This window comes from Bradyrhizobium sp. Ken64 (genome assembly GCF_055807555.1).
Window position 1 is genome coordinate 285,789 of record NZ_JBVVPA010000004.1, and the last position, 56,675, is coordinate 342,463.

Annotated in this window: 51 protein-coding genes (1 of these 51 only partly in view); 18 read left to right on the forward strand and 33 right to left on the reverse strand. The window is 64.3% G+C overall.

Going from position 1 to position 56,675, the window contains the following annotated elements:
* Positions 1–74 precede the first annotated feature (74 nt).
* Positions 75–1,520, reverse strand: coding sequence for a TAXI family TRAP transporter solute-binding subunit (locus tag AC0L2F_RS09495; RefSeq protein WP_063994635.1), 1,446 nt, complete (start codon positions 1,518–1,520; stop codon positions 75–77).
* Positions 1,521–1,920: 400 nt separating this feature from the next.
* On the opposite strand from AC0L2F_RS09495, the gene AC0L2F_RS09500 reads away from it, so the two are divergent.
* Positions 1,921–2,268, forward strand: a complete 348-nt coding sequence (locus tag AC0L2F_RS09500) for a DUF3307 domain-containing protein (RefSeq protein ID WP_063994636.1) — start codon at positions 1,921–1,923, stop codon at positions 2,266–2,268.
* Between the two features lie 276 nt (positions 2,269–2,544).
* Positions 2,545–2,943, forward strand: a complete 399-nt coding sequence (locus AC0L2F_RS09505; RefSeq protein WP_007599645.1) for a hypothetical protein — start codon at positions 2,545–2,547, stop codon at positions 2,941–2,943.
* A 69-nt stretch (positions 2,944–3,012) separates the two neighbouring features.
* On the opposite strand, the gene AC0L2F_RS09510 is transcribed toward AC0L2F_RS09505, so the two are convergent.
* On the reverse strand, positions 3,013–3,342 hold the full coding sequence (locus tag AC0L2F_RS09510) for a YkgJ family cysteine cluster protein (protein ID WP_063994637.1): 330 nt from the start codon (positions 3,340–3,342) through the stop codon (positions 3,013–3,015).
* Between the two features lie 13 nt (positions 3,343–3,355).
* Positions 3,356–4,054, reverse strand: coding sequence for a helix-turn-helix transcriptional regulator (locus AC0L2F_RS09515; protein ID WP_007599649.1), 699 nt, complete (start codon positions 4,052–4,054; stop codon positions 3,356–3,358).
* Positions 4,055–4,166: 112 nt separating this feature from the next.
* Between AC0L2F_RS09515 and AC0L2F_RS09520 the strand changes: the two genes are divergently transcribed.
* Together AC0L2F_RS09520 and AC0L2F_RS09525 are read left to right on the forward strand one after the other, a co-directional pair.
* Complete coding sequence (locus tag AC0L2F_RS09520) at positions 4,167–4,457, forward strand: hypothetical protein (protein ID WP_063994638.1); 291 nt, start codon at positions 4,167–4,169, stop codon at positions 4,455–4,457.
* Between the two features lie 38 nt (positions 4,458–4,495).
* Complete coding sequence (locus AC0L2F_RS09525; protein ID WP_473248216.1) at positions 4,496–5,224, forward strand: glutathione S-transferase family protein; 729 nt, start codon at positions 4,496–4,498, stop codon at positions 5,222–5,224.
* Positions 5,225–5,494: 270 nt separating this feature from the next.
* Here AC0L2F_RS09525 and AC0L2F_RS09530 read toward each other — a convergent pair whose 3' ends face one another.
* The 11 genes from AC0L2F_RS09530 to AC0L2F_RS09580 form a co-directional block, all read right to left on the reverse strand.
* Positions 5,495–6,646: an ABC transporter substrate-binding protein gene (locus tag AC0L2F_RS09530; RefSeq protein ID WP_007605276.1), complete on the reverse strand. Its 1,152-nt coding sequence runs from the start codon at positions 6,644–6,646 to the stop codon at positions 5,495–5,497.
* Positions 6,647–6,724: 78 nt separating this feature from the next.
* The gene (locus AC0L2F_RS09535) at positions 6,725–7,156 is read right to left on the reverse strand and encodes an acyl-CoA thioesterase (RefSeq protein ID WP_473248217.1); all 432 of its coding nucleotides are present in this window, start codon (positions 7,154–7,156) and stop codon (positions 6,725–6,727) included.
* Between the two features lie 10 nt (positions 7,157–7,166).
* On the reverse strand, positions 7,167–7,928 hold the full coding sequence (locus AC0L2F_RS09540) for an SDR family NAD(P)-dependent oxidoreductase (RefSeq protein WP_473248218.1): 762 nt from the start codon (positions 7,926–7,928) through the stop codon (positions 7,167–7,169).
* 21 nt (positions 7,929–7,949) lie between these two features.
* The gene (locus AC0L2F_RS09545; RefSeq protein WP_473248219.1) at positions 7,950–9,836 is read right to left on the reverse strand and encodes a feruloyl-CoA synthase; all 1,887 of its coding nucleotides are present in this window, start codon (positions 9,834–9,836) and stop codon (positions 7,950–7,952) included.
* Positions 9,833–10,642: a crotonase/enoyl-CoA hydratase family protein gene (locus tag AC0L2F_RS09550; RefSeq protein WP_007605285.1), complete on the reverse strand. Its 810-nt coding sequence runs from the start codon at positions 10,640–10,642 to the stop codon at positions 9,833–9,835. The genes AC0L2F_RS09545 and AC0L2F_RS09550 overlap by 4 nt, the downstream gene beginning before the upstream one ends.
* A gap of 181 nt (positions 10,643–10,823) precedes the next feature.
* On the reverse strand, positions 10,824–11,123 hold the full coding sequence (locus AC0L2F_RS09555) for an addiction module antidote protein (protein WP_007605286.1): 300 nt from the start codon (positions 11,121–11,123) through the stop codon (positions 10,824–10,826).
* A gap of 3 nt (positions 11,124–11,126) precedes the next feature.
* Positions 11,127–11,423, reverse strand: a complete 297-nt coding sequence (locus AC0L2F_RS09560) for a type II toxin-antitoxin system RelE/ParE family toxin (protein WP_473248220.1) — start codon at positions 11,421–11,423, stop codon at positions 11,127–11,129.
* Between the two features lie 67 nt (positions 11,424–11,490).
* Positions 11,491–11,952, reverse strand: a complete 462-nt coding sequence (locus AC0L2F_RS09565) for a DUF3237 domain-containing protein (protein WP_473248221.1) — start codon at positions 11,950–11,952, stop codon at positions 11,491–11,493.
* A gap of 12 nt (positions 11,953–11,964) precedes the next feature.
* Complete coding sequence (locus AC0L2F_RS09570) at positions 11,965–13,284, reverse strand: TRAP transporter large permease (protein WP_007599671.1); 1,320 nt, start codon at positions 13,282–13,284, stop codon at positions 11,965–11,967.
* Positions 13,285–13,286: 2 nt separating this feature from the next.
* Positions 13,287–13,796 (reverse strand): TRAP transporter small permease, encoded by a 510-nt coding sequence (locus AC0L2F_RS09575; protein ID WP_007599673.1) that lies wholly within the window; start codon positions 13,794–13,796, stop codon positions 13,287–13,289.
* Between the two features lie 133 nt (positions 13,797–13,929).
* On the reverse strand, positions 13,930–14,946 hold the full coding sequence (locus AC0L2F_RS09580; RefSeq protein WP_473248222.1) for a TRAP transporter substrate-binding protein: 1,017 nt from the start codon (positions 14,944–14,946) through the stop codon (positions 13,930–13,932).
* A 214-nt stretch (positions 14,947–15,160) separates the two neighbouring features.
* On the opposite strand from AC0L2F_RS09580, the gene pobA reads away from it, so the two are divergent.
* Together pobA and AC0L2F_RS09590 are read left to right on the forward strand one after the other, a co-directional pair.
* Positions 15,161–16,330 carry a 4-hydroxybenzoate 3-monooxygenase gene (gene pobA, locus AC0L2F_RS09585; protein WP_473248223.1) on the forward strand — a complete coding sequence of 390 codons (1,170 nt, stop codon included), beginning with the start codon at positions 15,161–15,163 and terminating at the stop codon, positions 16,328–16,330.
* Between the two features lie 215 nt (positions 16,331–16,545).
* A complete protein-coding gene (locus tag AC0L2F_RS09590; RefSeq protein ID WP_018458472.1) occupies positions 16,546–16,965 on the forward strand; it encodes a PaaI family thioesterase in 420 nt (139 codons plus the stop codon).
* Positions 16,966–17,085: 120 nt separating this feature from the next.
* On the opposite strand, the gene AC0L2F_RS09595 is transcribed toward AC0L2F_RS09590, so the two are convergent.
* Positions 17,086–17,970: a LysR family transcriptional regulator gene (locus tag AC0L2F_RS09595; protein WP_473248224.1), complete on the reverse strand. Its 885-nt coding sequence runs from the start codon at positions 17,968–17,970 to the stop codon at positions 17,086–17,088.
* Positions 17,971–18,090: 120 nt separating this feature from the next.
* Here AC0L2F_RS09595 and AC0L2F_RS09600 point away from each other — a divergent pair, with 120 nt between their 5' ends.
* Positions 18,091–18,726, forward strand: a complete 636-nt coding sequence (locus AC0L2F_RS09600) for a pyridoxamine 5'-phosphate oxidase family protein (RefSeq protein ID WP_473248225.1) — start codon at positions 18,091–18,093, stop codon at positions 18,724–18,726.
* Positions 18,727–18,911: 185 nt separating this feature from the next.
* Here AC0L2F_RS09600 and AC0L2F_RS09605 read toward each other — a convergent pair whose 3' ends face one another.
* The 3 genes from AC0L2F_RS09605 to AC0L2F_RS09615 are packed head-to-tail and all read right to left on the reverse strand — an operon-like array spanning position 18,912 to position 22,457.
* Complete coding sequence (locus AC0L2F_RS09605) at positions 18,912–19,643, reverse strand: ABC transporter ATP-binding protein (RefSeq protein ID WP_007605299.1); 732 nt, start codon at positions 19,641–19,643, stop codon at positions 18,912–18,914.
* Positions 19,640–21,409 carry a branched-chain amino acid ABC transporter ATP-binding protein/permease gene (locus tag AC0L2F_RS09610; protein WP_473248226.1) on the reverse strand — a complete coding sequence of 590 codons (1,770 nt, stop codon included), beginning with the start codon at positions 21,407–21,409 and terminating at the stop codon, positions 19,640–19,642. Before AC0L2F_RS09610 ends, AC0L2F_RS09605 begins: the two co-directional genes overlap by 4 nt.
* Before the next feature lie 7 nt (positions 21,410–21,416).
* Entirely contained in the window at positions 21,417–22,457 is a 1,041-nt protein-coding gene (locus AC0L2F_RS09615) for a branched-chain amino acid ABC transporter permease (RefSeq protein WP_007605304.1), read from the reverse strand.
* 176 nt (positions 22,458–22,633) lie between these two features.
* Between AC0L2F_RS09615 and AC0L2F_RS09620 the strand changes: the two genes are divergently transcribed.
* Positions 22,634–23,155, forward strand: coding sequence for a MarR family winged helix-turn-helix transcriptional regulator (locus tag AC0L2F_RS09620; RefSeq protein WP_007605305.1), 522 nt, complete (start codon positions 22,634–22,636; stop codon positions 23,153–23,155).
* A gap of 60 nt (positions 23,156–23,215) precedes the next feature.
* On the opposite strand, the gene AC0L2F_RS09625 is transcribed toward AC0L2F_RS09620, so the two are convergent.
* From AC0L2F_RS09625 to AC0L2F_RS09670, 10 genes are all read right to left on the reverse strand, one after another.
* Positions 23,216–25,312 carry a putative bifunctional diguanylate cyclase/phosphodiesterase gene (locus AC0L2F_RS09625; RefSeq protein ID WP_473248227.1) on the reverse strand — a complete coding sequence of 699 codons (2,097 nt, stop codon included), beginning with the start codon at positions 25,310–25,312 and terminating at the stop codon, positions 23,216–23,218.
* A 218-nt stretch (positions 25,313–25,530) separates the two neighbouring features.
* Positions 25,531–26,814, reverse strand: coding sequence for a glycerate kinase type-2 family protein (locus AC0L2F_RS09630; protein ID WP_473248228.1), 1,284 nt, complete (start codon positions 26,812–26,814; stop codon positions 25,531–25,533).
* 192 nt (positions 26,815–27,006) lie between these two features.
* Positions 27,007–28,236 (reverse strand): ABC transporter substrate-binding protein, encoded by a 1,230-nt coding sequence (locus tag AC0L2F_RS09635; protein ID WP_063994653.1) that lies wholly within the window; start codon positions 28,234–28,236, stop codon positions 27,007–27,009.
* A gap of 239 nt (positions 28,237–28,475) precedes the next feature.
* The gene (locus AC0L2F_RS09640) at positions 28,476–29,702 is read right to left on the reverse strand and encodes an ABC transporter substrate-binding protein (RefSeq protein ID WP_473248229.1); all 1,227 of its coding nucleotides are present in this window, start codon (positions 29,700–29,702) and stop codon (positions 28,476–28,478) included.
* 120 nt (positions 29,703–29,822) lie between these two features.
* Positions 29,823–31,058 (reverse strand): ABC transporter substrate-binding protein, encoded by a 1,236-nt coding sequence (locus AC0L2F_RS09645; protein ID WP_007605315.1) that lies wholly within the window; start codon positions 31,056–31,058, stop codon positions 29,823–29,825.
* Positions 31,059–31,089: 31 nt separating this feature from the next.
* The gene (locus AC0L2F_RS09650) at positions 31,090–32,106 is read right to left on the reverse strand and encodes a branched-chain amino acid ABC transporter permease (protein ID WP_007605316.1); all 1,017 of its coding nucleotides are present in this window, start codon (positions 32,104–32,106) and stop codon (positions 31,090–31,092) included.
* 2 nt (positions 32,107–32,108) lie between these two features.
* Positions 32,109–32,987 (reverse strand): branched-chain amino acid ABC transporter permease, encoded by an 879-nt coding sequence (locus AC0L2F_RS09655; RefSeq protein ID WP_007599708.1) that lies wholly within the window; start codon positions 32,985–32,987, stop codon positions 32,109–32,111.
* A gap of 12 nt (positions 32,988–32,999) precedes the next feature.
* Positions 33,000–33,713, reverse strand: coding sequence for an ABC transporter ATP-binding protein (locus AC0L2F_RS09660; RefSeq protein WP_007599709.1), 714 nt, complete (start codon positions 33,711–33,713; stop codon positions 33,000–33,002).
* Complete coding sequence (locus AC0L2F_RS09665) at positions 33,710–34,507, reverse strand: ABC transporter ATP-binding protein (protein ID WP_007599710.1); 798 nt, start codon at positions 34,505–34,507, stop codon at positions 33,710–33,712. Before AC0L2F_RS09665 ends, AC0L2F_RS09660 begins: the two co-directional genes overlap by 4 nt.
* A 66-nt stretch (positions 34,508–34,573) precedes the next feature.
* Positions 34,574–35,440, reverse strand: a complete 867-nt coding sequence (locus tag AC0L2F_RS09670; RefSeq protein WP_007599713.1) for an IclR family transcriptional regulator — start codon at positions 35,438–35,440, stop codon at positions 34,574–34,576.
* 128 nt (positions 35,441–35,568) lie between these two features.
* On the opposite strand from AC0L2F_RS09670, the gene AC0L2F_RS09675 reads away from it, so the two are divergent.
* From AC0L2F_RS09675 to AC0L2F_RS09710, 8 genes are all read left to right on the forward strand, one after another.
* Positions 35,569–37,665: a 3-hydroxyacyl-CoA dehydrogenase NAD-binding domain-containing protein gene (locus tag AC0L2F_RS09675; protein WP_473248230.1), complete on the forward strand. Its 2,097-nt coding sequence runs from the start codon at positions 35,569–35,571 to the stop codon at positions 37,663–37,665.
* 205 nt (positions 37,666–37,870) lie between these two features.
* On the forward strand, positions 37,871–39,565 hold the full coding sequence (gene pimA, locus AC0L2F_RS09680; protein ID WP_473248231.1) for a dicarboxylate--CoA ligase PimA: 1,695 nt from the start codon (positions 37,871–37,873) through the stop codon (positions 39,563–39,565).
* Positions 39,562–40,749 (forward strand): acetyl-CoA C-acyltransferase, encoded by a 1,188-nt coding sequence (locus AC0L2F_RS09685; protein WP_007605326.1) that lies wholly within the window; start codon positions 39,562–39,564, stop codon positions 40,747–40,749. Before pimA ends, AC0L2F_RS09685 begins: the two co-directional genes overlap by 4 nt.
* 158 nt (positions 40,750–40,907) lie before the next feature.
* Positions 40,908–42,098: a pimeloyl-CoA dehydrogenase large subunit gene (gene pimC / locus AC0L2F_RS09690; RefSeq protein ID WP_007605328.1), complete on the forward strand. Its 1,191-nt coding sequence runs from the start codon at positions 40,908–40,910 to the stop codon at positions 42,096–42,098.
* 132 nt (positions 42,099–42,230) lie between these two features.
* Positions 42,231–43,373 (forward strand): pimeloyl-CoA dehydrogenase small subunit, encoded by a 1,143-nt coding sequence (pimD, locus tag AC0L2F_RS09695; RefSeq protein ID WP_473248232.1) that lies wholly within the window; start codon positions 42,231–42,233, stop codon positions 43,371–43,373.
* Positions 43,374–43,517: 144 nt separating this feature from the next.
* Positions 43,518–44,291, forward strand: a complete 774-nt coding sequence (locus AC0L2F_RS09700) for an SDR family NAD(P)-dependent oxidoreductase (RefSeq protein ID WP_063994661.1) — start codon at positions 43,518–43,520, stop codon at positions 44,289–44,291.
* A gap of 222 nt (positions 44,292–44,513) precedes the next feature.
* A complete protein-coding gene (gene glpK / locus AC0L2F_RS09705; protein ID WP_007605333.1) occupies positions 44,514–46,019 on the forward strand; it encodes a glycerol kinase GlpK in 1,506 nt (501 codons plus the stop codon).
* A gap of 265 nt (positions 46,020–46,284) precedes the next feature.
* Complete coding sequence (locus tag AC0L2F_RS09710; protein WP_473248233.1) at positions 46,285–46,890, forward strand: GNAT family N-acetyltransferase; 606 nt, start codon at positions 46,285–46,287, stop codon at positions 46,888–46,890.
* 166 nt (positions 46,891–47,056) lie between these two features.
* Here AC0L2F_RS09710 and AC0L2F_RS09715 read toward each other — a convergent pair whose 3' ends face one another.
* Entirely contained in the window at positions 47,057–48,004 is a 948-nt protein-coding gene (locus AC0L2F_RS09715) for a threonine/serine dehydratase (protein ID WP_473248234.1), read from the reverse strand.
* Positions 48,001–48,177 (reverse strand): hypothetical protein, encoded by a 177-nt coding sequence (locus tag AC0L2F_RS09720; RefSeq protein WP_473248235.1) that lies wholly within the window; start codon positions 48,175–48,177, stop codon positions 48,001–48,003. Before AC0L2F_RS09720 ends, AC0L2F_RS09715 begins: the two co-directional genes overlap by 4 nt.
* Here AC0L2F_RS09720 and AC0L2F_RS09725 point away from each other — a divergent pair.
* On the forward strand, positions 48,160–48,789 hold the full coding sequence (locus AC0L2F_RS09725; protein WP_473248236.1) for a glutathione S-transferase family protein: 630 nt from the start codon (positions 48,160–48,162) through the stop codon (positions 48,787–48,789). The two genes, AC0L2F_RS09720 and AC0L2F_RS09725, sit on opposite strands and share 18 nt — an antisense overlap.
* 290 nt (positions 48,790–49,079) lie before the next feature.
* Here AC0L2F_RS09725 and AC0L2F_RS09730 read toward each other — a convergent pair whose 3' ends face one another.
* From AC0L2F_RS09730 to metF, 3 genes are all read right to left on the reverse strand, one after another.
* Entirely contained in the window at positions 49,080–50,087 is a 1,008-nt protein-coding gene (locus AC0L2F_RS09730; protein ID WP_473248237.1) for a DUF3592 domain-containing protein, read from the reverse strand.
* A gap of 609 nt (positions 50,088–50,696) precedes the next feature.
* Positions 50,697–54,560 carry a methionine synthase gene (metH, locus tag AC0L2F_RS09735; protein ID WP_473248238.1) on the reverse strand — a complete coding sequence of 1,288 codons (3,864 nt, stop codon included), beginning with the start codon at positions 54,558–54,560 and terminating at the stop codon, positions 50,697–50,699.
* Positions 54,561–54,566: 6 nt separating this feature from the next.
* Entirely contained in the window at positions 54,567–55,487 is a 921-nt protein-coding gene (metF, locus tag AC0L2F_RS09740) for a methylenetetrahydrofolate reductase [NAD(P)H] (protein WP_007605346.1), read from the reverse strand.
* A gap of 392 nt (positions 55,488–55,879) precedes the next feature.
* On the opposite strand from metF, the gene AC0L2F_RS09745 reads away from it, so the two are divergent.
* A protein-coding gene (locus tag AC0L2F_RS09745) for an LLM class flavin-dependent oxidoreductase (protein ID WP_473248239.1) crosses the window boundary here: on the forward strand, positions 55,880–56,675 show its 5' portion. It continues 218 nt past the right edge of the window; the window shows 796 of its 1,014 coding nt (coding positions 1–796); it begins with the start codon at positions 55,880–55,882; its stop codon lies off the right edge, out of view.

A 56,675-nucleotide genomic window follows, 5' to 3' on the forward strand; every position in this document is an offset into this window, starting at 1 on the left:
ATACTCATCCCTCATCCTGAGGGCCCGCCGCAGGCGGGCGTCTCGAAGGATGGCCGCAGCCGAGCTTCGATAGGTCAGGCACTCTGAGCTGTCTTCACCACCACGATGTTACTTTCGTCGTGCTGGGGAGGGGCCACATCCTGTGCGGCCTTCGCGCCCTCGCCGGCATGGCGCTTGAGGTAGTCGCGGCGCATGCCGATCTCGTCGCGGACGAATTCGTAGCCGAGCTTGAACGTGTCGAGCCCGTCGGTACTGATCGTGCCGTCTCTGAGGCCGATGACGGCGCCGCGTAAAATGCCTTCCAGCTCGTCCTGGAGACATTCGAGCTGGTCGAGCGAATGCGCGTGTTCGATCCGCTCGCCGATGTCGAGGATGGCGGTGGAAAGCTCGCTGGCCTTCTCCGGCGCGATCCGGGTGATCTTGGCGTAGATCGCGGCGAAGATCGAGCCGATGACGCTGAGCGCGGCAGCGCCCAGATACATCAGGTCGCTGTACTTATCCATGAACGACTTGGTGTCGTCGTTGATGTAGTCGGCCGCCCCTTGATGCGCCATCACGAAGGCGTCCTTCTCGACGGAGGCGGGCTCGATTCTGCTGGCAAAGCCGCCGTCGAGCCCGAGCGCGGACTTGTTCTCGTAGACGGTGCGCGCGAGCTCCCCGGCCGCCGTCGGCGACATCCGGGATTGGGCGACCAGCAACCATTCGAGACCGATCGTGTCGAGATCGTCGTCGGGAATTTCCGGTGATGCAGACAGCGTGCCCGCCGTCAGCGTCTCGCTGGAAATGCCGGGGATCTTGCGCGCCAGCGCTTTCGCCTCGTCGATCGCATTCAGTGTGAAGCCGCCACGCCTGGCGACCTGCTCATACGCCTTGTCCCGCACCGCCCGCGAGGCGTGGACGATGGCGACGACCGCGCCAAAGCCGCTTGCCGGCGCGAACAGCTTGTCGAGCGTTGCGCCCTGCGGCGCCATCTGGATCTTCGCCGCGTCCGCACCGTCGGGAATGTCGAGGATGCCGCGGACGAAGGCGAGCGAGGATTCGTTCTCGGCGAGGACGGCGACCTTCTTCTTCTTCAGCTCGGCGAGCGACTTGATCTTCTTGTTTCCCGGCCCGAGCAGCAGCACGAGATCGTGCTCGAGGATCGCGAGCGTGCGCGCCCGCAGCGGCACCCTGGCGTCGGTGCGCAGCACCGCGAGGTCGGCCTGCTTGCGGTCGAACTGGGCGATCGCCTTGGCGTTGTCGGCGTTGTTGACGATCTTGATCCGGAAGCGCGAGGCGTTGTTCTTCAGGACGGCGGCGAGCTTGGCTGCGAACAGCGCCTCGTCGCTGTTGGGGGCGCCGACGGCAAAGGTCAGCGTCTCCGAATTGTGCACCAGCATGCGGCCGCCCCAGACGGTGGCAAGCGACAACAGCAGGGTCAGCACGACGTAGAGGAAGACCTGCTGCTGATTGGTCTTGATCACCTTGGGTCGCCGGGGCGGTGGCTCGATCGGCGATGAGGTCGGGCCCTCAGTACTCATGGCAGCACTCTGGCCTTATGCTTTCGGTGGCGGGCGGCTCGCGGATGTGATCGCTGCGGTCGCCCTGTAATTCGTAAACGTCTGAAAAAAGAACGATATTCTCTACTGGCGATGATAGCGCGCAGGCCGCGGAATGCAAATTCCGAGCCGAAGGTAACCTTACTCAACTCGGCCGCGGCGATTGGCCATCCTATCACCAGTTAGCCACAGTTGGCGATTTTCCGGTTCCCCCGGCTGCATTCCGCCGCGGGAGGTGTCATAAATCGCAAGTCCCGGCGATTTGACCGGTCCAGGAAGAGATTGCGCTGAACGCTCCAATTCTTCTTGTCACGTCAACGAGGGCGCCTTGTCGTTTCCACCCCTGTCATCGGCGGTCCCGGTCGAAGCGCTCATTGGTTGGATGTTGCTGCTGACGTTCAAGCACATCATCGCCGATTTCGTCCTCCAGACCGCGTGGATGGCGCACGGCAAGGACCAGAAGCACGGCTGGGCCCTGCCGCTCCTGGTGCACTGCCTGGTTCACCTTGCGGTTGCGCTGCCGCTGATCCTGATCGTCGCGCCGAAATTCTGGTTTGTGGCGTTGATCGACTTCGTGATCCACATCACGATCGACCGCGCCAAGGGCTTCGTCTCGGCCAATTTCGGTGTCGATCTTGCGCATCCCTGGTTCTGGACCCTGATCGGTGTCGACCAGGCCCTGCACCATCTGACCGGCTTCGGCCTCTCCATCTTCATGGCGGCGAACTGAGGGACGGCAACCCTCTGGAGTGGCTGCCGGGCCTGCATGGTTCGAGACGGCGCTTCGCGCCTCCTCACCATGAGGGGTGAGAATCTTTCAGCAGGAACAGACCTCATCCTGAGGGCCCGCCGAAGGCGGGCGTCTCGAAGGATGGCCAGAGAGAAAACCCTTTCCAGCCCATTGATTCGCGGCTCACGCGCAATGACCCCGGGTGACTACCGGGCAGCGTGGTTAACCTTTCGTTAGAGAATTGCACTGCATCTTCCCCCACGAGGGAGAACTGCAATGTTTTCAAGCCGCGATACCTTTGAAGGCGATTCGTGCCCGGTCCGCGACGAACTCCTTGGCGAGATGTACCGCGCCAGCGAGAGTGGCCTGCCGAGGCTGGTTGAAAGTGTTTCCCCTGACGCGCGCGCCAGGCTGGCGCTGTTCTGCTATCGCCGCAGCCATCTGCACTCGCTGGCGGTCGCGATCGCCGGCAGCTGTAACGAGCGCGACCTGATCGAGAATGGCGGCCGTGTCGGCTCGACGCTCTATGCGCTTGCGCGCGAAGGCGCGGCGAAATCCTCGCCGTCGCTGTCCGGTGGCCGCAAGCCGATCACGCTGTCGACCAAGCCGCTCTCGGTGCTCGCGCCGCTGGACGACGAGATCGACGACGAGATCAGCGAAGCCGTCCCGGCCTAAAGCGCGATCGATCGCGCTTTAGCTCTCTATTGGTGCATGATCCGGAAAACCGCTGCACACTTTTCCGGATCATGCGCTGGTCGCCTCGATCACCGGCAGCCCGAATTTCCGTCGCGCCATCGCGCATTCGGCATCGCCCGGCATGCAGGTGCGGCACACCTCCGGCCGCACTGCGTAGATGCCGCACGCGGTCGCTTGTCCGATCTCTCCATGCAACGCTGAACAGCGATCGCCTTCGCAGCGCATGCCGGATTGACGGTCGTTGACGAGCGCTTCGGGAATCGCGGCAAGCTCCTCGTCGCTTTCGATCGAGAAGCGCGGCCAGTTCGCCGAATAGCCGCAGCAGGCGCCGCAACTCTGGCAACAGCTCGAGAGGTCGATGGGGGCGTTCTCATCCATCGTCACGTGTCCTTCACGTATCCTTGGGTGGGCCCCAGACCAGGCTCTGGCGCCATTTCGCGCGCAGCACGTCGCGCCTTTCAGGATATCTCTCGTCGGGATAGCTCGCATCCACCACGCGGTCGGTGCGGAAGCTGCGGAAGTCTCCGCGCAGCTCGCACCAGGCCGCGAGCAGGCGCACGGCTTCGAGATAGCCGATCGAAATCGGCCAGATCATGCGCTCGCTGGCGCGGCCCTGCTCGTCGCGATAGCGCAGCATGATCTTCTTGCCTTCGTGGATCTGGGTGCGCGTGCGTGCCATGTCCAGGCGGTCCGGCTCCCTGTTCCAGCTCGGCCGGGCCCGGCTTGCCGGCTCCAGCACGAAGGGACGCAGGCGCTCAGGGACAGTGTCGGCGATCTTGGCCATCAAGTCTTCAGCCGCACGCGCCAGCGCGGGATCGGCATGGCCGGCGACCCATTGCGCGCCCAGCACCGCCGCCTCGATCTCGTCGGGTGTCAGCATCAAAGGCGGCAGATCAAAACCCTTTTCCAGGATGTAGCCCATGCCGGCTTCGCCGCGGATCGGCACGCGCTGGCCGATCAGCGTGGCGATGTCGCGATAGATCGTGCGTTTCGAGGTCTCGAGCTCGGCCGCGATGGCGTCCGCCGTCAGCGGCTTACGCGTGCGCCTCAGCACCTGGATGATTTGAAACAGCCGGTCGGCGCGTCTCATGACGGGTCTCTTGTCGGTGGTTTTTCAGAAGGTGGCGCGCGGCTGCTGACAGGATGTTGGCAGCAGGGGAGTTCTATACCGGGTCAACACGTCGACTGAAGAGGATTTGTCCATGATCATTCCAACTCATTTCGGCCCGGCCGCTGCGCTGTGGCGGACCCAGCCTTTACGAGTCCCTGCTTTGCAAGTCCGAGCTTGGTACGCATGGGCGTTCGGCCGCCTCGTATCCCTTGATCTCATGGTCGTCGACCTCCGCCTTGCGCTCGAGACCGTGGTGACTCGCTTCCTGGTCCAGGCCGCGGACGCGCTGGTCCGTCATGTCATGGCCCGCGCCTGGCGGGGGGCCCGTTTCGCAGAAGATATCACGGCTGCTGCCACCATGGTGGCAGCAGCCCGCGGCTAAGTTCCCTCAACTCTTTCGGTCGTTTCAGGAGAGCCTTCATGATCACGCTTTACGGCTTTGGCGCCGGCTTCGGCCTGCCGGAAATCAGCCCCTTCGTCACCAAGACGGAGGTGCAGCTCAAGATGGCGGGACTGCCCTACCGGAAGGAGCGGGCGATGCCGCCCGCCTCTCCCAAGGGGCAGCTGCCTTTCATCGACGATGGCGGCGAGGCGGTGGCCGATTCCACCTTCATCCGCGCCCATATCGAGCGCCGCTACGGCTTCGATTTCGACGCCGGTCTGTCGCTCGTCGAGCGCGCGCAGGCTTGGGCATTCGAGCGCATGATCGAGCATCACGTTTATTTTGCGCTGGTCGGGGCGCGCTGGGTCGATCCGGTCAACTTCGCCAAGGGGCCCGCGCATTTCTTCGACGGCGCGCCGGAGCACAATCGCGAGAAGTTGCGCGAGGACGCGCAATTCCGTGTCGCCGAGAACTACCTGCTCTCCGGATTAGGCCGCCACGCGCCCGATGACGACGTCGATCTCGCCGTGCGCTCGCTGTTTGCGCTCTCGGTTCAGCTCGGCGACAAGTCCTATCTGATGGGCAAAAAGCCCTGCGGCGTCGATGCCACCGCCTTCGGTGCACTCGCCGGGATCCTGACGCCGTTTTTCGAATCCACGCTGCGCCGTCGCGCCGAAGGATTTCCGAACCTCACCGCTTATGTCGACCGGATGATGGACATTTACTATCCGGAGTTCGCCTGGACCCCGCTGCGGCAGGCGGCCTGACGACAGCGCGCCCGCAGGCTCGGTGCACCTCTCCCGCTTGCGGGAGAGGTCGACACGCTCGCAGAGCGTGGCGGGTGAGGGCTATCTCCTCTGGGGGGCTTTGCCCGTAGACCTCAGACAATCCCAATGCGGAGGCACCCTCACCCCAACCCTCTCCCGCAAGCGGGAGAGGGGGCGCAGCGACACCGGAGGTGCGGCTCGCTCATACAGCCAAAACAAAAGAGCCGGCCCATCGGGCCGGCTCTCGTCGTCTCAATCCTGCCGCTGCGTCTATTTCACCAGCATGTACTTGCCGTTCTTCACCGTGAGCAGGATGCGCGAGCGCTCGTCGAGGCCGTAGCGATCCTTCTCGGTGAAATTGTAGACACCCTGGCTCGCCGCAAGCTCCTTCTCCGACAGCAGCGCCTGGCGGATCGCTTCGCGGAATTCCGGCGTGCCGGGCTTCGCCGTCTTGAGTGCCGCCGGGATGATGCGCTTGAGAATCTCGAACGCGTCGTAAGAGTGACCGGCGAACTGGCTGCGGCTGTTCGGGCCGTACTTGGCTTCATAGGCCGAGTTGAGCGCGAGGCCCGGCTTCTTGGTGGCGGCTTCGTCCGGCTGGTCCTCGGGATCCATGACGGGACCAGAGGCCATCAGCACGCCTTCCGCCGCTTTGCCGGCGATGCGGATGAAGTCCATGCTGGCGGCGCCGTGGGTCTGGTAGATCAGGCCCTGATAGCCACGCTCGCGCAGCTCGGTCTGCGGCAGCGCGGCGGCGGTGCCGGAAGCGCCGACCAGAATGGCGTCGGGATTCGCCGCCACGAGCTTCAGCACCTGTCCGGTCACCGAGGTATCGGGGCGAGCGAAGCGCTCCTCGTCGGCGATGGTTATGCCCATCGGCACGGCCTGCGCCTTCAAATCGTTGAACCAGAGGTCGCCATAGGAGTCGGAATAGCCGATATAGCCGACGGTCTTCACGCCCTTGGCCTTCATGTGGTTGTACAGCACCTTGCCCACGATCGGGATCGGCTGCGGCATCGCCACCGACCACTTCATGCGCTCCGGTGTGATCGGGAACGGCGCCAGGCCGAAATGCGGAATGCCGGCTTCGTTGGCGACGTTGGACACCGCGATGGTCGGCGGCGTCAGCGCCGAGCCCATGATGATGTCGGCCTTGGATTCGGTCACGAAGCGGCGGGCGTTGGTGGTCGCGGTGGTGGGATCGCCGCCGTCGTCGAGCACGATCACCTTCAGCGGAACGCCGCCGATCTCCTTCGGCACGAACTCCAGCGCATTGCGCTCGGGAATGCCCAACGCTGCGCCCGGGCCGGTCGTGGTGGTGGTGATGCCGATGGTGACCTCGGCGGTCTGGGCCAGCGCGGGCACGGCCGGCAGCGCAAGCGCGGCCGCGGTGACGGCAGCGGTCAGGTAAAAGCGTTTCATCTATTCCTCCCTTTATGTGTTTCTTTGAAAGCAGAAATCGGGGGGTAATTCAGCCCCCTCTTTTGGCGATGTGGCGATTTAGCTCCGGGCCTCGCTCCCCGTGAATTTGGTTACCATTTCCGCAGGAAACGGTGCCGATTTCAGTTTGTCGGGGTTAACGGGGTCGCGGCCGACCAGGACACGGGTCTCGAAACCCTCGATCGCCAGCGCCTCGCCCTTGTAGACGCTGTGCTTCACCTCGAAGCTCGAGCGCTTGATGCTCTCGACCTTCGTTTCGATGGTGATCCAGTCGCCGTAAGTCGAGGGGATGTAGAACTTGGCGCGCGTGTCGACCATGGGAATGCCCACCAGGCCGTATTTCTTGACCAGGTCCTGCTTGGAGAACCCGGCGACCTCGAACAGGGTCGACGTCGAATCGTCGAATATCGCGAAATAACGCGGGTAATAGACGATGTTGGCGGGGTCGCAGTCACCCCACTGGATCTGGACGTCGCGCCGGTTCACGAACATATGTCGCGCCCTATTTCGGTGCCATGCGCAGCGAGCCGTCGAGGCGCACCACTTCGCCGTTCAGGTAGGAATTCTCGACCATGTGCAGGGCGAGCGCGGCGAACTCGTCGGCGTGGCCGAGCCGGCGCGGGAACGGGATTGCGGCGGCGAGTGAGTCCTGGGCTTCCTGCGGCAGGTTGGCGAGCAGCGGCGTGAGGAACAGGCCGGGCGCGATCGTCAGCACGCGGACGCCGAACTGCGCCAGCTCGCGCGCGATCGGCAGCGTCATGCCGACGATGCCGCCCTTCGAGGCCGAATAGGCCGATTGCCCGATCTGACCGTCATAAGCGGCAACGGACGCCGTGTTGATGATGACGCCGCGCTCGCCGGTTGCCTGCGGCTCGAGTTTGGACATCTCGTTCGCGGCAAGGCGAAGCATGTTGAAGGTGCCGATCAAATTGACCTTGATCACCTTGTCGAAATCGGCGAGCGCCATCGGGCCGTCGCGGCCGACGACGCGCTTGGCAACGCCGATGCCGGCGCAATTGACCAGCACGCGCGCGGGTCCATGGGCCTTGGTCGCCTGGGCGATCGCCGCCTCAGCGGAAGCCGCATCGGAAACATCGCAGGTCACCGCGACGCCCTTGATCTCGGCGGCCACGGTTTCCGCGAGCTTGGCATTGAGGTCGCACACCGCGACCTTGGCGCCCTGCGCCGCCAGCTTTCGCGCGGTCGCCGCGCCCAGTCCCGACGCGCCGCCCGTGACGATGACAGCCTGATCCTTCAACAACATGGCGTTCTCCCTGTAGTTTTCTTACCCGACCGATATCACACGGTCCGATGGATTGGCAGCGTAGAGCTCCTCGATCAGCAGGCTGCGATGCTCGAGCACCGCGCGCTGGTTGATCGAGCCCTTGTCGGTGACTTCGCCCTTGTCGATCGAGAGTGGCGTGTCCATGAGGATCGCGCGCGTGATCCGCGTCGAGGAGCCGGTAGCCGCGCCGAGAAAGCGGGTCAGCCGTTCGCGAAATGCCTCGCGCACCAGCCGGTCGCGGGTCGCGACGACGAGATCGTCGGTCGGCAGCGTCGGGTTGATCAGCCGGCAGCCGTCGAGATCGAGCACGACGAGCGCGGAGACCTCGTCACGGTTGATGCCGGCGATGACGACGTCGCGCACCAGCGGTGCGCAGGCCGCAACGAAGCGCGCGCGCAACGGGCCGACGCTGACCCAGGTGCCGCTGCCGAGCTTGAAATCCTCACCGATGCGGCCGTCGAAATCGAAGCCGGCATTGAGATCGTCGGGATCGACGGGCTTGAGGGCATCGCCCAGCTTGTAGAAGCCCTCTTCGTCGAACGAATTTGCGGTGATGTCGGGCTGGCGCCAGTAGCCGGGCATCACGTTCGGCCCTTTGCAACGAACTTCCATCTTGCCGTTGTTCGGCACCAGCTTGGCGTCGTTGCCGGATACGGGAAGCCCGACATGGCCGGAGCGGCTGGTGCGCGGGTTGACCGACATGAAGAACGGCGCGGTCTCGGTCGCACCTAAACCGGTCAGCATCGGCACGCGGTAGCCTTTTTCCTTTACCGCGAGCTCGTCGAGGCTGTTCCAGACGAACGGCGACAGCGCCGCGCCCGAGAAGAACATCGCGTGCAGCCGGTCGAAGAATTTTGCGCGCAGGCCCTGGTCGTCGCGCAGATAAGGCAGCAGCGACTCGTAGCCCTTGGGGACGTTGAAATAAACCGTCGGCGAAATCTCCTGGAGATTGCGTACGGTTTCCTCGATGCCTCCAGGCACCGGCTTGCCGGCATCGAGATACATCGAGCCGCCATTGTAGAGCGTCAGCCCGATATTGTGGTTGCCGCCAAAAGTGTGATTCCAGGGCAGCCAGTCGATGATGACGGGCGGCTCGTCCTTGAGGAAGGCGAGCGTCTCGCGCAGCATCACCTGATTGGCGCAGATCATGCGCTGGGTGTTGATGACCGCCTTGGGGTTGCCGGTCGAGCCCGAGGTCAACAGGAATTTCGCGATGGTGTCGGGGCCGATCTTGCCGTGGATCTCCTCCAGATCGGCGCGGATCGGCGTCGCCATGAGGTCGGCGAGCAAAGTGACGTCGCGGCCCGGCACGCGGCCGTAGGACGCCGCGATCTCGGTGCCGAGCGAGACGTTGGCCGCGAGCGCGTCGGCGAACTTGTCGGCGTCCTCGGCGAAGACGAGGCCGGGCGTCAGCAGCTTCATCAAATAGGAGAGCTTGCCGTAATCCTTCGACACCAGCGAATAGGCCGGCGACACCGGGCAGAACGGAACGCCGGCATAGAACGCGCCGAACGCCAGCAATGCGTGGTCGATCGAATTGCCGGAGAGGATGACGACCGGCCGTTCCGCCGACAACCCGCGCGCAATGAGCCCTGAGGCGATGTGCCGGCTCGCGGCGAGCAGCTCGGCGTAGCTGATCTTGCGCCAGAAGCGGCCGCCTTCGCGCTCGGCCATGAAGACGCGATCCGGCGTCGCGCTCGCCCAGTGATGCAGGCGGTCGGTGATGCGGGCCGGATAGTCGCCGAGCGGCTGTTTGGGCCGCAGGTAAATCGTGCCGTCGTCGCGCCGCTCGATATTCACGACGGGATCGCCGAATGAAATGGGCCGCAGCGGGGAAGTGCTCGCGCCGCGCTCCATGCTGGAAGAGGACGACGGCTGCGCGCTCATGATTTCGGCTTCACCTTTGCGGTCTTGTGTTCGAGGAACTCGCGAATCCTGCGCTTGGCTTCCTTGTCGCTCTGCGCCACCGTCGCCATCAGCGACTCCATCAACAGGCCGGTCTGCGGATTGGCCTCCGCGATCATCGGGAGCGCCTGGAGCACGGCGAAATTGGTTAGCGGCGCGTTGGAGGCGACCTTGGTCGCAAGCTCCATCGCCTTGCCGAGGCCGTTGCCGGCTTCCGTGACATATTGCGCAAAGCCGTAGGAGGTGCCTTCGGTCGCGGAATAGACGCGGCCGGTCAGCATCATGTCCATCATCCTGGCGACGCCGATCAGGCGCGGCAGGCGCACCGAACCGCCGCCACCGACGAAGATGCCGCGCTGCCCCTCCGGCAGCGCGAAATAGGTCGAGGGTTCGGCGACGCGGATATGCGCCGCACAGGCAAGCTCCAGCCCGCCGCCGATCACGGCGCCTCTGAGCGCCGCGATCACGGGCACCCGGCTGTACTGGATGCGGTCGAACACCCGGTGCCACATCTGGGAATGGAGAAGGCCGCCGGTGGCGTCATGGTCGGTCAGTTCGGAGAGGTCGAGACCGCTGGAGAAATGGTCGCCGATGCCGTGGATGACGACCGCGCCGATATCCTCGGGCAGGGACGCAAAACACTCGCCGATCTCCAGGATGATGCCGTCGTTGAGTGCATTGCGCTTCGCCGGCCGATTGAGGCCGACGGTCAAAACCCGATCCGCCCGCTCGATCTTTAATAGCCCGGAGGCGCCCGCGTCAGCGGTCTCGGCGTTTCCCTGTGTCATTTGCGTCCTTGTCAGAATAGTTATGTTGTATAACGAATTCAGGGGGAGTCAATACGGCTGACAGCGGGGAAGCCGATCCATAGTCCGGAAAAGGGACGACAGTCCGGCTGCAGCGCCCGGACCCGAATGCCGATGCGCAAAGATTGGGATGAATATCGCAGACGCCGATGCTATCCGGCCGCTACGCCGCCTTGGTTCCGCTTTGGGGTTGCGCCACAAGATTGATACCCATGGCGTGGAGAACTTTTATCACAGTGCCGAATTCGGGTTTGGCCTCGCCGCCAAGCGAGCGATACAAGTTCTCGCGGGATAGACCGGCCTTTTCGGCAATGGCGCCCATGCCCTGAGAGCGGGCTACGGCGCCGATTGCCATCGTTATTGCGGACGGATCGTCGGATTCAAAGGCTTCGGTGAGATAGGCCGCAATCATCTCGGGGCTGTCGAGGTACTCCGCAGCATCAAATGATTTCACTTTTGCCATTGCTCAGACCTCCAATTCGCTCGCGATCTTCTTTGCCAACGCTATGTCCGCCGGCTGAGAGCCTTTATCGCCCCCGCAAAGGAGAACAATGATCTCCTCGCCTCGGGCAACGTAGTAGATCCGGTAGCCGGCGCCCTCATGGACTCTCATTTCGCTGATGCCGCCTCCGATCGGAGCAACGTTTCCGGGATTGCCGAGCGCCAGCCGATCGATCCGGGCGAGGATTTTTGCTTTCGCTCTCCGGTCTCGCAGGTTTCTAAGCCAGTCAGAGAATTCGTCGGTTCTCTTGATCGTTGGCATTTGTAGCGTATACGCTACAGATGCCGTACTGTCAATGGACTAGCCGGTCCTTGGGTGCGGCGCGCGTTCACATCACCTGATGCACGTCGATCACGACGCGATCCGCATGCCGCGCTGCTGAACCGACAAAAATGTGCTGCATCAGCCAGCGGTAGTTCTCGTGCCCCGTTTCGAATTTCGGCACGGTGCGGAAATAGATCAGTTTGGGATCCACCGGCTCGCCGCGCTTGAGCTTTTGCAACAGCTCGACCGGGCCGAAGCGCATGCCCTTGTTCTCGACATAGACGACGGCGCCGTCGTCGGTTTCGAACGCGTACTTCGCTTCGAGATCGATCAGCTCATTCGGGCGGATGGTCTGGAAGTCGGCACCGAACGGCAGCACGCGGCCGGTGATCGCGCCCGTCACCTCGCCGCCGATGATCGGGATGATGCGGCGAATGCCGATGCCGGTCTCGCCGGCGGTGACGACGTCGCCGATGCGTGCGGTAACGGTGAAGACGTATTTGGTTTCCAGTACGGGTATGGTCATCGCTTCACCTCATCAATGCGCCATCATCCGCGTCGGCAGCCACGTCGCCAGCAGCGGGAAGGCGATCAGGATCACCAGGCGCACGAGGTCTGTCGCCACGAACGGAATCACGCCCTTGAAGATGGTGGAGAAGGAGACGTCCTTCACCACGCTCTTGATGACGAAGACGTTCATGCCCACCGGCGGATGGATCAGGCCGAGCTCGACCGTCATGACGATGATGACGCCGAACCAGATCGGGTCGAAACCGAGATGCATGATCACGGGGAAGATGATCGGCACGGTGAGAATGATCATCGCCATGGCGTCCATCAGGCAGCCGAGCACGAGATACATCACCATGATCAGCGCCAGCACGCCGTAGGGGCCGAGACCGAGGCCGGTGAGGAATTCCGTCACCTTCTGCGGGGTCTGCGTCACCGTGAGGAAATAGCCGAAGATCAGTGCGCCGATCAGCACGGTGAACACGGCGGCCGCCGTGCGCGTCGCCTGGAGCAGCGAGGCCAGAATCTTCTCGCGGTCGAGGCGGCCGGTCGCCACGCCGATGATGAAGGCGCCGGCAGCGCCGACGCCGCCCGCTTCCGTCGGCGTGAAGCGCGGCAGATAGGGCAGGCCGTAAAGGCCGCCGATCACGAACACGAACAGCAGCACCGGCGCCCAGATGTCCTTCAGGCCGGCGAAGCGCTCGCGCCACGGCAGCACCTTGCCCTTGGGCAAAAAGTCCGGCCGGAAATAGCCGATCAGGAAGATCGTGATCATGTACATGGTCATCGCCAGGATGCCCGGGATGATGCCGGCGATGAACAGCTTGCCGATGTCCTGCTCGGTGATGATGCCGTAGACGGCGAGCACGGTGGACGGCGGCAGCATCGCGCCCAGCGTGCCGCCGGCCGCGATCACGCCGGTGGCAAACGACTGCGGATAGCCGAAACGGCGCATCTCGGGGTACGCGACCGCTGAGAAGGTCGCGGCGGTCGCGACCGAGGAGCCGCAGATCGCGGCAAAGCCGCCGCAGGCGCCGACGGTGGCGATGCCGAGTCCGCCGCGCAAATGGCCGACAAAGCCGTTGGCGGCGCGGAACAGCTCACGGCTCATGCCGGAATTGCTGACGAAGGAGCCCATCAGCAAGAACATCGGAATGACGCCGAAGGTGTAGTCGGTCACCGTGCGCATCGATGTCTGGCCGACCAGCTTCAGCGCCGGTGTGGCGCCGACCAGATAGGAGAAGCCGGAGACGCCGACGAGGCCCATGGCCATGCCGACGGGCACGCGCAGCAGCATCAGGGCGAACAGGGAAACAAAGCCGATAACGGCGACGGCATCGGTGCTCATGATTACTCCGTCGCCTTCAGCTTGGGGTCGTGCATCTCTTCGGGATGGAAGATCAACCGGTAGGTGCGGATCGCGATCAGCAGCACGGCCGAGACGTCGCCGATCCAGGCGATCGCGAAGAACGGCCAGGTCGGCATGTGCATGTCGAAGGTCTGGACGTTGTCGTTGTAGGTGCCGCGCACCTTGTCGAACAGCGTCCAGGTCTGCACCGTCACGACGAACAGCAGCACCAGTGTCGCGAAAACGTCGATCCAGCGCTGGTAGCGCGGCCCGACATTGCCCCAGACCAGATCGACCGTGATGTGGGTGCCGCGATAGGAGGTTGCGGCGATGCCCCAGAAGATGAGGATGCCGAGCAGCATGCGGCCGATGTCGAAACTATCGGGGATCGCATAGTTCAGCGTGTTGCGCAGCAGCACCGAGAGAAAGATGTCGAGCGCGACGATGCCGACGAAAGCCGCGGCGATCCATTCGATCGAATCGATAACGCGATCCATCCAGCTGCGCTTCATGGGAGCTTCCTAAGAGATATCATCTTCAGGCGGGAAAGGGAGAGGACGCGCGGTGCGCTCCTCACGTCCCGGCCCGCTTGCAGAACAACGGCGGCGAGATGCATCCCGCCGCCGCATGTGTTTCGACAAAGAGCTACTCCGCCAGCGCGTTGTATTTCTTCAGCGAGGCCTTCAGCTCGCTAAGCGCCGCGTCCGGATCCGCGCCGGCCTTCTTCGCGCCGTCGGACCAGGTCTTCACCAGCGGCTCGGCGGCCTTCTTCCAGGCGGCGGTCTGCTCGGGCGTCAGCTTGTAGACCTCGTGGCTGGTCTCCGCCTTGACCTTGTCGATGCCGGCATCCTCGAACTTGCCCCAGTGCTCGCCGACCACGCCTGCCATCTCGACCGTGCAATTCTTGTCGATCGCCGCCTTCTGCTTGTCGGACATCGCATTGTACTTGTCCTTGTTCATGACGAACACGAAGGTCGTGGTGTAGAGCGGCGCCTCCATGTCGTATTTGGTCACCTTGTCGATGCCGAACAGCACCAGCGAGCCCCAGGGAAAGGTGACGCCGTCGGCGACGCCGCGCTCGATGATGTCGCGCACTTCGGGCGCGGAGGACTGCACATTGGTGCCGCCGAGCGAGGTGACGAAATTCGCCATGGTGGCGTGGGCGGGGCGGATCTTCAGGCCCTTCACGTCCTCCGGCATCACGATCTTCTTGGTGCGGGAGTGGAAGGAGGAGGGCGAATGGACGAAGGCGAGGCAGTATTTGACGTCCTTCATCTCCTTCTCGGCGTATTTGCGATACCAAGCGTCCAGCCCCATCGAGCCGCCCTTGGCGTCCGAGATCAGGAACGGCAGCTCGCCGGCGCCGATGATCGGGAAACGGCCGGGCTGGTAGCCGGGATTGACGTAGGTGACGTCGGCGATGCCGTCGCGCGCCATATCGTAATGGTCGAAGGCCTTGCCCATCTGCTGGGCCGGGAACACCTTGCCCTTGATGGTGCCGCCGGAATCCTTCTCGACCGCGGCTGCCCAATCCTCGAGCGATTTCTGCAGCGGATGCGAGGCCGGCACCCAGTGCGAGATCTTCAAATCGAAGGTCTTGTCCTGCGCGAACGCAGGGGTCACGCTTGCTGCCAGCAGCAACGCCAGACAGGCTTTCCTCATCACGCGTCTCTCCCTCTTTTGACGGCGGGCTTCGATGGCCCGGTCTCGTTAATTAACATGTTATCTAATTGGCCGGCGCGTTCAAGCCGGAACTGGCGCGGCGTGCCGCCGCGCACTCCCTTTTGCCCAACCGTTATATGATATAATTATCGTGCGCGGACGGCTGCGACAAGCGAGCCGCGACGAAAGCCTACAGGATCGGGAGGAGCAAGTATTGCGGACAAAAGTCGCAATCATCGGGGCAGGGCCGGCTGGATTGTTGCTTGGGCAACTGCTGCACCGATACGGCATCGACAATGTCATTCTGGAGCGGCAGAGCCCGGATTATGTGCTCGGCCGCATCCGTGCCGGGCTGCTGGAGGAGGGAACCGTTGCGCTGCTCGACCAGATCGGCGCCGGCGCACGGGCGCATGCCGAAGGGCTGGTGCATGAAGGGATCGAGCTCGCCTTCTCGGGGCGCCGGCACCGCATCGACATGAAGGCTGCGACCGGCAAGACGGTCATGATCTACGGCCAGACCGAGGTCACGCTGGATCTGATGAATGCGCGCACGGCCGCCGGCCTCACCTCGATCTACGAGGCCAGGGACGTGCAGCCGCATGATTTCGACGGCAGTCACCCGCGCGTAACCTACGTGAAGGATGGCGTTACCCACACCATCGATTGCGATTTCATCGCCGGCTGCGACGGCTTTCACGGCGTCAGCCGCGCCAGCGTTCCGGCTTCGGCGATCGAGGAGTTCGAGCGCATCTACCCGTTCGGCTGGCTCGGCATCCTCTCGGAGACGCCGCCGGTCAGCCACGAGCTGATCTATTCGAACCACGCCCGCGGCTTTGCGCTGTGCACCATGCGCTCGACCAGACGCAGCCGCTACTATGTACAGTGCGCGCTCGACGACCATGTCGACCAATGGCCGGACGACCGTTTCTGGGACGAGCTCAAGCGCCGGCTCGACCAGGACGCCGCGGACAGCCTCGTCACGGGCCCCTCGATCGAGAAGAGCATTGCGCCGCTGCGCAGCTTCGTCGCCGAGCCGATGCGTTTCGGCAAGTTGTTCCTGTGCGGCGACGCCGCCCATATCGTGCCGCCGACCGGCGCCAAGGGGCTGAACCTGGCCGCGAGCGACGCGCATTATCTGTCGAGTGCGTTCCGCGAGTTCTACGATGAAAAATCCAGCGCCGGCATTGATGGCTATTCGGCGAAGGCACTGGCGCGGGTCTGGAAGGCCGTGCGCTTCTCCTGGTGGATGACCTCGATGCTGCACAAATTCCCCGACACCGGCACGATCGGCGCGCGCATCCAGCTCGCGGAGCTCGATTACGTCACGCACTCGCAGGCCGCGATGACGTCGCTATCGGAGAATTACGTGGGGCTGCCGTTTTAGAGCCATACTGCCTCCAAGTCGTCATTGCGAGCGAAGCGAAGCAATCCAGGGTGTCTCCGCGGAAAGACTCTGGATTGCTTCGTCGCAAGGGCTCCTCGCAATGACGGCGGAGTCCGTTTGAAACACCCGCGCAAATGCCGTCTAAAACTTTGTAGGTGATGCAACTGTCACGTCCGCCGCGTTCAATGGCGGCAGCCACCATTGCGAGACAAGACATGACCAGCACCGACATTCCCGCCGGCTTCGAGCCGCATTTCCGCAAAGCGCCCCTCACCGACCCCTGGGAGCCGCTTTACTCCAGGAAGACCGACAACGGCGTCACCGTGGGATTGCGGCTGGCAAAGCCGCACACCAACGCGCGCGGGCTGATCCATGGTGGCCTGATCGCCGCGCTGGCCGATGCCGCCATGGGTTACAGCTGCGCGCAGGCGACGGGCTGGACCACCTCGTTGGTCACGATCTCGCTGTCGGTCGACTATGTCGGCGCCGGCGAGATCGGCCAATGGCTCGCGGTCGAGGGTGAGGCGATCAAGACCGGTAGCACCATCTGCTTCGCGCAGTGCCTCGCGAAGGCCGACGGCGCCGTGATCGCGCGTGCCAGCGGCACCTTTCGCGTCGTGCCGAAGAAGGGGTGACGTCTCCGTGCCCCGGACGCAGCGCAGCGCTCTTGCGTTGCGCTGCAGAGCCGGGGCCCATTCATCCACGCGCAAAGAACTGGGTCCCGGCTCGCGCTGCGCGCGTCCGGGATACGAGATCTACCCAAACCTCCACTCCGCGGTCTCCACCACGAGATCGACGAAGGCGCGCACCTTGGCGGAGAGCAGGCGCGAGGTCGGGTAAACGATGTGGATCGGCAGCGCCGGCTGCTCGTAGTTCGCCAGCACGATCTTGAGCCTCCCGCGCCGCAAGCCTTCGGCGGCCTGATAGGCCAGCACCCGGGTCAGGCCGCCGCCGGCCTCGGCATATTGCAGGGCGGCGTCGGCGCTGTTGCTGGCGAACCGCGGATTCGGCGCCACCTCGATATCGCGGCCGTCCTGCACGAACCGCCAGTTCGCAGATGCACCGAACGCGATGGTCTCGTGCGTAAGCAATGCCTCCGGCGCTTTCGGCTCGCCATGCCGCTTGAGATAGCCTGGCGTCGCCACCACGATCCGCCGCATCTCGCCGACCTGGCGCGCGACGAGGGAGGAGTCGGAGAGATGGCCGATCCGCACCGCGACGTCGACGGCATCTTCCACGAGATTGACCATGTTGTCCGACAGCCGCAATTCGCAGGCGACCTCGGGATAGCGCTTGAGGTAGGCGATCATGACAGGCCCGACATGAAGCCGGCCGAAGCCGACCGGCGCCGACACCACCAGCCGCCCGCTCGGCCGGTTGCGCTCCTCCCGTGCAGAGCCGTCGGCCTCCTCGACATCGGCGAGGATGCGACGCGCACGCTCAAGATAGCGCGTGCCCACGTCGGTCAGCCCCACCTGCCGGGTGGTCCGCTGCAACAGCCGCGCGCCGAGATGCTCCTCCAGCGCCGCGATCAGCCGCGTCACCGCGGAGGGGGACAGCCGCAGCTTTCGTGCCGCCGGTGCGAAGCCGCGCAGGTCGGCGACGGTGACGAAAACATGCATGGCTTCAAGGCGGTCCATGGCATTGTTGCATATACCGCAATGATGAAGTGTCAAGCGGCCTGATTGTTTTAGCCGGTGAAAAGTCCATTTTAGATGGCGAAGACGCAGGGATGCGCCGGGATTTCAGGAGATGCTCCGATGACGGCAACTCACACCTACGCTAGCGACGTGGCATTCACGCCGGCGGTTAAGTCGATCCAGACCCGAAAGGGATCACGCGAAGGCTATGCTCATGCCGAGCAGCGCGGCTGGCGCACCGAGGTCGATGAGAACCTCGCGGCGTTCCTGGCCGACGCCAACAGCTTTTATCTCGCCACCGCCTCGGCCGACGGCCAGCCCTACATCCAGCATCGCGGCGGCCCGAAGGGCTTCTTGAAGGTGCTGGACAAGCAGACGCTGGCTTTCACGGACTACGCCGGCAATCGGCAATACATCACGCAGGGAAACCTGTCCGAAAATCCCAGGGCTTACATCTTCGTGATGGACTACGCCCATCGCCGCCGGGTGAAGATCTGGGGCGAGGCGCGGGTGGTCGAGGACGACGAGGCGCTGACGACATCGCTGATGCCGAAAGGCTATCGCGCCCGGCCCGAGCAAGTGATCCTGTTCAAGATCGAAGCGTGGGACACGAACTGCCCGCAGCACATCCCGCAGAAGTTCGACGCGTCGGATGTTGCGGCGGCGCTGGCGGCAAGGGATGCGAAAATCGCGGAGCTGGAAGCGGAGGTCGCGGCGCTGAAGGGGGAGACGAAGTCACCATCCAGTGAAAGCTAGAGCGGCTTGCGCGGTGCACCCTCTCCCCTTGCGGGAGAGGGTGGCTCGTCGCGGAGCGACGAGACGGGTGAGGGGTCTCTCTCCGCAGCCGATGGTCCCACGTCGTCATTCGCGGAGAGAACCCCTCCGGTGCTTCGCGCCACCTTCTCCCGCAAGGGGAGAAGGAAGGCGAGTTCGCGGCGACGTTACAACCCGTTCGCGGCTTCGTGCTGGAAGCCGAGATAGCTGGCGGCGACGCGCTCGTTCGCCGCGATGTCGCTGGCCTTGCCGCTGAGCACGAACTCCCCGAGCTCCATGACGTAGGCCTGATCCGCGATCTTGAGCGCGGCCTGGGCGTTCTGCTCGACCAGCAGCACGGAGACGCCGGCGGCGCGCAGTTCGGTGACGATGCGGAAAATGTCGGCGACGATGATCGGGGCGAGGCCGAGGCTCGGCTCGTCCAGCATCAGGAGCTTGGGATCGCCCATCAGTGCGCGGCCCATTGCGAGCATCTGCTGCTCGCCGCCGGAGAGCGTGCCGGCGAGCTGCTTGCGCCGCTCCTTGAGACGCGGAAACAGCGTGTAGACCCGCTCCATCGAGGTTTTCGCCTTGCTTCTCTCGATGCGGAAGGCCCCTAACTCGAGATTGTCCTCGACATTCATGGTCACGAACAATTCGCGGTGCTCGGGAACGAGGCCAAGCCCCATGGCAACGCGGTCCTCGATGTCGAGCCGCGACAGGTCCTGACCTGCGAATGAAACGCGCCCCTTCAGCGGCAAGATGCCGATGATGGCGGAAAGCAGCGTGGTCTTGCCGGCGCCGTTGGCGCCGACGATTGTGACGATCTGGTTTTGGCCGACTTCGAGCGAGACCGAGCGCACAGCCTCGACCTTGCCATAGGCGACATGGGCGTCGGCGACGGACAACAGCGCGCTCATGCCGCCACTCCGAGATAGGCCTTGATCACTTCGGGATTGGTCTTGATCGTGGCCGGCGTTCCTTCCGCGATCTTGGTGCCGAAATCGAGCACCACGATGCGGTCGGCGAGGTTCATGACGAAGCCCATGTCGTGCTCGACAAGCAGCACGCTCATGCCGCCGTCGCGCAGCTCCCGCAGCAGCGTCGCGAGCTGCTGCTTCTCCATGTGGCGCAGGCCGGCCGCCGGCTCGTCGAGCAGCAGCAGCATCGGATCGACGCACAACGCACGGGCGATCTCGACGATGCGTTGCTGTCCCAGCGACAGCGAGCCTGCGAGCTGATGCATCTGCTCGCCAAGTCCGACGCGCTCGATCTGGCGGGCGGCTTCGGCGAGCAGCTTTGCCTCATCAGTGCGGTCGAGCCGCAGCATCGACGAGATCGGCCCCGAATGGCCGCGCAGATGGGCGCCGATCGCGACGTTTTCCAGCACGGTCATGTCGGGCACCAGCTTGACGTGCTGGAAGGTGCGGGAGATGCCGAGCTTGACGATCTCCTGCGGTGGCGCCCTGTCGACCTTGTTGCCGAGCACCGAGATCGAGCCCGAGCTGGCCGACAGCACGCCGGTGATCAGATTGAAGGTGGTGCTCTTGCCGGCGCCGTTGGGGCCGATCAGCGCGACGATCTCGCGAGCCTGAACGTCGAAGGAGACGTTGTTCACCGCGACCACGCCGCCAAATTGCTTCCGGGCCTTCTCGACCTGAAGCAGCACGCTGGATTGGCCGGGGGAGCGGGTGCGCTGCTCCAGTTTCAACGTAGTGTCCGGCTTCTTGCCATTGGTGCGTTGGGGCAGGAACGACATCAGCCAAGGCCAGACGCCGCCGGGCGCGAGCTGGAGCAGCGCCACCAGCATGATGCCGAACACGATGGTTTCGACCTGGCCGGAGCCGGGCAGGATCAGCGGCAGGTAACTCTGCAGCACTTCCTTCAGGACCACGACGAGCGCTGCGCCCAGGACGCCGCCCCAGACATAGCCGGCGCCGCCGACCACGGCGATGAAGAGATATTCGATGCCGGCCTGCGCGCCGAACGGCGTCGGGTTCACCGCGCGCTGAAGATGGGCGTAGAGCCAGCCGGAGAGGCCGGCGAGCACGGCGGCATGGATGAACACCAGCATTTTTGCCCGCGGCGTGTGCACGCCGAACGCCTCGGCCGCGACATGGCCGCGCCGGAGCGCGCGGATGGCGCGGCCGGTGCGGGAGTCCAGCAGGTTCATCGTGAGCAGCGCCGAGAGGATCACGGCGACCCAGATCGCGTAGTAGATCGAGCCGGGCGAGAGCATTTTGAACGAGCCGATCGACAGCGGCGGGATCGCCGAGATGCCGTCGTTTCTTCCCAAAAATTCCAGCTTGCTGAAGAGATAGAACAAGCCGAGTCCCCAGGCCAGCGTGCCGAGCGGCAGATAATGGCCGGAGAGACGGACCGTGACGAGGCCGAGCAGCACCGCCAGCAATCCGCTGACCACCAGCGACAGCGGCAGCGTCAGCCAGGGCGACATGCCGTAGGTCGTCGACAGCACCGCGGTGGTGTAGGCGCCGAAGCCGACGAAGGCCGCTTGTCCAAACGAGGTCAGGCCGCCGACGCCGGTGAGCAACACGAGACCCATCGCGACGAGGGCCGCGAGGCCGATATTGTCGAGCAGCACGATCCAGAACGGGGGCATGCCCGGAACAAACGGGATCGCCGCCATGATCAGCGCGAAGATGAGGATGGGGAGCCGGCTCTGCATCTTGGCGTCAGTCCTTCTCTTCCTCGACCGCAGGCGCCGCGAGCGAGCGCAGCAGCAGCACGGGAATCAAGAGCATGAAAACGATCACCTCCTTGTAGTTGGAGGCATAGAAGGACGAGAACGCCTCGACGATGCCGACGACCAGCGCCGCGACGGCGGTGAGGGGATAGCTGACAAGCCCGCCGATGATGGCGGCGACAAAGCCCTTCAGGCCGATCAGGAAGCCCGAGTCGTAATACAGCGTCGTGATCGGCACGATCATGATGCCCGACAGTGCACCGATGACGGACGCCAGCAGGAAGGCGATCTGCCCGGACAGCGTGGTGCGGATGCCGACAAGCCGGGCACCGAGCCGGTTCACGGCGGTCGCGCGCAGCGCCTTGCCGTAAAGGGTCAGCCCGAAGAACAGCCACAGCCCGACGATAAAGGCGATGGTAATGCCGTAGACGGTGATGCTCTGGCCTGTGAAGCGCAGCGCGCCGGTGGTGAAAGACCCCGACAGTACGGCAGGTCCGCGCTGACCTTCGGCGCCGAAGAACAATAGGCCCAATCCCTGAAGCGCGAGGTGGACGCCCACCGAGGCGATCAGCAGCACCAGCACCGAGGTGTGCGCCAGCGGCTGGAATGCGATGCGGTAGAGAAACAGGCCGATCATCGCCACGATCACCAGCGACAGCGCGATGCAGACCGCAACCGGCGGCTTCTCGGCGGCGTAGTAGACGGTCAGCGCCAGCACGACGGCCGGTAGCACGATGTTGGTCAGGATGCTGCGTAGGATCAGGCGCCCGTGCAGCGCCTTGCGCGCCGCGAACAGGTCGAACGCGAAGGCGCCGATGCCCAGGGCGAGCGCGAGTTTCGCCGTGCCCGGCATCTGGCCCGCGGCCAGCGAGGCGTAGGTCAGCGCGCCATAGGTGACGAATTCGCCTTGGGGAATGAGGATGACGCGGGTGACGGCGAACACCAGCACCAGCGCCAGGCCGAGCAGCGCATAAATCGCGCCATTGGTGATGCCGTCCTGCAGCAGGAACAGCATGATGGTGGTATTCAAGACCGGACGCTCCCCCTCAAAGATTCAGGACCGGTCCCCTGATAGTCGTGGACGGTCCGTTCACAGCCATTGAAATACGCTGACGATATTTGATATGGTCCATAACAATTATCAAATATAACTTCAAGGGTGACGGACGACCCTCCCGAACTTAGCGGGATTACGAGCATGAGGCGATGACCGTTTCCAAAACCGCTGAAAAGTCCTCTGAAAAACCCGCCGAGACCGCCAAGGGCCGCAAGGACGCGGCCGACGGGCCTGGCGAAGCCCTCCAGCTGGGCGAACTCTCGGAGCAGCTCGGCTATGTCCTGAAGCGGGCACAGCTCAAGGTGTTCGAGAACTTTCTGCGCTGCATGGCCTCGCTCCAGCTAACGCCGGCGCAGTTCTCCGTGCTGCTGCTGGTCGAGAAAAACCCCGGCCGTAACCAGACCGAGATCGCCTCTACCCTCGGCATCCTGCGCCCGAACTTCGTGGCGATGCTCGACAATCTCGAGAGCCGCGACCTTTGTGCGCGGATCCGCTCCACCAACGACCGCCGCTCGCACATCCTGGTGCTGACCGACAAGGGCAAGGCCGTGCTGGCCCGCGCCAAGAAGCTCGTCGCCACCAAGCACGAGGCCCGGCTGAACGAGCTGCTCGGGCCGTCCAACCGCGAAGCCCTGCTCGGGATGCTCTCGAAGATCGCCAACGAGTTTTGACGGATTCATTGCTCCGGCGACGGAGCATCGAACGCGGAATCGCAGGCGGGCTGGCGGCGGTTACGCCGCCGCGAACCGGTCGGGCCTGGCAGGTGTTTTCTCAAACAGGAAACGGCGCTCGATTTCCTCGGCGGGCAACGGAGGGCTGAACAAGTAGCCCTGCATTTCCGTGCAGCCCTCCGCTGCGATCCGGTCCCTTTGCTCCTCGGTCTCCACGCCCTCCGCCGTCGTCGTCATGCCCATTCCGCGCGCCAGTGCCGCCACCGCGCGCACGATGCTGAGGGATGCCGCATTGTTTTCCACGCCGCTGACGAAAGACCGATCGATCTTGATCTTGTCGAAGGGGAAGCATTGCAGATAGGTCAGTGACGAATAACCGGTGCCGAAATCGTCCATGGCGACCTTGATGCCCAGCGCGCGGAGCTGGTGCAGCGTCGCCAGCGTCCCGTTCCTGTCCTGCAGCAAAACGCTTTCCGTGATCTCGATCTCCAGCCGCCGCGGATCTAGGCCGGAGGCCGCGAGCGCGCCGACGATCACCTCCGTCAGGCCCGGCTGGCGGAATTGCACCGCCGAGATGTTGACGGCGACGTGCAGATGGTCCGGCCACCGGCTTGCAGTGGCACAGGCCTGCCGGATCACCCATTCGCCGATCGGCACGATCAGGCCGATCTCTTCCGCAAGCGGGATAAAGCTGTTCGGCGCGACCAGTCCGCGCCGTGGATGTCGCCAACGGATCAAGGCTTCGAAGCCGCTGATCTCGCCGCCGTCGCTCTTCACGACCGGCTGGTAGTGCAGTTCGAACTCGCCGGCGGCAAGGCCGTTGTGCAGGTCCTGCTCCAGCGCGCGGCGGCTTTGCGCTTCTTCGCCCATGGCCGGTTCGAAGAAGCAGTGCATGCCGCGGCCGTCGCTTTTCGCGCGATACAGGGCCAGATCGGCATTGTGCAGGAGTTGCTCGGGCGTCGAGCCGTCGCCGGGCGCGATGGCGATTCCGATGCTCGCGCCCACAATAGCCTGATGTCGGTCGAGCCCGAACGGAGCACTCAGCGTGCTGACCACATCGCGCGCCAGCAGGTCAGCTTCGCGCGAATCGGAAATCGGCGACTGGAGGATCACGAATTCATCGCCACCCATGCGCGCGACGGTATCGCTGTCGCGGGCGAGCAGCTTGAGGCGGCGGCTGACATCCTGCAGCAGAATGTCGCCGGCCTGATCGCCCAGGGTGTCGTTGACGGCCTTGAACTTGTCGAGGTCGATGTGGTGGATCGCGAACATCCCGCCCTGTTCGAGGGCCTGCTCGAGGCGCTGACCGAGCAGGGCGCGATTGGCGAGATCCGTCAGCGCGTCGTGGTGCGCCATATGCGCGATCTGCAATTCCGCCTTGCGCTGCTCGGTGATGTCTTCGTGGGTCGCGACCCACCCGAGATCGGGCATCGGTCGGTGCCTGATCTTGAAGGTTCGCCCGTTCCGCATCTCGACGATGCTGTCCATGGCCTCGGCCGACGTCGCGACATCGGTCCGCCATTTGGCGTATTCCTCCCGCGTCATCGCGGGCACGCTGCCGACTTCGTAGCGCAGGTCGAGGATCTCCTGGAGCGGCGTGCCCGGACGAACGCGGTCTGGCGGCAGGCCGTACATCTCGATAAAGTGCGTGTTGCACACCACCAGCCGATGGCCGGCGTCGAAGAAGCAGAGTCCGTGCGACATGTTGTTGATCGCGATGTCGAACTGAAAATTGCGCTCCCGTAGCCGCGCACTGAGCTCTTCGCGCTCGGTAATGTCCTCGTGGGTCGCCATGCCGCCGCCGTCGGGCAGGGGATGGATGGTGTAGGCGATGATTCGTCCATCGGCGAACTGCTGGACCGTCTGCTCGCTGACGACCGAACCCTCGGTGCGGGCGCGGACATAGGCGCCGGCTTCTCCGCCGATGTTCAGGCCCAGTTTGAGCCGATGCTCGATCAGGTCCTTGATCGGCGTGCCCGGGTGCACCTGGTCGGGCGAGAGCGCGTACATCTCGCGGTAGCGCGGATTGCAGAAAATGACCCTGCGGTCGCTGCCAAACAGGATGATCCCAAGCCACAGATTATTGGCGGCGCATTTGAGCAGCTCGCCGAGCACGAGCGGATCAATGCTTGCGACCTCCTGATCACTTTCCGCCATGCGCGTTGCCCCCGGGACGACGCGATTAGAGCAGGCGGTGGTGAATCAGCCCAACAATTCGTCCAGTTTCGGGACATGTTCCTGAAACTGCGGCGAATGCGAGGTTAAAGGCGGCGATGCCGCCTCTGGAAAAGAGAACGCCGGCGAGAATCAGAGATCGTTAACCATGTCGTCCAGCCGAACGCGCGCGGCGCCGGCGGGACGGCGATGCCGCCGTGTCAGTCGACCAGGATTACCCTGATGTCGTTCACATTGGTCAGCGTGGGCCCCGGCAGCAACAGGTCGCCCGTCGCCTCGAAGAACGCCGTCGCGTCGTTGTTGTCGAGATAGACTTGCGGCTGCAGCCCCTGCGCCGTCATCTTCGCGAACGTCGCCGCGTCAACCAGCGCGCCGGCGGGGTCGGTGGGATGGCCGGCACCGCCATCGGCGCCGTCGGTGTCGCCGGCGAGCGCGGAGATGTCAGGCGTGTCCTTCAAGAGGCCGGCGAGCGCCAGCGCATATTCCTGGTTCGGGCCGCCGCGGCCATTGCCGCGCACGGTGACCGTGAGCTCGCCGCCGGAGAGGATCGCGACGCGCTTGCCCTGCGCGCGGGCCTGAAGCGCCAGCTTGGCGTGATCGGCGGCAATTTCGCGGGCCTCGCCTTCGAGGTCGGCGCCGAGATCGATCGTCTCGTAACCGGCCTCATGCGCCAGCCTCACCGCAGCGTCGACCGATTGCTTCGGACGTGCGATCAATTCGAAATGCGCGCGCGCGAACGCGGCGTCGCCGGGCTTGCAGCTCTCGTTGGCGGGGTCGTCCAGCGCGCGGCGCACGGCATCGTCGATGTCGAGCTTGTATTTGGCGACGATGGCGCGCGCATTATTGAGCGTGGTTGGATCGGGCACGGTCGGACCGGAGGCGATCGCGGAGGGGTCGTCATGCGGCACGTCGGAGATCGCGAGCGTCACGATCTCGGCGGCATTTTTGCCCGCGCGCGCCAGCCGGCCGCCCTTGATCCGCGACAGGTGTTTGCGCACGACGTTCATCTCGCCGATCGGCGCGCCGGAGCGCAGCAGAGCCTTGTTGACCGCCTGCTTCTGCGCGAAGCTGATGCCGTCCACGGGCGCGATCCAGTTCGCCGAGCCGCCGCCGGTGAGCAGCACCAAGAGCAAATCGTCCGGCCCGGCCTCGGCTGCGAGCGCGAGCGTATCGGCCGCGCCCTTCAGGCCGGCTTCGTCAGGCACGGGATGGCCGGCCTCGACCACGCGGATGCGGCGGGTCGGCACGCCGTAGCCGTGACGGGTGGTGGCGATGCCGACCAGGCGCTCCGGTGCGAGCCCGAGCGTGTCGAGGTAATGCCGCTCGGCGGCGGCGGCCATCGCGGCCGCGCCCTTGCCGGCGGCGAGGCAGATCACGCGTCCCCTCGGCGCGGGCCGCAGGTGCGGCGCCAGAATCGTGCTCGGATGAGCGGCGGCAACGGCGGCGTCGTAGAGCGCGCGGAGCAGGGGGCGTCGGTCGGTCATGACGAAGGGCCTTGAGCGGACAGAAAAGACTGGCGGCAAACGCGCCGCTCACCTGCCTACCGCATCATGCGCCAAAGCGTAAGCGGGCTTTGCCATCATTCGATTGTGCAATCGCGTGATCATAATCGACGCGCAAGCAAAAACCCCCTGCGGATCAGCGCAGGGGGTTTCATCGTCGTGGGTATCAGGCGATTAGCCGCCGACGTCGGCGCTGATCACGTCACCAAACAGATCCCACTTTTCGCCCTTGAACCGTTCGAGCCGAAGCTGGCTGATCGGTGCAAAGTCGGTTGCAGACGTGTTGATCTGGACACCCGGCAGTAGCACCTCGGTCCGGTAGTTCTTGAGGCTCGCGGCCTGCTTCATGATGTTCGCGCGGGTGAGATCGTCGCCGCACTGCTTTAGCACCTGGACGAGCGTCTGCGCGACGCCGTAGCCGACGATGGTGCCATGGTCGAGCTTGTCGCCGTCCGGGAAGTACTTCGTCATGAAGGCGAGGAAGTCCTTCATGCCGGGATCATTGTTCCACTCCGGATCGGACACGTCCTTTAGATAGTCCGCGGAGATGATGTCCTGCGCATTCTCGAAACCGGCAGGCTTGAGCACGCTGCCGACCGAGGCCGAGACGTTGTTGAGGAAGTGCAGCGGCTTCCAGCCGATCTCGGCATTCTTCTTGATCGCCTGCGCCGCGAATTTCGGCGTCGTGATGTTCATGAAGACGTCGGCGCCGGTCGACTTCAGCTTGACGATGTGGTTGTCGATGGTCGGCTCGGAGGTCTCGTAGCTCTCCTCCATGACGATCATCGACGCGGCCTTGGCGCCGAGGCCGTCCTTTAGGCCCTTGAGATAATCCTTGCCGTAATCGTCGTTCTGGAACAGCACGGCGATCTTGGCATCCGGCTTGTTCTTGAGCAGCCATTTCGCATAGATCTGCGTCTCGCTCTGGTAGTTGGGCTGCCAGCCCATGGTCCAGGGGAAATCCTTCGGGTCGTTCCACTTGGTGGCGCCGGTGGCGACGAAGAGCTGCGGCACCTTCTTCGAGTTCATGTATTTGTGGATCGCCGAGTTCGGCGGCGTGCCGAGCGAGTTGAAGATGAACAGCACCTCGTCGCTCTCGACCAGCTTGCGCGCCTGCTCCACAGTCTTCGGCGGCGAATAGGCGTCATCGTACGAGATGAAGTTGATCTTGCGGCCGTTGATGCCGCCTTCGTCGTTGATCTTCTTGAAATAGGCCGCTTCCGTCCGTCCGATGATGCCGTAGGCGGAGGCCGGTCCGCTGTAGGGCATGATGTTGCCGATCTTGATCTCGGTATCGGTCGCGCCGGTATCGTATTTCTTCTGGGCCGATGCAGTGGAGGCCGAGGCCGCAATGAGCGCGAGCGCGAGTGACGCGGCCGCAAGTTTGCCGGTGACAGCGGGCATTCCTATCTCCCTATTTTCTTGGTGTGTGCGCGTCCCTTTTCTTGTGTTGCCTGTTCTTGGTGACGCAACCGCAATTCAATACGATTTACCTGGTGCCTTCAATAGAAAGCCCCCGCGGCGGGGGGGCAGGGGCTGCTTCTTTAGTAGTCAGGGATGGGGGCGCGCTCGTGTGCGACTGCGAGAAGGTGCATCCGTCTGAGTTGATGAACAGATCAGGAGCGAGTTTGAGTTGCGCGGCTTCAGTGGCCGAGCTCGCTCGAGATGATGTCCCCGAACAGCTCCCATTTCCGGCCCTTGAACCGCATCATCTGGAGCTGCTCGATCGGAGCGAAATTATCGGCTGCGGTGTTGATCTTGATGCCGGGCAACAGGGTGTCGGGCTCGAAATCCTTCAGGCTGGCGGCCTGCTTCATGACGTTGTCGCGGGTGAGGTCGTCGCCGCACATTTGCAGCACCTTCACCATTGTCTGCGCGGCCGCGTAGCCGAACACCACGCCGGCATCGAGCTTGTTGGCCTTGGGATCGTACTGCGCGACGAAATTGTAGAATTTCTTCATGCCGTCGTCGGCGTTCCATTGCGGGTCGGAGCCGTCCTTGGTGTAGGTCGCCGACAGGATGCCTTGCGAGATCTCGAGCCCCGCCGGCTCGAGCACACCGCCGACCGAGGCCGAAACGTTGGAGATGATGTGGACCGGATGCCAGCCGATCTCGGCCGCCTTCTTGATCGCCTGCGCTGCAAATTTCGGCGTTGTGATGCTGACGAAGATGTCGGCGCCGGAAGCCTTCAATTTCACGACATGCTCGTCAATCGCGGGCTCCGAAGTGTCGTAGCTGTCCTCCAGCACGATCATCGAGGCCTTGGGGCCGAGGCCTTCCTTCAGCCCTTTCAGATAGTCCTTGCCGAAATCGTCGTTCTGGTAGAGCACGCCGATCTTGCCGTCCGGCTTCTCCTTCATGATGTACTTGGCGTAGATGCGTGCCTCGCTGGCGTAGCTCGGCTGCCAGCCCATGGTCCAGGGATATTGCTTTGGATCGTTCCACTTCGAAGCGCCGCTCGCCACGAACAATTGCGGCACCTTCTTCTCGTTCATGTATTTGCGAATGGCGCCGTTGGTGGAGGTGCCGAGCGAGCCGAAGATCAGCAGCACCCCGTCGCTCTCGACCAGCTTGCGGGCCTGCTCCACCGTCTTCGGCGGCGAATAGCCGTCGTCGTAGGAGATGAACTTGATCTTGCGGCCGCCGATGCCGCCCTCGGCGTTGATCTTGTTGAAATAGGCTTCCTCGGCCTTGCCGATCGCCGCATAGGCGGAGGCCGGGCCGCTATAGGGCATGATGTTGCCGATCTTGATCTCGGTATCGGAAGCGCCGCTATCATATTTCTTCTGCGCCAGGGCTGGGCCGCTCATCGCAGTGCACAACGCGAATGCAGCCAGAACGCCCGCAACCTGAAATCGAACGGCAGTCATCTTTCTCCACCCGGAACGGATCGCCGCCGCATTGAACAAGATTGATGCGGGACGTCAACAAAAAGCCCCCGCGATCGTTCGCGGGGGCCTCTCGATGTGTCGGACTATGGCGTCAGGGCGTCACTCGGTGGCGATGTCGCCGCTGATGATCTCGCCGAAGAGTTCCCACTTCTCGCCCTTGAAGCGCTGCATCTGAAGCTGCGCGATCGGGGCGAAGTCGGTGGGCCCGGTGTTGATCTTGACGCCGGGCAGCAGGGTGTCCGGTGCAAAGTCCTTCAACGAAGCCGCCTGCTTCATGATGTTGGCCCGGGTCAGATCGTCGCCGCACGTCTCCAGGACTTTGGCCAGCGTCGACGCGGCGCCGTAGCCATAGACCATGCTGGTGTCGGACTTGTCGGCACCCGGCATGTACTTGTCGACGAACTCGTTCCACTTCTTCATGCCGGGGTCGTTGGCCCACTGCGGGTCCGTGGAGTCCTTGGCATAGGCCGCCGACAGCACGCCCTGCGCAGCCTCGAAGCCGGCCGGCTTCATCACGCTACCGACCGAGATCGACACGTTGGTGAGGATCTGCAGCGGCTTCCAGCTCAGCTCGGCGGTCTTCTTGATGGTCTGGGCCGCGAACTTCGGCGTCGCGTAGATCAGCAGGACGTCGGGATTGGCCGCCTTGATCTTGACGATGTGACCGTCGATCGAGGGCTCGGACACCTCGTAGCTTTCTTCCATGATGATCATGGACGCGCCTTTGGCGCCCAGGCCGTCCTTGGTGCCCTTGAGGTAGTCTTTGCCGAAATCGTCGTTCTGATAGAGGATCGCGATCTTGGCGTCCGGCTTCTCCTTCAACAGCCATTTCGCGTAGATCTGCGCTTCGCTCTGGTAGGAGGGCTGCCAGCCCATGGTCCAGGGGAAGTTCTTCGGGTCGTTCCACTTGGTGGCGCCGGTGGCGACGAACAGCTGCGGGATCTTCTTGGCATTCAAATACTTCTGGATCGCGCTGTTCGAGGGCGTGCCGAGCGGGTTGAACACGACGATCACTTCGTCGCTCTCGACCAGCTTGCGGACCTGCTCCACGGCCTTCGGCGGCGAATAGCCGTCGTCATAGGTGACGAAGTTGATCTTGCGGCCGTTGATGCCGCCCTTGTCGTTGATCATCTTGAAATAGGCTTCTTCGGTCTTGCCGATGATGCCATAGGCCGACGCCGGACCGCTGTACGGCATGATGTTGCCGATCTTGATCTCGGTGTCGGAGGCGCCGGTGTCATATTTCTTCTGGGCGAATGCGGCGCCCGAGGTGAGAGTGATGACCGCCGTTGCCGTTACCAGCGCAGCGGTTCGCAGTGTTCTTTCAAAAAGCAATTCGGGTCTCCTTGGCTGAATCAAAGGGTTGTCAGTTGTTTCTGAGCCGGCCGACGAGTTGCTGGCCCATGATCGCGATCTGCCTCGCGCCGTGCGGCACGAGGTAGATGACGGCGAACAGGAGTACGCCGAACACGGCGCCGGAGAGGCCCTTGGAGATGCCCTCCGCCATGTTCGGCACGAAGATGATGAAGGCTGCGCCGACGAACGAGCCGGGCAGCCAGCCGACGCCACCGACGACCATGCCGAGGAACAGCGAGATCGCGAGCGTGATCGTGTAGCTGTCGGGCGCGACGAACTGCACGGCGATGGCGCCAAGCGAGCCGGCAACGCCGGTGATGCCGGCGGACACGCCGAAGGCCAGCGTCTTGTACAGTGCGACGTTGACGCCCATCGAGGAGGCCGCGATCTCGTTGTCGCGGATCGCCATGAAGGCGCGGCCCGACCGGGAGCGCAGCAGGTTCACCGAGAAGATGTAGATCGCGAGCACGACGGCAAGCGAGAAGTAGTAGAGCCACGTGTCCTGTGACATCGGCAACCCGAACGGCGCGTCGGGTTTGGTGACGACGAGGCCCTGCACGCCGCCCGTCCAGTGCTCGAGGAAGTTCAGCTTCAGCAGCTGCGGCATCGCGGTGGCAAGCGCAAAGGTCGCGAGCGCGAGATAGACGCCCGACAGCCGCAGCGCCGGCTTGCCGAACAGGTAGCCGAATCCGAAGCAGACCGCGGCGGAAATCGGAATTGTCAGCGCATAGTTGACGTTGAAGTATTCCATCAGCACCGCCGAGGTATAAGCGCCCACGGCGTAGAAGGCGCTCTGGCCGAGCGAGAACTGGCCGGAGCCGCCCGTCAGGATGTTCAAGGCCAGCACCGCGAGCCCGTAGATCAGGAGCATCGTCATCTGGAAGATGATGAAGTTCTTGACGAACATCGGCACGACCAACAGCACCGCCAGCACTAACAGGGAGGTGCCCGTGCCCAGCGTCATTGCCCGCTTCGGAACCGCCTCGACTGCCGTGGCTTCCGTGACGACGTCTTCTGCAGCGCTCATGATCAAACTCGCTTGACGATTTGCCGGCCGAACAGGCCAGCGGGTTTGACGACCAGGACGGAAATGATCAGCGCGAGCGCGATCGGAAGCTTCAGCTCGTTGCCGACGCCGGGAATGTAGGTGCCGGCGAGGTTCTCGAAGACACCGACCAGGAAGCCGCCGACCACGGCGCCGAACGGGCTGGTCAGTCCGCCGAGCACCGCCGCAGCAAAGCCGTAGATCAGCACGCCGCCCATCATGTTGGGCTCGAGGAACACGACCGGTGCGATCAGCATGCCGGCGATCGCACCGATCGCGGACGCCATGCCCCAGCCGAGCGCAATCATCCAGCTGGTGTTGATGCCGACCAGCCGCGCCGATTCAGGCACGGAGGCGGCCGCGCGCATGGCGAGGCCGATCTTGGTGTACTGGAAGAAGAAGTAGAGGCCGAGCAGCAGCAGCACGGTAACGCCGATCATGCCGGCCTGGTGGGTCGAGATCAGCTGGCTGCCGAGGAAGGGCGAGGAGCCGAACGGGGTCGGATACTGCTTGATGGTGAAGTCCCAGATCAGGCCGGCCGAGGAGTTGATGATCGCGAACAGCGCGATGAAACCGGCGACGTTGGTCAGCACCGGCGCCTTGGCGAGCGGCTTGAACAGGATGCGTTCGATCGCGATGCCGCCGACAAAGGACAATGCCAGCGTGATCACGAAGGCGGCCCAATAGGGGATGCCCCATTGCATCAGCTGCCAGGAGATGAAGGTCGAGAACATCGCCATCTCGCCCTGCGCGAAGTTGAGGTGGTCGATCGCCTGGTAGATCATGACCACGGCGAGCGCCATGCAGGCGTAGATCGCGCCCGTGGCGATGCCGGCCAGCACTTGGTTGGTGAACAGCTCCATCGTGCCGGCTCCTCAGTAACCCAGGTAGGATTTGCGGATTTCTTCGTTGTTCGCGATGTCCTTGGCGTTGCCCGACATCACGATGCGCCCGGTCTCGATCACATAGGCCTGGTCGGCGAGCTCGAGCGCGAGCTGGGCGTTCTGCTCGACCACCAGGATCGACACCTTGTCCTCGCGATTGATCTTGCCGAGGATGCCGAACAGGTCGCGCACCACCAGCGGCGCCAGGCCGAACGAAGGCTCGTCCAGCAGCATCAGCCGCGGCCGCAGCATCAGGGCGCGGGCGACCGCGAGCATCTGCTGCTCGCCGCCCGAGAGCGTGCCGGCCTGCTGGGTATGCCGCTGCTTGAGCACCGGGAAATGCGCATACATGCGTTCGATGTCGGAGACGATGCCGGCGCTGTCCTTGCGGGTGATTGCGCCGAGCTGCAGGTTTTCCTCCACCGTCATGGTGGTGAAGGTGCCGCGGCCCTGCGGCACATGGGCGATGCCGAACCGCACGATGCTCTCCGTGGAGCGGTTGTTCAGCGGCTTGCCGTCGAACTCGATGCCGCCGGTCGAGCGCACCATGTTGCAGATCGCGCGCAGCGTGGTGGTCTTGCCGGCGCCGTTGGCCCCCAGCAGCGTGGTCAGCGATCCCTCGCTGAGCGAGAAGGACAGGCCGTGGAGCGCTTGGACCTGGCCGTAATAGGCGCGCAGGTCCTTGACGTTGAGCAGCGTCGTCATTGGTCCTTGCTCCCGAGATAGGCCTTGATGACGTCGGGATCCGCCTGCACCTGGGCCGGCGTGCCTTCCGCGAGCTTCTTGCCGAAATTCAGCGCGACGACGTGGTCGGCGATCGACATCACGAGGCCCATGTGATGCTCGACCAGCAGCACGGTCATATGGCGTTCGTCGCGGATGCGGCGGATGAGGTCGCCGAGCACGTAGACTTCCTCGTGGTTGAGGCCGCCGGCGGGCTCGTCGAGCAGCAGGATCTTCGGATCGGCAGCGAGAGCGCGCGCCAGCTCGACGCGCTTCTGCGTGCCGAACGGCAGGCCCGACACGACGGTGTGGGCGACGTCCTCGAGGTCGAGATAGGCGAGGATCTCATGCACCTTCTTGTTGACGTCGCTCTCGCTGCGGCGAACCCAAGCCAGCCGCAGCGAGTCGCTGATGATGTCGCTGGAGGTGCGGGCATGGGTGCCGACGCGGACATTGTCCATCACCGACAAATTCGGAAACAGCGCCACGTTCTGGAAGGTGCGGCCGATGCCGATCTCCGCGATCCGGTGCGGCGGGCGGGTCAGGATGCTCGCGCCCTCCATCAGGATGTCGCCGGACGACGGCTGGTAGAGCCGCGAGAGGCAGTTGAAGAGCGTGGTCTTGCCGGCGCCGTTAGGGCCGATCAAGCCGAGGATCTGGCCCTTGTGCATGTCAAAGGACACGCCGTTGAGCGCGACGATGCCGCCGAACACGACGCTGACGTCGCGAACCGCGAGCAGGGGCGATGTTCCCTGCGCGAGCTGTGCCTGCGTCATCTCGTCTCGCCCACTGTGTTCAGTGAGCGAAGGGGCGATGTGAACCGCTCCCGATGACGACAAAGGCTATCTGATCCCCTCGGCCACACGCGCAACTTTCCCTCCTGATTTCAGCTTTTTGCTGACGTCTTTTTTGGAATGCGGCATCAGACCCCCAAGTGCCGCTTCGATGTTCCTTACCATCGCAAGCAGACGCGGTCCAATGTCGTTGATCAAACGCTCTTCCGTGAAGCGGAATGCCGGCGCGCCGCAATTGAATGCGTAGGGACCGGTTCCGTCGTTGAGCCTGAGCGCGACGCCGGCAGCACCGATATCGTCGTGCCAGTCGCCGACCGAAATCGCAAATCCGTATTTCGCGACCGTCTCGCCTGAGCGTTCCAAACCGTCGCGCATCTTCGGCCAGCGGCTGCCGTAATGTTCGCGCAAGACACGAGACAGTTCCGCCCGGTCGTTCTCCTCGAGCGCCCAGAAATAGGCACGGCCCATCGCGCTGGTTGCAATCGGCACGCGGGAGCCGACGTCAAGTTGAACGCCGACCGTCTCGCTGCCGCGGCTTTGCCCGAAATAGATCATGCTGTGACGGTCGCGGCCGCCGACGGCAACGGCTCCGCCGGTCGCACGCATCATTTCCTCGCGGAACGGTTCGGACAAATGCCGAACGCCGAGATTGGATAACGCGGCGTAGCCGAGCGCCATCGCGGCCGGCGCAAGCTGATATTTCTCGAAGCGGGGAACCGGCGTCAGATAGCCGAGCTTCGTCAACGTATAGGTCAGCCGCGAAACGGTCGGTTTGGGCAAATTGGTGCGGGCCGCGATTTCCTGATTGCCAAGAAGTCCGTCGCTGGGCTGGAATGCGCGCAATACGTCGAGTCCGCGGGAAAGCGCGACGACGAAATTCCGGTCGGTCGCTGTCTTCTTTCCTGTACGCTTCATCCCTGATCTGCTTCTTGCGCGGAGTCGTTGACAAGCCACGTGCTTCAAAATAACCCTGCCGTCAAGATGCGGAATTAAATTCCGCAATGCGAAATTGAACAAAAGTTACCCCACCAAGGAGGGACACCGTGAGCGAAGTGGTCAAGCTTGAGCGTCATGACGAAGTCGGGATCGTCACGGTCGACAGCCCTCCGGTCAACGCGCTGAGCGCCGCGGTTCGTGGCGGAATTCTGGAGTGCATCAAGGCCGCGGTCGCCGATCCCGCCATCAAGGGCATCGTGCTGACCTGTGCCGGCCGCACCTTCATTGCGGGCGCCGATATCACCGAATTCGGCAAGCCGCCGAAGCCGCCCGCCCTCAACGACGTGCTTTCCGAGATCGAGAATTCACCAAAGCCGGTCGTGGCCGCGATCCACGGCACCGCGCTCGGTGGCGGCCTCGAGGTCGCGCTCGCCTGTCATTTCCGCGTCGCGGTGAAGGAAGCCAAGCTCGGCCTGCCCGAGGTGAAGCTCGGCCTGCTGCCGGGCGCCGGCGGCACCCAGCGCCTGCCGCGCGCAGTCGGACCGGAGCTCGCGGTCAAGATGATCGTCGGCGGTGATCCGATCGGTGCGGCGGAAGCGCTGAAGAACGGTCTGATCGAGGAGATCGTCGAGGGCCCGGCCGCCGGAGGCGAAGCCTTCGTACGAAAGCTGCTGGCTGAAAAGCGTCCGCTGCGCCGCCTGCGTGACGACGACTCCAAGATCGCGTCGGCCAAGGCTGACCGCTCGATCTTCACCAATGCAGTCGCCGCCATGACCAAGAAGTCGCGCGGCCTGGAAGCGCCGTTCGCGGCGGCCGACGCCGTCGGCTACGCCATCGACCTGCCGTTCGACGAAGGCCTCAAGAAGGAGCGCGAGGGCTTCCTCAAGCTCGTCGCCAGCGATCAGTCCAAGGCGCAGCGTTATGCCTTCTTCGCCGAGCGCGAGGCCAGCAAGATCGCCGGCGTTCCTGAAGGGACCAAGCCGCGGCCCGTGAACCGCGTCGCCATCCTCGGCGCCGGCACGATGGGCGGCGGCATCGCGATGTCCTTCGCCAATGCCGGCGTTCCCGTCACCCTGATCGAGACCGGCGAGGAGCAGCTCAAGCGCGGCATGGGCATCATGCAGAAGAACTGGGAAGCGACCGCGGCGCGCGGCGGCATCCCGGCGGACGCGCCCGCCAAGCGCATGGCGCTGATCAACGGCGTCGTGGGCATCGAGAACGTCGGCGACGCCGACCTCGTCATCGAAGCCGTGTTCGAGACCATGGCAGTGAAGAAGGAAGTGTTCGGCAAGCTCGACCAATACGTCAAGCCGGGCGCCGTGCTCGCTTCCAACACGTCGTACCTGAACATCGACGAGATCGCGAAGTCGACCAGGCGTCCGCAGGACGTGCTCGGCATGCACTTCTTCTCGCCCGCCAACGTCATGAAATTGTGCGAGATCGTGCGCGCCGACAAGACCGCGCCGGATGCGCTGGTGACTGCTGTCAACATCGCACGCAAAATCGCAAAGGTGCCGGCCGTGGTCGGTGTCTGCGACGGCTTTGTCGGCAACCGCATGCTGGCCCAGCGCGGCAAGCAGTCCGAAAAGCTGCTGTTCGAAGGTGCGCTGCCGCAGCAGGTCGACGCCGTCGTGACGAAGTTCGGCATGCCGATGGGGCCGTTCGCGATGGGTGACCTCGCCGGGCTCGACATCGGCTGGCGCTCGCGCAAGGACCGCGGCATCAAGTCGGAGATTGCCGACGCGCTCTGCGAAGCCGGCCGCTTCGGCCAGAAGACCGGCAAGGGCTATTACAAATACGAGGCCGGCTCCCGTTCGGCGCTGCCCGATCCGGAAGTCGAGAAGCTGATCGACGAGACCCTGCTTCGTTTGGGCCGCAAGAAGCGCGTCGTCAGCGACGACGAGATCCTCGAACGCATGATGTATCCGATGATCAACGAGGGCGCGAAGATCCTGGAAGAAGGTATCGCCGTGCGCCCGTCCGATATCGACGTGGTCTGGCTCTATGGCTATGGCTGGCCGATCTACCGCGGCGGCCCGATGTTCTGGGCCGACACCGTCGGCCTCAAGCACATCGCCGATCGTCTCTCCTTCTATGCCAAGGAGACCAACGACCCCAGCCTCGAGCCCGCGCCGCTGCTGAAGAAGCTCGCAGCCGAAGGCAAGACCTTCGCCTCGCTCGCGGCCGGCTCGAAAGCCGCGTGATTGGATTGGGCTCGGTGATTGCGAACACCTTTGCCAGGGCAAGGCTCTCTCCGTTCCCTCCCCCCTTGTGGGGGAGGGTCAGGGAGGGGGGTAGCCCCGGGCGAGGTCCGAGTTCGTGGCACCCCCTTCCCCAACCCTTCCCCACAAGGGGGAAGGGAGCCGGTCTGTCCGTACCCGCCTTACGTTTGCAGAGCATTGATCGTTAATGACCCATCCCGGCGAACAGTTTTATCCCGAGGGCGTGCGCTGGGACGACACCATCGTCCAGGGTTCGTTGCCTGACCTGCTGGCAAAAGCCGCCGCCGAGTACGGACCGCGCACCGCGCTGGAATTCCGGGATCGTCCGATCAGCTACACCGAACTCGCCGCGATGGCGGAGCGTGCGGCTGCCGCGTTCCTGCGCGCCGGCTACGGCAAGAATACGTCCATCGCCCTGTTCCTCGGCAATACGCCGGACCATCCCGTCAATTTCTTCGGCGCGCTGAAGGCCGGCGCCCGCGTCGCGCATCTCTCACCGCTCGACGGCGAAATCGCGCTGACGCACAAGGTCTCCGATTCCGGTTCGCGCCTGCTCGTCACCTCCAACCTCGCGGCGCTGCTGCCGACCGCGCTGAAATTCCTGGAGAAGGGCCTGATCGATCGCCTGGTCGTCTGCGAGGACGACAATTGGGGCAAGGTCGGCACGCCGCAGGCACCGATCCCCGATGATCCCCGCATCGTCACCTTCAAAACCTTCGTCGAGGGCGCCACCGCGCCAGCGCAGTGGCCGTCGGTGACGGCGGACGACGTCGCGCTGCTGCAATATACCGGTGGCACCACCGGGTTGCCCAAGGGCGCGATGCTGACCCACGGCAATCTCACTTCGGCCGTGTCGATCTACGACGTCTGGGGCAAGCCGTCCCGAGCCGCGCGCGGCGACGTCGTCGAGCGCGTGATCTGCGTGCTGCCGCTGTTCCACATCTATGCGCTCACGGTCGTGCTGCTGTCCTCGCTCAGCCGCGGTTATCTGATCTCGCTGCTTCAGCGTTTCGATGTCGAAGCGGTGATGCGCGACATCGAAATCAAGCGCGCGACCTATTTCCCGGGCGTGCCGACCATGTGGATTGCGATTGCAGCGCTCCCAGATCTCGACAAGCGCGACTTCTCCTCACTGGCCACCATCGGCTCCGGCGGCGCGCCGCTGCCGGTGGAGATCGCGAGTTTCTTCGAGCGCAAGGTCGGCAAGAAGCTCAAGAGCGGCTGGGGCATGACCGAGACCTGCTCGCCCGGCACCGGCCATCCGCCCACCGGTCCCGACAAGCCCGGCTCGATCGGCCTGATGCTGCCCGGCATCGAACTCGACGTCGTCGCGCTGGACGATCCGACACGCGTATTGCCGCCGGGCGAAGTCGGCGAAATCCGCATCAAGGGCCCGAACGTCACCAAAGGCTACTGGAACAGGCCCGAGGGATCCGCGGAGGCCTTCGTCGACGGCCGCTTCATCACCGGCGACATCGGCTATGTCGACAGCGACGGCTATTTCTTCCTGGTCGACCGCAAGAAGGATATGATCATCTCCGGCGGCTTCAACGTCTATCCGCAGATGATCGAGCAGGCGATCTACACCCTACCAGGCGTGCACGAGGTGATCGTGCTCGGCATTCCCGACTCGTATCGCGGCGAGGCCGCCAAAGCCTTCATCAAGCTGAAGCCGGACGCAAAGCCGTTCTCGCTCGACGAGCTGCGCGCGCAGCTCGCCGGCAAGCTCGGCAAGCACGAATTGCCGGCGGAGGTCGAATTCGTCGACGATCTGCCGCGCACGCCGGTAGGAAAGCTGTCGCGCCATGAGTTGCGCCAGCAGCAGAAACCATCACAATCCGCCCAACTTGCCACCCGACTTGCATCAGGAGATCGCTCTTGACCGACGCCGTCATCGTTTCCACCGCCCGCACCCCGATTGGCAAGGCCTATCGCGGCGCGCTCAACGCCACCGAGGGCGCAACCCTGCTCGGCCACGCCATCGGCGAAGCCGTCGCGCGCGCCAAGGTCGACCCCAGGGAGGTCGAGGACGTCGTGATGGGCGCAGCGCTCCAGCAGGGCGCGACCGGCGGCAACATCGCGCGCAAGGCGCTGCTCCGTGCCGGTCTCCCCGTCACCGTCGCCGGCACCACCATCGACCGGCAATGCGCCTCGGGCCTGCAGGCGATCGCGCTCGCCGCACGTTCGGTGATTTTCGACGGCGTCGAGATCGCGGTCGGCGGTGGCGGCGAGTCCATCTCGCTGGTGCAGAACGACAAGATGAACGGCTTCCATGCGCAGGACCCGGCGCTGCTCGAGATCAAGGGCGAGGTCTACATGCCCATGATCGACACCGCCGAAATCGTGGCCAAGCGCTACGGCATCTCGCGCGAGAAACAGGACGAATATTCACTGGAGAGCCAGCGCCGCACGGCTGCGGCCCAGCAGGGCGGCAAGTTCAGGGACGAACTCGCGCCGATCACCACAAAGATGGCGGTGACCGACAAGGCGACCGGTGCGGTCTCGTTCAAGGACGTCACGCTGTCGCAGGACGAGGGCCCGCGCCCCGAGACCACCGCTGAAGGTCTCGCCGGCCTCAAGGCCGTGCGCGGCGACGGTTTTTCGGTCACCGCCGGCAATGCCAGCCAGCTTTCGGACGGGGCTAGCGCCTCCGTGATCATGAGCGACAAGGAAGCGGCAAAGCGCGGGCTGAACCCGCTCGGCATCTTCCGCGGCTTCGTCTCCGCCGGCTGCGAGCCGGACGAGATGGGCATCGGCCCGGTGTTCGCCGTGCCGCGCCTGCTCAAGCGTCATGGCCTGACCGTTGACGACATCGGCCTGTGGGAGCTGAACGAAGCCTTCGCGGTGCAGGTGCTGTATTGCCGCGACAAGCTCGGCATCGACCCCGACAAGATCAACGTCGACGGCGGCGCGATTGCTGTGGGCCATCCCTACGGCATGTCGGGCGCGCGCCTCACCGGCCACGCTTTGATCGAGGGCCGCCGCCGTAAGGCGAAGTACGCGGTCGTCACCATGTGCGTCGGCGGCGGCATGGGCGCGGCGGGGCTTTTTGAGGTGTTGCAGTAACCGTCGTCCCGGCCTAGTGCGCAATTGCGCACGGGAGCCGGGACCCATACTCCGCAGCAGGAGTTTGGCGCCCAAACGATAATGGCCTTCGCAAGACAACGAAGGCCGGTGGTTATGGGTCCCGGCCTTCGCCGGGACGACAAGGGTAGGAGGATCCGATGGATCTCGCATTCACGAAAGAAGAGCAGGCGTTTCGCGAGGAAGTGCGGTCATTCTTCCGCGACAACGTGCCGCCGGATACGCGGCGCAAGCTGGTCGAGGGCCGCCACCTCTCGAAGGACGAGATGGTGACGTGGTGGCGCATCCTCAACAAGAAGGGCTGGGGCGTCAGCCACTGGCCCAAGCAATATGGCGGCACCGGCTGGACCTCCGTGCAGCACTACATCTTCAACGAGGAGCTGCAGTCCTATCCGGCGCCGCAGCCGCTCGCCTTCGGCGTCAGCATGGTCGGTCCTGTCATCTACACCTTCGGCAATGAAGAGCAGAAGAAGCAGTATCTGCCCCGCATCGCCAATGTCGACGATTGGTGGTGCCAGGGTTTTTCCGAGCCCGGCTCCGGCTCCGACCTCGCCTCGCTCAAGACCAAGGCCGAGCGCAAGGGCGACAAGTGGATCATCAACGGCCAGAAGACCTGGACGACGCTCGCCCAGCACGCCGACATGATCTTCTGCCTGTGCCGCACCGATGCGACCGCCAAGAAGCAGATGGGCATCTCCTTCATCGTGTTCTCGATGAAGTCCAAGGGCGTCACCGTGCGCCCGATCCAGACCATCGACGGCGGCGTCGAGGTCAACGAGGTCTTCTTCGACGACGTCGAAGTGCCCTACGAGAACCTGATCGGCGAGGAGAACAAGGGCTGGGATTACGCGAAATTCCTGCTCGGTAATGAGCGCACCGGCATCGCCCGGGTCGGCGTCTCCAAGGAGCGGCTCCGCCGCATCCGCGATCTCGCCGGTAAGGTCGAATCCGGCGGCAAGCCGATCATCCAGGACGCGGCCTTCCGTGACAAGCTTGCGGCCTGCGAGATCGAGCTCAAGGCGCTCGAGCTGACGCAGCTCCGCGTCGTCGCCGACGAAGGCAAGCATGGCAAGGGCAAGCCCAATCCGGCTTCCTCGGTGCTGAAGATCAAGGGCTCCGAGATCCAGCAGACCACCACCGAGCTGCTGATGGAGGTGATCGGTCCGTTCGCAGCACCCTATGACGTGCACGGCGATGACGGCTCCAACGAAGCCATGGACTGGACCGCCCAGATCGCGCCGAGCTACTTCAACAACCGCAAGGTCTCGATCTACGGCGGCTCCAACGAGATCCAGCGCAACATCATCGCCAAGGCGGTGCTGGGGCTTTGATCGTACACTATCAACACGCACTCACCGTCATGGCCGGGCTTGACCCGGCCATCCACGCCTAGCGCCACGAAAGAACGTGGATGCCCGGCACAAGGCCGGGCATGACGACATCGATACCGGAGAGCAAAGAACATGGATTTTGATCTGAACGAGGAGCAACGGCTTCTCAAGGAAAGCATCGACGGCCTCTTGACCGATTCCTACGATTTCGAGAGTCGCAAGAAGTACATGAAGGAGAAGGGCGGCTGGAGCCGGACCGTCTGGGGCAAGCTCGCCGAGCAGGGCCTGCTCGGTCTGCCCTTCGCGGAGGCCGATGGCGGCTTCGGCGGCGGCGGCGTCGAGACCATGATCGTGATGGAGGCGCTCGGCAAGGCACTGGTGCTCGAGCCTTATCTCGCAACCGTCGTGATCGGCGGCGGCTTCCTGCGCCATGCGGGCAGCGATGCGCAGAAGGCCGCGCATGTGCCCGGCATCGTCGACGGCAGCAAGACGCTCGCCTTTGCCCAGCTCGAGAAGAACTCGCGCTACGATCTCTTCGACGTCACCACGACGGCGAAGAAGAAGGGTGAGGGTTGGGTCATCGACGGCGAGAAGTTCGTCGTGCTCAACGGCGAGAACGCAGACACCCTCATCGTGACCGCGCGCACCAGGGGCGAGCGCCGCGACAAGAGCGGCATCGGCGTGTTCCTGGTGCCGGCCGATGCCAAGGGCGTCGCCAGGAAGTCGTATCCGACCCAGGACGGCCTGCACGCCGCCGACATCACCTTCACCGGCGTCGAGATCGGTGCCGATGCGGCGCTCGGCAATCCCGACGATTCGCTCGCGCTGATCGAGCGTGTGGTCGATGAAGCCCGCATCGCGCTTTGCGCCGAAGCGGTCGGCCTGATGGACGAGTCTCTGAAGACAACAGTCGAGTACATCAAGACGCGCAAGCAGTTTGGTGTCGCGATCGGTTCGTTCCAGTCGCTGCAGCACCGCGCCTCCGACATGTTCGTTGCCGCCGAGCAGGCGCGATCGATGTCGATGTTCGCGACCATGGCTGTTGATTTCGAGGACGCCAAGGAGCGCAGCAACGCCGTTGCCGCGGCCAAGGTGCAGATCGGCAAGTCGCTGAAGTTCGTGGGACAGCAGGCGATCCAGCTCCACGGCGGCATCGGCATGACCATGGAGGCGAAGATCGGCCACTACTTCAAGCGCCTGACCATGATCGAGAACTCGTTCGGCGACACCGACTATCACCAGCGCCGCGTGGCGGACGGTGGCGGGTTGATCTAGCCGCGGCAGCTGTCGTCCCCCGCGAAAGCGGGGGATCCAGTACGCCGCAGCTTCTCGGTTCTAGCCGCGCCGTCTCTGGAATACGATCGCCCGGTCAAGCCGGGCGATGACGACTGAGCAAGTGGCCTCAACGGAGCAACAACAATGAAAGACACCCCGTTCGATCTCACCGGCAAGGTCGCCGTGGTCACCGGCTCCAGCCGCGGCATCGGCCGCTCCTCCGCCGAACTGCTCGCAAAGCTCGGCGCCAAAGTGGTGGTCTCCTCGCGCAAGGCCGACGCCTGCCAGGACGTCGCCGACGGCATCAAGGCGGCCGGCGGCGAGGCCACCGTCATCCCCTGCAACATCGCGCGCAAGCAGGAGGTCGAGGCGCTGATCGCGGGTGCGACCAAGCACTACGGCAAGATCGACATCCTCGTCTGCAACGCCGCGGTGAATCCGTATTACGGCCCGCTGCTCGACATCACCGACGAGGCCTTCGACAAGATCATGGGCTCGAACGTCAAGAGCAACATCTGGCTCTCCGCGCTGGCGATCCCGCAGATGGCTGAGCGCGGCAACGGCTCCGTCGTCATCATCTCCTCGATCGGGGGCTTGCGCGGCTCGACCGTGATCGGCGCCTACGGCATCTCCAAGGCCGCCGATTTCGCGCTGTGTCGTTCGCTCGCCGGCGAATGGGGCCCGAAAGGCGTTCGCGTCAATTGCATCGCGCCCGGCCTCGTCAAGACCGACTTCGCCCGCGCGCTGTGGGAGGACGAAGCGAATCTGAAACGCCGCACCGCCACCACCCCGCTTCGCCGCATCGGCGAACCCGACGAAATCGCAGGCGCGGTCGCCTACCTCGCCTCCGACGCGTCGAGCTTCATGACGGGACAAACGATCGTCATCGACGGTGGCGTGACCACGGCGGCGCCGTAACTCCTGCTCTACTTTAATTGTACGCCGGGCGCGTTTCACTTATCCTCCGCTGGAGGGGGAGGGTCGCTTCGCTGCATGCAAGCCCACCCTGCCCCTCCAGGGGAGGGTGGGAGGACAGCCGTCTTGACCTTCCCGCCCTAATCCGCTCCCTTTGAGCCGACACAATCTCCCATCACCGGACAACGCCGGGACAGCGCCAAAGAAACCCCAAGGTTCGCCGCCATGTCTTTCGTCCTCGCCATCGACCAGGGCACCACCTCCTCGCGCGCGATCGTGTTCCGCGGCGACATTTCCATTGCGGCGAAGGCGCAAGCCGAGTTTCCGCAACATTTCCCCGCCTCGGGCTGGGTCGAGCACGAGCCTGAGGACATCTGGACCTCGACCGTGACGGTCTGCCGCGAGGCGATCGCGCAGGCCGGCATCGGGCCCAAGGACATCGCCGCGATCGGCATCACCAACCAGCGCGAGACCACCGTCGTGTGGGACCGCGCCACCGGGCAGGCCGTGCACCGTGCCATCGTCTGGCAGGACCGCCGCACCGCCGACATCTGCGCGAAACTGAAAGCCGACGGCCGCGAGCCCGTGATCTCGCAGAAGACCGGCCTGATCATCGATCCCTATTTCTCCGGCACCAAGGTCGCCTGGATTCTCGACCACGTCCCCGGCGCCCGGGCGCGTGCCGCGCGCGGCGAATTGATGTTCGGCACCGTCGATTGCTATCTGCTGTGGCGCCTCACCGGCGGCAAGGTGCACGCCACCGACGCCACCAACGCCTCGCGCACGCTGCTGTTCAACATCCACACCGGCCAGTGGGACGACGAGCTCTTGGAGATCATCGGCGTGCCGCGCTCGATGCTGCCCGAGGTGAAGGATTCCTCCGCCCGCTTCGGCGAGAGCACGCCGGACCTGTTCGGCGGCGCCATTGCGATCTCCGGCATCGCCGGCGACCAGCAGGCCGCGACCATCGGCCAGGCCTGCTTTCGTCCGGGCATGATGAAATCCACCTACGGCACCGGCTGCTTCGCCCTGCTCAACACCGGCACCACGCCGGTGGCCTCGAAGAACAAGCTGCTCACCACCATCGCTTACCAGCTCGGTGGCAAACGCACCTACGCGCTCGAAGGTTCGATCTTCGTCGCGGGCTCGGCAGTGCAGTGGCTGCGCGACGGCCTCGGCATCATCAAGCACGCCGCCGAGACCGGACCTCTTGCCGATCAGTCGGACACCATGCAGAGCGTCTATCTCGTCCCGGCCTTCGTCGGCATGGGCGCGCCCTACTGGAATCCGCGCGTGCGCGGCGCGCTGTTCGGCCTCACCCGCAACACCGGCCCGGCCGAGCTTGCCCACGCCGCGCTCGAAAGCGTCTGCTACCAGACCTTTGACTTGTGGGCCGCGATGCGCGCGGACTGGCCGAGCTCGGAAACCGCCAGCGTCGTGCTGCGCGTCGACGGCGGCATGACCGCCTCGGACTGGACCATGCAGCGCCTCGCCGATTTGTTGGACGCACCGGTCGACCGCCCCGTGATCCAGGAGACCACCGCGTTAGGTGCCGCCTATCTCGCCGGTCTCCAGGCCGGCGTCTATCCCGAACCAACAAAATTCGCCGACAACTGGCGCCTCGAGCACCGCTTCAAGCCCAACATGAGCCAGGCGACGCGCGAGCGGAAGCTGGCGGGCTGGACGAGGGCAGTGAAGGGCGTGCTCGCGAGCGACGAGGGGGAGGGGTAGGCCGTCTCGTAGCCCGGATGGAGCGCAGCGAAATCCGGGGTTCTCTGGAAGCGATTACCCTGACGCCGTGGTGAATGAAGCCTATCCACAAACTCCGCCGTCGTCCTGGCGAAAGCCAGGACCCATAACCACCGAGCTAAATTGCCTTGGACCGCTGGCGGCCTCAGCCTGCCGCGACAGCGACCAGCTGTGGTAATGGGTCCTGGCTTTCGCCAGGACGACCCGGAATGTGTGGCCGGCGCTCAGCTTCAAAGGGACGCATCCCATGATCCTCCCCGACGGTCATTCCGACATCCCCGCCGGCAAGATCGCTGCCGTCGTCACCCATCTCGAGATGACAGCGACGCCTGCGCGCCGCAACGATCCGCCTGACGCTCCATCAGGTCCTCGGATCCTGCGCAAGGTCGATACCCCCGCGCTGCATTGGTATCGCGATCTCCATCGCCGCGTCGGTGAGGAGTGGTTATGGTTTTCGCGGGCGCGCATGAACGACCCGGAGCTCGCCGCAATAATCCACGCACCGGGCGTCGAGGTCTATGCACTGGTCGTGGACGGCCGCGATGAAGGCTTGCTGGAGCTGGACTTTCGCGAGGCCGGCCAGTGCGAGCTCGTGTATTTCGGTGTCACCGCAAAACTGATCGGCAGTGGTGCCGCCCGCTTCATGATGAACCGTGCACTTGAGATCGCATGGTCACGCGATCTGTCCCGCGTCTGGGTGCACACCTGCACATTCGATCATCCGTCCGCCGTGGCGTTCTACCAGCGCTCCGGCTTCCGTTCGTTTCGCCGCCAGATCGAGATCGCCGACGACCCGCGCCTCGACGGCACGCTGCCGCGGACGGCGGCGATGCATGTGCCGATCATCGAATAGTGCGTAGCTGCCTCCTACCCGTCATTGCGAGGAGCCCTTGCGACGAAGCAATCCAGTCTGTTTCCGCCGAGAGATACTGGATTGCTTCGCTGCGCTCGCAATGACGGAGCGTGGCGCCGTCGTCGCCTTTCATTCGGGCTACGCGCTCCCGATCATGCGAAGCTCGCTAGCTGTTGAAATTGACCGCGTTGGTGTTCGCCCCGCAAACCAGCACCGCGACCCGCTCGCCGGGTGCCGGACGATAGCGACCGGAGAGCAAGGCGGCAAATGCCGCTGCGCCGCCGGGCTCGGCCACCAGGCGCAGGCTCGACCACAACGCTGCCTGCGCCTGCCTGATCGCATCGTCGGCGACCAGCACGACCTTTTCGACATGGGCCCGCGCAATCGGAAACATCAATTGTCCGACACGTCGCGGGGCGAGACTGTCGGCAGCGATGCCGCCCGCCGGCGCATCGATCGGCGCGCCCGCCGCGAAGGCGGCGTGAAGCGTTGGCGATTGCTCCGGCTCGACCGCGACGATGCGCGTCCTGCCGGCACTCCAGGCCGCCATGCCACCGATCAGGCCGCCGCCGCCGACTGCAACCAGCACCGTGTCGATACCCGGTGCATCCTGCTCAAGCTCCATTCCGACGCTGCCCTGACCGAGCAAGGTCTCGACCTGATCGTAGGCATGCACGGCCATGGCGCCGGTCTGCGCGACATGGGTTTCGCTCGCGGCGAGCGCGTCGGCATAGCGGCTGCCCGCAATCACGAGTTTCGCGCCATAGCCCCTGATCCGCTCGGCCTTCGCCGGCGAGGTGATTTCGGGCACGAAGATCGTGGCAGGAACGCCGAGCCGCTGCGCCGCATAAGCTACCGCCGCGCCGTGATTGCCGCCCGATGCGGCGACGACACCGGTCTCCGGCAGCTGCTGCAACAGCAGGTTGGCGAAGGCGCCGCGCGCCTTGAACGATCCGGAATGCTGCAGCATCTCGAGCTTGAAAATGACGGGTGAAGCCGGCAGGCCGAAATCGGCGAGATCGGCCTGGAGGAGTGGCGTGCGCCGTATGTGCGGGCGGATGACGGCCTCGGTCGCCGCGATCCGCTCCCGATTGATGTCCATTGTTGCTGTCATGATGCTGTCCTTGATAGCGCATCCGGCAGACGCTGTCGCGGCGTCGTTGCATCCGGCGCAATGCTCCACTTCCATGATTTTGCTTGCGCCACTGCGGCCTTGCCGTGGAAACTGATCGGCGCTGCCTCGTCCAAAAGCCAGAAGAGCGCAAAACCATGTTCCTGATCGGCCAATACGATTCCCCCTTCGTCCGCCGTGTCGCCATTGCGCTGCGGCTTTACGGGCTCGCCTTCGAGCACAAGCCGTGGTCGACCTTCGGCGATGCCGACAAGATCGCGCCCTATAACCCGCTGCGCCGGGTGCCGACGCTGGTGCTCGACGACGGCGAGGCGCTGATCGAGAGCACGGTCATCCTCGATTATCTCGACGAATTGGTAGGGCCGGAGAAGGCGATGCTGCCGCGCTCCGGCGCCGAGCGCCGGCGTCATTTGCGCATCTGCGCGCTCGCTTCCGGCCTCGGCGACAAGTCGGTCAGCCTGCTCTACGAGCGCGTGTTGCGAAAGGAGCAGCTTGCGCTGTGGGTCGAGCGTTGCGAGGCGCAGATCGCGGACGTGCTGAAAGCGCTGGAGGCCGAGCGCGCCAAGGTGACCACGCCGTACTGGCTGGGCGATCGCATCGGCCACGCCGACATTGTGGTCGCCTGCGTCGTCCGCTTCACCCGTGAGGCGCACCCGCAATTGTTCGAACAGTCGCGGTATCCGGCGCTGTCGGCGCACGCCGACGCTTGCGAGGCGCTGGCGCCGTTCAAGGAGATCGTGCAACCGCTGGCACCACCGAAGGGGTGAGGCTTTTTCAGGCTCTCCCGCAATTGCAGAGGATTTCACGAGGACCGCGCGGCTTGCTCCGCCTCTCCCGCTTGCGGGAGAGGCCGACGCGCCCCGGGCGATGCGCAGCATCGTCCCGCGCGCGGCGGGTGAGGGCTCTCACGACCCAGGGACTTCCTCCGCAATTCTCGACAATCCCGACGCGGAGAGACCCCCACCCCCAGCCCTCCCCCGCAAGCGGGAGAGGGAGCGCACTGCCGATGCTGCCGCATCGTGCACGCCATATGCGATCGCGTTGCCGCAGGGCGCCGCTACGCGAACCCGACCTTGATCAGGATCATCAGGAAAAGACCGCCGACAACCGCGCAGACCGCGGCGCCGATCAGCGGCCCCAGCGCGCCTTCCCGGCTTGCAGGCTCCAGCACGGCTTGTCCGGGCCGGTCCGGATCGTAATAGACCTGGACGCTCTTCCCGGGACGATATTTCGCCGCGGCCTCTTCGGCGACCTCGCGCAGGCCGGAGATCATGGTGCCGTTCCAATCGATTTCGGTGCCGATGAAGTCGCGCTTGCCGACCCTGTAGGCGTAGCGCAGGTCGACCTGATAGCGGTGGACGAGCTTTGAAGTCGTCGGTCGATTGTCGTGCTCGGTCTTCTCTTCGATGATTTCCTCGATCACGTTGCAATGGGTGACCCTGCCGGCAGCGGTCGGCCAGCGCAGGCTGGCGCTCGCCAGCCGGCGCGTCCGAACATAATCGGCGGCGAGGAACACCCCGCCCACGAGCACGATGATCGGCACCGCGAACGCGAACAGCGGAACGCCCTTGTCGGCGTAGAGCACGTGGCCTGCGAACGAATGCGCGGTCAGGGTGGCGGCTATGATGCCGAACACCATCGTGAACGCCACCAGCGCCGCGACGTTCTGCGCGGCAGCGGGCTCCAGCAGCGCCTCGGTCGGTTGCTTCGGATCGACATGGACGTCGACATGGGCGCCGACCGGATAGCGTCCGGTCAGTTTTGCGGCCAGGACCCTTGTCGTGATGACGGTGCCGCCGACAAAGACCTTGTCGCTCTCCAGCTCCTGGCCGCCGGCCTGATAGCGATAGCGGATGATGGGCTTGGCGTCGTTCCGGTCGTCCGAGGAATGCGTCGCCGGCTGGTCGACCCGGGAGACCGTGATGATGCCCTCCACCTTGTCCCAGCTCCGCGCCGCCACCATCCGGCCCCGCATGCGGACCAGGTTGAACAGCGTCAAGCCAAACAGCAGCACGGCGATGCCGGCGGCAATCTGGGTCCACATCAATTGTTGGGCGTTCAGCATCCGATTCCCCTGCGCTTCGGCGGCGACCGCCATTGGTCGCAGCGAACGCGGGTTGCGTTCGATGCCGTGCGTTGCCCAACACATGCCAGGCATTGCTTCACCAATGTCGTCCTGGCGAAAGCCAACACCCATTGCCCCAGTGGGTCATTTGGCGAAGATTGGTCGTTCGGTATTGCCAGCGATGGTCACCGACGGATCACCCGGCCCTTGGCGGGCTCATAGAAGTGCAGGTCTTTTGTCGGTCACGGGCTTTTTCCTTCTCGTCATTGCGAGCGCAGCGAAGCAATCCAGAATCCCTCCGCGGAGACAGTCTGGATTACTTCGCTGCGCTCGCAATGACGGAGTGTGTTGATCCGTCATTGCCCGCATGGATCCTGGCCTTCGCCAGGACGACACAGAACGTTCGACACCGAACGTGTCGCACGCGCCCAGGATCGCGGCGGACGAGGCAACGAGTATCAGACGGACGCGGTCGGCGATGATGGAATGTTACAGGTGTTTTGCCCGACGCCGCAAGTCATTTCGGTAAGACCGAAAATAATCGAGCATCTTCAACCCAATGCCTACTGTGCATGGGGTTGATTTCTCGCTTTTTTGTTTGGAGGGCGCCTAACCCGCCCCCGCACGCTTCTTCTGCCAGACCAGATGCACCGCGCAGGTGCAGCCCGGCGGATGCGAGGCAAGCTCCTTCGACGTTTCGTCATTGGCCGGTGTTGCTGCGAACGCCGCCTTGTCGCTCGCGCTCTCTCGCGCCGGGATGTAGTTCAGGATCGGTGCGAGCCAGCGCTCGGCCTCGACGACGCTCATGCCCTTGCGCGCAGCATAATCCTCGACCTGATCGCGCTCGATCTTGCCGACGCCGAAATAATAGCTCTCGGGATTGGCGAGATAGAGTCCCGACACGGAAGAGCCCGGCCACATCGCAAAGCTCTCGGTCAGCTTCACGCCGGCGGTATTCTCGGCATCGAGCAGTTCGAACAGCGTCGCCTTCTCGGTGTGATCGGGCTGCGCGGGGTAGCCGGGGGCGGGACGGATGCCCTCATACTTTTCGAGTATCAGATCGTCGGTCGAGAGCGTCTCGTCCGGCGCATAGGCCCAGAACTCGCGGCGGACGCGGGCATGCATGCGCTCGGCGAAGGCCTCCGCAAGGCGGTCGGCCAGCGCCTTGCACAGGATCGAGGAATAGTCGTCATTGGCCATCTTGAAACGGTCGGCGACCACATCCTCGCCGATGCCGGCCGTGACGACGAAGCCGCCGACATAATCGGGCACGCCGGTGCCGGCAGGCGCGACGAAGTCGGACAGCGCCGCGTTGAAACGGCCCTCGCGCTTCTCGAGCTGCTGGCGCAGCGTGTGCAGCGTCGCGATCGTCCTGGTCCGGCTCTCGTCGGCGTAGAGCACGATGTCGTCGCCCTGCGCATTGGCCGGCCAGAAGCCGACGGTGGCGCGCGCGCGGAACCATTTCTCCTTGACGATCAGGTCGAGCATCTTGCGCGCGTCGTCGTAGAGCGAGCGCGCGACTTCGCCGACCTTGGCATCGTTAAGGATGGCGGGGAAGCGCCCGGCGAGCTCCCAGGTCTGGAAGAACGGCGTCCAGTCGATATAGGGCACCAGCTCGGCGAGATCGTAGTCGTCGAAGCTCCTGGTGCCGAGGAAGGTCGGCTTCACCGGCTTGTTGGCGGCAAAATCGACCGGCACGCGGTTGGCGCGGGCGGTCGCCAGCTTCAGCCGCTTCTTGTCGGCCTGGGCGCGCATATGCGCGTCCGAAATCTTTGCGTACTCGGCACGCACTTCGGCGGCATAGGCCTCGCGCCTCTCGGGCGACAGCAGCGCGGAGGCGACTCCGACCGCACGGCTGGCGTCGTTGACATGCACGACGGGACCGGCGCGATAGCTCGGGTCGATCTTGACCGCGGTATGCACGCGGCTCGTGGTGGCGCCGCCGATCAAGAGCGGCAGCTTGAGGCCTTCGCGCTGCAATTCGCCGGCGAAAAACGCCATCTCGTCGAGCGAGGGCGTGATCAGGCCGGACAGTCCGACGATGTCGGCCTTCTCCGCCTTCACGGTCTCGACGATCTTGGCTGCGGGCACCATCACGCCGAGGTCGATCACCTCGTAATTGTTGCACTGGAGCACGATGCCGACGATGTTCTTGCCGATGTCGTGGACGTCGCCCTTGACGGTCGCGAGCACGATTTTGCCGGCGGACGAGGAGCCTTCCGTGCCGATGCCGTTGGCGAGATTGCGCGCCTTCTCCTCTTCCATGAACGGCATCAGCCAGGCGACAGCCTGCTTCATCACGCGTGCCGACTTCACCACCTGCGGCAGGAACATCTTGCCGTCGCCGAAGAGGTCGCCGACCACATTCATGCCGGCCATCAGCGGGCCCTCGATCACGTCGAGCGGGCGCTTGGAGGCCTTGCGGGCCTCTTCGGTATCCTGCTCGATGAACTCGGTGATCCCGTGCACCAGGGCGTGCGACAGCCGCTTCGCCACCGGCCATTCGCGCCAGGCGAGATCGGCTTCCTTGGTCTGGGTCTTGTTGCCGCGGAATCGTTCCGCGAGCGCCAGCAGACGCTCGGACGCACCGGGGTCGCGGTTGAGGATGACGTCCTCGCACACCTGGCGCAACTCGGGATCGATGTCGTCATAGACGATCATCTGCCCGGCGTTGACGATGCCCATGTCCATGCCGGCCTTGATGGCGTGATACAGGAACACCGAGTGCATGGCCTCGCGCACCGGCTCGTTGCCGCGGAACGAGAACGACAAATTGGACACACCGCCCGAGATATGCGCACCCGGCAGATTCTTGCGGATCCAGCGCGTCGCCTCGATGAAGTCGACGCCGTAATTGTTGTGTTCTTCGATGCCGGTTGCGATCGCGAAAATATTCGGATCGAAGATGATGTCCTCCGGCGGGAAGCCGACGCGGTTCACCAGGATGTCGTAGGCGCGCTTGCAGATCTCGGTCTTGCGGGCGAACGTATCGGCCTGGCCGACCTCGTCGAACGCCATCACCACGACAGCCGCGCCGTGACGGCGGGCGACCTTGGCCTCGTGAATGAACTTGTCCTCGCCTTCCTTCATGGAGATCGAATTGACGACCGGCTTGCCCTGCACGCATTTCAGGCCGGCCTCGATCACGGAGAATTTCGAGGAATCGACCATGACGGGGACGCGGGCGATGTCGGGCTCGGCGGCGACGAGGTTGAGGAAGGTCACCATCGCGGCTTCCGAGTCCAGAAGCCCCTCGTCCATGTTGACGTCGATGATCTGCGCGCCGTTCTCGACCTGGTCGCGGGCGACCTGCAGCGCGGCGGTGTAGTCGCCGGCGGTGACCAGCTTGCGGAAGCGGGCGGAGCCCGTGACGTTGGTGCGCTCGCCGACGTTCACGAAAGGAATCGCGTCGGTCAGGATGAACGGCTCGAGGCCGGAAAGCCGCAAGCGAGGTTCGATCTCCGGCACGATGCGCGGCTTGTGCGGCGCGACCGCAGCCGCGATCGCCGCGATATGGTCCGGCGTGGTGCCGCAGCAGCCGCCGACGATGTTGACGAGGCCATCGCGCGCGAACTCGCCGACCAGGCGGGCCATGTATTCCGGCGTCTCGTCATATTGGCCGAACTCGTTGGGCAGGCCGGCATTGGGATAGGCACAAACAAGCGTATCGGCGACGCGGCCGATGTCGGCGATATGCGCGCGCAGATCTTCCGCGCCGAGCGCGCAGTTGAAGCCGATGGTGACGGGCCTGGCGTGCTGCACCGAATGCCAGAACGCTTCCGGCAACTGGCCGGACAGCAGGCGGCCGGACTTGTCGGTGATGGTGCCCGACACCATCACGGGCATGTCGATGCCGCGTTCTTCCGTGATCTCGGCGATCGCGTAGAGCGCCGCCTTGGCGTTCAGCGTGTCGAAGATGGTCTCGACCAGCAGCAGATCGACGCCGCCGTCGAGCATGCCGTTGATCTGCTCGCCATAGGATTTGCGCAGATCGTCGAACGTGACGGCGCGGTAGCCGGGATTGGAGACGTCGGGCGAGATCGAGGCGGTGCGGTTGGTCGGTCCGATGGCGCCGGCGACGAAGCGCGGCTTGCCGTCCTCGGCCTCGACGCGGCGTGCGGCGTTGCCGGCCAGGCGGGCGCCTTCGCGCGCCATCTCGTAGACGATGTCGACGAGATCGTAGTCGGCCTGGGCAATCGAGGTCGTGGAGAAGGTGTTGGTGGCGACGATGTCGGCGCCGGCACGCAAATAGGCGGCGTGGATGTCCTCGATCGCCTGCGGCTGGGTCAGGATCAAGAGGTCGTTGTTGCCGCGCAGATCGCGATGGAAGCTCTTGAAGCGCTCGCCGCGGAAGGCGGCTTCGTCGAACTGAAGGTTCTGGATCATCGTCCCCATGGCGCCGTCGAGCACGAGAATGCGCTCGCGCGCGGCGTCGAGCAGGGCGGTTCGCTTGGGAGAGGTGGATACGGTCATGGTGTCTTAAGCCGCCTTCTGCGCGCTCTTGGCGCGGATGCCGAGCAAATGGCTGATCGCGAACACGAGATCGGCGCGGTTCATGGTGTAGAAATGGAAGGTGTCGACGCCGTGCTTCGCCAGCTTCTGCACCTGGCCGGCGGCGACGGTGGCCGCCACCAGCTTGCGGGTCTCGGCGTCTTCATCGAGGCCCTCGAACTTCGCGGCGAACCAGTCCGGCACGGAGGTGCCGTTGCGGGTGACGAAATTGCGAGCCTGCTTGAAATTATGCATGGGCATGATGCCCGGCACGATCGGAATGTTGATCCCGCGCGCGCGGACGCGGTCGAGATAGCGGAAGTAGAGGTCGTTATCGAAGAACACCTGCGTGATCGCGCGGGTCGCACCCGCATCGACCTTGGCCTGCAGCGTGTCGATGTCATCGTCGAAGTCGCGCGCGTCCGGGTGCTTCTCAGGGTACGCCGAGACCGACACCTCGATATCGCCGTGCCGCTTCTTGATGCCGGCGACGAGGTCGGCGGAGCTCTGGTAGCCATCGGGATGGCTGGAATAGGCCGTGCCGATGCCGCCCGCGGGATCGCCGCGCAAGGCCACGATGTGGCGTACGCCGACCTCGTGATAGCGGTCGACGATCTCGTCGATCTCCCCGCGCGAGGCGCCGACGCAGGTCAGGTGCGCGGCCGGCAGCAGCGCGGTCTCCTTGAGGATGCGCGAGATGGTCGAGTGGGTGCGCTCGCGGGTCGAGCCGCCGGCGCCATAGGTGACCGAGACGAATTTCGGGTCGAGCGGGGCCAGCCGGTTGATGGTGTCCCAGAGATTGCGCTCCATATCTTCGGTCTTGGGCGGAAAGAACTCGAAGGAAATCGCAGGCCGCTTCAGGTGCCCGTCTTGCCCGTCGGTATGGGCAGTCGTCGTCACGTCAGTCATGGGCACCACTCACTCCAAGGGCTCGCCGGGTCGGCGGCGGCCGGCGGTCAGGTCTAGATTGGGAGAGGCTAAGATAAGCCAAAACGGCCGCACTCGACAGCCCATCAGAGATGGGAAATTGCCCACTTTCTGCACATCGATTAAAAAACGTGTGAGTTCAGAGGTCGAGGTGGGAAGGCCGGTCTAGGATAAATTATACGTTACATCAGGTAGATAACATAAGATGGAGGCTTGTTCGGTGCAAATTTATCCGTGGGCAATATGAAAGTCATACTATCGGCGCGGTCACTGTCCCAACGCTGCGGCGAAGGCGCGCGAGCCCGCGGCCTGCACGTCAGACCTGCGCGCCCTGCCCATTGCCGCTGCGCCGCTCTCCACTACGTTAGCGCGCCATGATCCCGCTCTCAGTCCTCGACCTCTCCGTCGTCACAACTGGCACAAAGCCCGCCGCGGCGCTGCGCAACAGCATCGACCTGGCGCGCCATGTCGACGGACTCGGCTATGTCCGCTACTGGCTCGCCGAGCATCACAACCTCGCCTCCGTCGCGAGTCCGGCGCCCGACGTGATGATCGGGCAGATCGCGGCGGTGACGCAGCACATCCGTGTCGGCTCCGGTGGCGTGATGCTGCCCAATCACGCGCCGCTGGTCGTGGCCGAGCGCTTCAAGATGCTGGAGGCGTTGTTTCCCGGCCGTATCGACCTCGGCCTCGGACGCGCCCCCGGCACCGACGGTGCCACGGCCTATGCGCTGCGAAGCCGGCTCGACCGTCGCGAAGGCGACGATTTCCTCGAGCGGCTGCACGAATTGATCCTGTGGCAGACCCGTGAATTCCCCTCGGGCCATCCCTATCACAACGTCGTTGCGATGCCCGACGATACGCCGTTGCCGCCGATCTGGCTGCTCGGCTCCAGCGATTATTCGTCGGAGCTCGCCGCGCAGGTCGGCATGGGTTTCGCATTCGCCCATCATTTTGCGTCCCATGATGCGATCGATGCGATGGTGCATTATCGCAATCGTTTTCAGCCCTCGGCCTGGAGCGCGAGCCCGCGCGCGATCCTCGCGGTCGCCGTCATCACGGCCGATACGGATGACGAAGCCGAAAAGCTCGCCGCGTCTTTCGACCTCAACCGCCTGCGCCGCGACCGCGGCCAGTATCTTCCACTGCCGAGCGTCGAAGAGGCGCTGG

Coding starts and splice junctions, on each gene's coding strand:
- AC0L2F_RS09495 (WP_063994635.1), bottom strand. CDS start 1,520: ATGAGTACTGAGGGCCCGACCTCATCGCCGATCGAGCCACCGCCCCGG.
- AC0L2F_RS09500 (WP_063994636.1), top strand. CDS start 1,921: ATGTTGCTGCTGACGTTCAAGCACATCATCGCCGATTTCGTCCTCCAG.
- AC0L2F_RS09505 (WP_007599645.1), top strand. CDS start 2,545: ATGTTTTCAAGCCGCGATACCTTTGAAGGCGATTCGTGCCCGGTCCGC.
- AC0L2F_RS09510 (WP_063994637.1), bottom strand. CDS start 3,342: ATGGATGAGAACGCCCCCATCGACCTCTCGAGCTGTTGCCAGAGTTGC.
- AC0L2F_RS09515 (WP_007599649.1), bottom strand. CDS start 4,054: ATGAGACGCGCCGACCGGCTGTTTCAAATCATCCAGGTGCTGAGGCGC.
- AC0L2F_RS09520 (WP_063994638.1), top strand. CDS start 4,167: ATGATCATTCCAACTCATTTCGGCCCGGCCGCTGCGCTGTGGCGGACC.
- AC0L2F_RS09525 (WP_473248216.1), top strand. CDS start 4,496: ATGATCACGCTTTACGGCTTTGGCGCCGGCTTCGGCCTGCCGGAAATC.
- AC0L2F_RS09530 (WP_007605276.1), bottom strand. CDS start 6,646: ATGAAACGCTTTTACCTGACCGCTGCCGTCACCGCGGCCGCGCTTGCG.
- AC0L2F_RS09535 (WP_473248217.1), bottom strand. CDS start 7,156: ATGTTCGTGAACCGGCGCGACGTCCAGATCCAGTGGGGTGACTGCGAC.
- AC0L2F_RS09540 (WP_473248218.1), bottom strand. CDS start 7,928: ATGTTGTTGAAGGATCAGGCTGTCATCGTCACGGGCGGCGCGTCGGGA.
- AC0L2F_RS09545 (WP_473248219.1), bottom strand. CDS start 9,836: ATGAGCGCGCAGCCGTCGTCCTCTTCCAGCATGGAGCGCGGCGCGAGC.
- AC0L2F_RS09550 (WP_007605285.1), bottom strand. CDS start 10,642: ATGACACAGGGAAACGCCGAGACCGCTGACGCGGGCGCCTCCGGGCTA.
- AC0L2F_RS09555 (WP_007605286.1), bottom strand. CDS start 11,123: ATGGCAAAAGTGAAATCATTTGATGCTGCGGAGTACCTCGACAGCCCC.
- AC0L2F_RS09560 (WP_473248220.1), bottom strand. CDS start 11,423: ATGCCAACGATCAAGAGAACCGACGAATTCTCTGACTGGCTTAGAAAC.
- AC0L2F_RS09565 (WP_473248221.1), bottom strand. CDS start 11,952: ATGACCATACCCGTACTGGAAACCAAATACGTCTTCACCGTTACCGCA.
- AC0L2F_RS09570 (WP_007599671.1), bottom strand. CDS start 13,284: ATGAGCACCGATGCCGTCGCCGTTATCGGCTTTGTTTCCCTGTTCGCC.
- AC0L2F_RS09575 (WP_007599673.1), bottom strand. CDS start 13,796: ATGAAGCGCAGCTGGATGGATCGCGTTATCGATTCGATCGAATGGATC.
- AC0L2F_RS09580 (WP_473248222.1), bottom strand. CDS start 14,946: ATGAGGAAAGCCTGTCTGGCGTTGCTGCTGGCAGCAAGCGTGACCCCT.
- AC0L2F_RS09590 (WP_018458472.1), top strand. CDS start 16,546: ATGACCAGCACCGACATTCCCGCCGGCTTCGAGCCGCATTTCCGCAAA.
- AC0L2F_RS09595 (WP_473248224.1), bottom strand. CDS start 17,970: ATGGACCGCCTTGAAGCCATGCATGTTTTCGTCACCGTCGCCGACCTG.
- AC0L2F_RS09600 (WP_473248225.1), top strand. CDS start 18,091: ATGACGGCAACTCACACCTACGCTAGCGACGTGGCATTCACGCCGGCG.
- AC0L2F_RS09605 (WP_007605299.1), bottom strand. CDS start 19,643: ATGAGCGCGCTGTTGTCCGTCGCCGACGCCCATGTCGCCTATGGCAAG.
- AC0L2F_RS09610 (WP_473248226.1), bottom strand. CDS start 21,409: ATGCAGAGCCGGCTCCCCATCCTCATCTTCGCGCTGATCATGGCGGCG.
- AC0L2F_RS09620 (WP_007605305.1), top strand. CDS start 22,634: ATGACCGTTTCCAAAACCGCTGAAAAGTCCTCTGAAAAACCCGCCGAG.
- AC0L2F_RS09625 (WP_473248227.1), bottom strand. CDS start 25,312: ATGGCGGAAAGTGATCAGGAGGTCGCAAGCATTGATCCGCTCGTGCTC.
- AC0L2F_RS09630 (WP_473248228.1), bottom strand. CDS start 26,814: ATGACCGACCGACGCCCCCTGCTCCGCGCGCTCTACGACGCCGCCGTT.
- AC0L2F_RS09635 (WP_063994653.1), bottom strand. CDS start 28,236: ATGCCCGCTGTCACCGGCAAACTTGCGGCCGCGTCACTCGCGCTCGCG.
- AC0L2F_RS09640 (WP_473248229.1), bottom strand. CDS start 29,702: ATGACTGCCGTTCGATTTCAGGTTGCGGGCGTTCTGGCTGCATTCGCG.
- AC0L2F_RS09650 (WP_007605316.1), bottom strand. CDS start 32,106: ATGAGCGCTGCAGAAGACGTCGTCACGGAAGCCACGGCAGTCGAGGCG.
- AC0L2F_RS09655 (WP_007599708.1), bottom strand. CDS start 32,987: ATGGAGCTGTTCACCAACCAAGTGCTGGCCGGCATCGCCACGGGCGCG.
- AC0L2F_RS09660 (WP_007599709.1), bottom strand. CDS start 33,713: ATGACGACGCTGCTCAACGTCAAGGACCTGCGCGCCTATTACGGCCAG.
- AC0L2F_RS09665 (WP_007599710.1), bottom strand. CDS start 34,507: ATGACGCAGGCACAGCTCGCGCAGGGAACATCGCCCCTGCTCGCGGTT.
- AC0L2F_RS09670 (WP_007599713.1), bottom strand. CDS start 35,440: ATGAAGCGTACAGGAAAGAAGACAGCGACCGACCGGAATTTCGTCGTC.
- pimA (WP_473248231.1), top strand. CDS start 37,871: ATGACCCATCCCGGCGAACAGTTTTATCCCGAGGGCGTGCGCTGGGAC.
- pimC (WP_007605328.1), top strand. CDS start 40,908: ATGGATCTCGCATTCACGAAAGAAGAGCAGGCGTTTCGCGAGGAAGTG.
- pimD (WP_473248232.1), top strand. CDS start 42,231: ATGGATTTTGATCTGAACGAGGAGCAACGGCTTCTCAAGGAAAGCATC.
- AC0L2F_RS09700 (WP_063994661.1), top strand. CDS start 43,518: ATGAAAGACACCCCGTTCGATCTCACCGGCAAGGTCGCCGTGGTCACC.
- glpK (WP_007605333.1), top strand. CDS start 44,514: ATGTCTTTCGTCCTCGCCATCGACCAGGGCACCACCTCCTCGCGCGCG.
- AC0L2F_RS09710 (WP_473248233.1), top strand. CDS start 46,285: ATGATCCTCCCCGACGGTCATTCCGACATCCCCGCCGGCAAGATCGCT.
- AC0L2F_RS09715 (WP_473248234.1), bottom strand. CDS start 48,004: ATGACAGCAACAATGGACATCAATCGGGAGCGGATCGCGGCGACCGAG.
- AC0L2F_RS09725 (WP_473248236.1), top strand. CDS start 48,160: ATGTTCCTGATCGGCCAATACGATTCCCCCTTCGTCCGCCGTGTCGCC.
- AC0L2F_RS09730 (WP_473248237.1), bottom strand. CDS start 50,087: ATGCTGAACGCCCAACAATTGATGTGGACCCAGATTGCCGCCGGCATC.
- metH (WP_473248238.1), bottom strand. CDS start 54,560: ATGACCGTATCCACCTCTCCCAAGCGAACCGCCCTGCTCGACGCCGCG.
- metF (WP_007605346.1), bottom strand. CDS start 55,487: ATGACTGACGTGACGACGACTGCCCATACCGACGGGCAAGACGGGCAC.